Below are 41,263 nucleotides of genomic sequence, written 5' to 3' on the forward strand. Positions count from 1 at the left end.
AAAACGATGGAAATTTTAGCCCGTAAACTTTGAGCCAGTTCCAGCTTTGCCTAAAGCTTGTGTCCCGTAGCACGGCTAACACACGTATATTTACAGGTTCTTTAGCGTCACTTTCTCACCAGATAGACATAACTAATTCAGTGTTATCTACTCGCATAGGTTAAAAACGATGGAAATTTTAGCCCGTTAACTTTGAGCCAGTTCCAGCTTTGCCTAAAGCTTGTGTCCCGTAGCACGGCTAACACACGTATATTTACAGGTTCTTTAGCGTCACTTTCTCACCAGATAGACATAACTAATTCAGTGTTATCTACTCGCATAGGTTAAAAACGATGGAAATTTTAGCCCGTTAACTTTGAGCCAGTTCCAGCTTTGCCTAAAGCTTGTGTCCCGTAGCACGGCTAACACACGTATATTTACAGGTTCTTTAGCGTCACTTTCTCACCAGATAGACATAACTAATTCAGTGTTATCTACTCGCATAGGTTGAAAACGATGGAAATTTTAGCCCGTAAACTTTGAGCCAGTTCTAGCTTTGCCTAAAGCTTGTGTCCCGTAGCATGGCTAGCACACACATATTTGCAGGTTTTATCGAACGCTAAAAAGTTGCAGCTCAACGCAGAGCGTTGAGCTGCTTGATGTGCTTGCAGGGACATCAATTACTATTTGTAGCGTTAACCTTAAAGGTTATGCACCTTTTTAAGGTTGTCTACCGAGTGACAAACGGCACAAGATTCGACTTGTAGCTCGTTAGCTGTCACACCAAAGCGACCGCCGTTTTGCTCCATATGTGCACGTACAGCCTTGTTAATTACCATCTTGCCATCGGCATCTTCATGTTTAGCATGACAAGCGTAACAAGTCGCTGAGACTGGTGAGGTATAAGCATCAACCGTGATATCTGTTGCTGGGTGAGCTCTTGAGTCTGGGTTGTAGTCCAGATCCAGTGCCAATGGACGACCCACAGCGGTTAGGCGCTCAACGCCGAAAGTGTCACCTTCGTGGCAACGGTAACAGTTAGCTTTGTCCGCTGGGAACTCGATGTTACGCACACCGTTTTCGCGGTCTTGAGTCGCACGTTGGTTGGTGTGTAGTGAGTGCATCCATACCTTGTGATCAGGGTGGCTTACGGTTAGCTGCTCAACAAAGTCCCAATCACCCGCTTTAGTATGCATCTCTCGAATTGCCTGAGTCGGTGGTGTATTCGGGTTATGACAAGCTAAGCATGGATCAACAATATCGGCGGTTGAACTTAGGAAGCCTGGCTTACCTTTAGCCACCATCGCACGCTCTTCAAATGGACGAATGTGCTCACCAAGTTCATCGTGGTCATGACCAGAGAAGCAGGTGGTGTCCGCAAGCTCTTTGTTGATCTCGGTTTTGCGGCTGTGGCAGTTACGACAGGCTAGCTCAGAGTTGTCGTTAAACTCATCGTAACCATGGCACGAGCCACAAGTTTTGTTGCTGACAATCAAAGGACGCTTAGCTTCTGGTGCTTCAGTGAGGCCATCTTTGTCGAAGAACCAACGCTTGTTAACTTCAGCATTTTTAGTGTGGCCTGCCTGATCACAGCTCACTAGATTTTGCGCACCGTCGAAACAGTAAATCATACGGTTAGTGATAAATCCGGCATCACCGAGTAGATCGCCAGAGAACTGATCTTGGGTCACAACTGGGCCCATAAGGTAAGTAAACACATTGTCTTCAGACTTGTGTAGCGGTGTACGCGCGCGCTCTCCCGCTGGAGTGATGCCATCGCTACCATCTTGAGTAATGTCTTTCTTATTACTCTTAACGAAGATGCTGTAACCGCGGCTGGTGGTAAAGTCTACCGAGGTGCCCCAATTTACATAAAGCTGCAGGTTTTTAATCCAGTCGGCATCGGCAGGGTTGTTATTGGCAACGGCGATGCGCTGGCCTTGTCTATCGAGTAGAGCAAAGCTGATCTCAGCGAAATGCTCGCCGTTTTGTTCAACCAGCTTGGCGTCCTCTAGGCTGATGTTGACGATATTACGTTGATCTTCCTCAACTGCTTTTTCTGACTTACTCATATGAACATCATAGGTGTTCTCTGGTGAGTGACAGGTCAAGCAGCTACCGTTATCAGGTTGAGTGCTGTGGTCGTAAACCGGGTTAGTGGTCATATCGTGACAGCTAGAGCAGGTCTCACGCGTTGGCACTAGGTTCCAGTTAGTTGCCTGCAGCTCTGTTTCACTAACTTCTTTAGCATGACAAGTTGTACAGTTGCCCAAGGCTTGTGGAGTGATACCTATGTGCACAGTATGAGCCAGTACAGGCCATACCTTGCTAGCGTCTGACATGTAGTTGCTGGTATGGCAGCTGGCACAGTTTTCAATGTTGTCGCCGCCATGCTTAATCGAGGCGATATCATCGTGACAGCTTAAGCATGAACTGCCATCTATGATGCTGCGATTGTCGGTGATCTCGCTGCCATCTAGATTGAAGTCAGTAATCACTTCGGTGGCTGGCAGGTTATCAGTTTCCAGTACTTTAAACAGTACGCGCTGAGTAAAATCGCCGTTGTGGGCGATATCGCCAGCAACTAATGGCGCATGCAGGGTGTAGCTATAGCTACCATCCATGTTGTCGACTAAGTTACCGTCACAACCCTTTTCTGGTGAGCAGGTTTCGCTGGCAAGTTTCTGCCATTGTGAGCGCTCACCTTCAATCTGTGGCAACAGTTGAGCCGCATTGATCTTGATTGCAGCAATTTTAATGACTGGAATAGCGAGTTCGTTCTCGGCACTAAAATCGATGCTAAGGGTGTTATCTGTAATCGTGGTCTTGTCGATGGTTACTGTTAACACCTCAGCCGACGTAGTAACGTTACCACCAGGCTGACCATCTTCACCGTCTTTACCATCATCGCCGGAACACGCCACCATGCTCATTGAGCAGGCCGCGACAAGCGTGGCATAGCACAGTCTTGTTTTGAATTTGTTTGCGTTCATCATCACTTATCTCTCTTTTATATCTTCTTTAAGTCGTTTGATTTATCAACGACGCAAAAAAGTGTGCCTTAAGCGTGAAAGAGGCAACGTGAACGGATACCTATTTATAGTTATATTGAAGTTTTTTAGGCCGATTTCAGCAGCTTTGAGCTGTTTTGAGGAATTTTTAGGGGCTAAATTGCGCAAAATAAGCCTGATTTCGGTAAAACAGGCGCTCGCTGTCAATATGGTTTCTTAGTGAGGAGTGGTATTATCTGCAGGTTAACACTCAAACATAGAGCCTAATTGTGACCAGTATTTTCTTTAATCGCCATTATCCAACCCTTGAATCCGCTTGCGAGCGCTGGGGACTGGAGTTTAATGCAAACGCAGAGTTTGAATTGGTGTTTGAGAATGACATCCTGACCCTGAACAAGCGTGATGAACCTAAGTTAAAAGGGATCTCCGTCGATTTCGTTTCAGGTGCCGTGGCCCATCGTCGTAAGTTCGGTGGCGGCCGAGGTCAGTCGATTGCTAAAGCCGTAGGACTAAAGCAAGGCGTAACTCCGATAGTCGTTGATGGTACTGCAGGCCTTGGGCGCGATGCTTTTGTATTAGCAAGTTTGGGCTGTAAGGTCATCATGGTTGAGCGTCATCCCGTTGTTGCTGCACTTTTAGAAGATGGTTTGCGCCGCGCCTATGAAGATGCCGAAATTGGTGGCTGGATGCGTGAGCGTATGAGCTTATTTCATGGCTCGAGTATTGATTCTCTGGCCGATGCCGCTCAAGCATCAAATACTGAAGTTGATGTGGTTTATCTCGACCCTATGTATCCACACCGTGAAAAATCGGCACTGGTTAAGAAAGAGATGCGCGTATTCCAATCTTTAGTTGGCGCCGATCTCGATGCCGATGGCTTACTAGCTCCGGCAATGAAACTTGCCACCAAGCGCGTGGTGGTTAAACGCCCTGACTATGCCGACGATCTTGACGGCGTCAAACCAAGCATGGTGATTGCCACCAAGAAGAATCGCTTCGATGTTTACGTTAAGGCGGCAATGACAGCTTAATACTGTAAGATAAGGCCCTCATAAACTGATATTATCTTGCTTTTAATACAGTTTTTAAGGGTCTAATGTTTGCTTTTTATTTACCCTCATATCTCGCTCTTATAATCTGCTATTCCCCGTCCTTAGTCTTATTATTTTAGTCACTCACGGTGACGCTTTATTTGCCATCTACCTATAAAGAGGTGCGATAGGTCTCATTTCTTGTCATGAAATGGAACTAGCGTACAACTAATCACTCGAATTGTTTTAACAGGTGATTCAATGGGGTTACATATCGGTTGGTTTTAATCCATTAGCTTCGTACAAGTGTCTGCTACTTGATAATTAGTATTCATCGCTAATTAAGAGAAACTTCAAATAAATAAAATTTGTAAAACTCTTCTTCACGAAGAGGGCTTTTATGCACCTTAAATTTAGGGTGTTAGGTACTTTTAATAAAAAATGATAATCAATAAGAAGGAACGAAAATGAAATTATCCAGCCTTTCTTTAGCTGTAGTGTTATCGATAACGGGTGTGCATTCTGTGATGGCGGCAGATACTCAAAATCAGCAAAATTTGCAACAGATGCTAGCTGATAAGATTGAATCTAAAGGTTTATTTAATTTTTACCAGGATCGCAAGACGGGGGAGACTTATTTATTGCTAAAAGAGTCTCAATTGAATAAACCCATTTTATATACGGCTCATACAATCGATGGCTTGGCTGATATTTGGCAATTTAGAGGTCTTAAGCGAGATGAGAAGTTACTTGAATTCAGACGTTATTTCGACCGTATCGACATCATAGCTAAGTCATCTCGATTCGTGTTCGATGAGAGCAGTCCATTACGACACGCTAGAGAAGCGAACCTTAGTGAACCAGTGCTGGCCAGTTTAAAAATTGAAAGTGAGCAAGAAGGGCAACTTTTGGTGAATGCTGATGAGTTGTTTTTAAGTGAATCGTTACACAGGGTTTCACAATGGCCTGATGCCAATGCCCAAGAAGATAAAAAACAGTTTAAGCTTGGGCCATTAGATATTGCCAAATCCCGTATCGTCAAAAATCGTGGCTATGACAATAACGTCGATGTGGTTGTTGAGTATGTCTTTAATAATGACAACCCTTGGGGGGTAGGCTCAAAAGCCCTAACAGATCCTCGAGTGGCCTCGCTCAAAATCCAACATTCATTTTTTGAACTCCCAGAAACTAAGTTTGAGCCCCGTCTTGATGATGCTCGAGTGGGCTATTTTCCACATCAGTTAGACAATAAAACTTCTGCTGATTGGGCGCCCTATGAGGATGTAATCGTACGCTGGAACTTAGAGAAAAAAGATCCATCGGCGACGCTATCTGAGCCAGTCGTGCCGATAACTTGGTGGATTGAGAATACGACGCCCTATGAATGGCGCGATACCATTAAGCAAGGGGTGTTAACTTGGAATAAGGCTTTTGAACGAATCGGTTTTAAAAATGCCATCCAAGTCAAGGTGCAACCCGATGATGCTAACTGGGATGCCGGAGATATCAATTACAATGTACTACGCTGGATGTCATCGCCTAAACCAATGACTAACGGTTATGGGGATGCTGTATCTAACCCCTTTACTGGCGAAATTTTGGGGGCAGATCTGATTCTGGAATATCGATTTATGCGAAACACTTGGGCTGAACAGCAGATGTATAGCCAAGGGGGCGGGAACAGTTCACAGGAGGAAGCAAACGCTCTAAGTATGCAGCAGTCTTATTTTAACTGTAGTTCTGGCCACCAATTGCAGCTAGGACAACTATTAGCTCAGTCTATTGCTACAGAAGATATGACCCAAGAGACTGTACTCGAAGAGGGATTGCGAATGTTGGTTATGCATGAAATCGGACATACATTGGGATTAAGTCATAATATGAAGGCTTCAACCCTATGGGATGAAAGGGAAATCCATAATAAATCGGTCACTCAAGGTGTACTTACAGGTTCAATTATGGAGTATGCGCCTATCAACTTGGCTCCAATTGGTGTCGAGCAGGGGGATTATTTTCAGACTGAGTTAGGACCCTATGATTATTGGGCTATTGAATATGGCTATTCTATAGGTTTGAAAGATAAATCAGCAGAACTAGACAGATTAGAACATATACTCAGCCGCTCCGGGGAGAAGGAATTAGCTTTTGGTAATGACGCAGATGATATGAGGTACTCAGGAACTCATATTGATCCTATGAGTATGACTGGAGATATGTCCTCTAATCCAGTTGCTTACGCCGTTGAACGAATGGCACTGATTAATCAGAAATTGGGAGAGCTTAAGAAAACAGCGTTAGTGAAAGGTGAGTCGTATCAACAGCTATTAACCTCTGTTAATGCCCTCTATGGTGACTACAAGAAGCAGGCTGTGGTTATCTCCCGCCAAATTGGCGGAGTGAATGTTGAGCGTAGCTTTGTTGGCGACAATACTGCTGCGCCATATACACCAGTGACGGTTGAAAAACAGCTGCAAGCAATGAATGCGTTGACTCAGTATGTATTTTCAGAGCAGGTGTTAACTTCTCTTGATCCGCTTTATGCCTATATGCAGCACCAACGTCGTGGCTGGGATGGTCAGGGTAAAAATGAAGATCCCAAGGCTCATCAAATGGTACTTAAGCTGCAAACGTCAGTACTAAATCATCTTTTACATAACAATGTGTTGCAGCGTATCTCAGATACAGAGCTTTACGGTAATGACTATGACCTTCATCGTTATATGAATGATCTGACATCTGCAATTTTTACTGATTCAGAGGTGCTTAAGTCGACTAGCAGAAACTTGCAGATTGAATATGTTCAGAGGCTGATAAAGATCGCGGGAATTGGCGCGGATTCAAACTATCCTCATCTTGCAAAATCTACCGCCTTACACCAGCTGCGCTCAATTGCCGATCGTAGTTCTCCCTGGGGAGCCAATGAGGTAACTAAGGCACACAAGGCTTATGTGGATCTCTTGATTGAGAAAGCGATAGAGGCGTAGCCGTTTATCTCTAGTGTTACCTGATTAAGCTATTTTAAACAAAAGCCTAGCTGTGTTAGCTAGGCTTTATTGTATAAGCTTAGTATGGATACAGATTAGTATAGATACAGAACTGAGGCGAGGCCGAGGAAGCAGAAGAAGCCTACAACATCGGTGACAGTGGTTAAGATTACTGAGCCCGACAGCGCGGCGTCTTGATTCATTTTTTGCAGGACCATCGGTACCATCACCCCTGCCACGGCAGCGACAGCCATATTGATTAAGATAGCAGAACCAATCACAGTGCCAATGATGGGATCGCTAAACCACCATCCGGCGATTAGGCCAATCACAATCGCCCACAACACCCCGTTTAAGATACCGATACCAAGTTCGTTCTTTAGCAGCGACATAACGTTACCTGATGAGATCTGTCCCATGGCCATACCGCGGATCATCAAGGTGAGTGACTGACTGCCAGCAATTCCACCCATTGATGCGACGATCGGCATCAGTACCGCTAGGGCAACCACTTTTTCTAATACATTTTCAAATAGGCCAATAGTGGCTGAGGCTAAAAATGCGGTCAGTAAGTTAATGCCGAGCCATACTGCACGGCGACGGGCACCGACTGTGATAGGGGCAAATAAGTCATCGTCCTCGTCCATACCGGCCGTTGCCATTAACTGCGATTCATAATGCTCACGCACCAGAGCGGTGGCGGTGCGCAGTGTCATGCGACCAATCATGATACCACTCGCATCGACAACGGCTATCTCCAGCTCATTACTGTGTTCAATCGCTTCGGCTGCTTCAATTAGGCTGGCATCGGCAAGAATAGAGCGGCTGTCTTCCCAAAGCAGGCTGGCTAAGGTGCTCTCGGGGGCTGCGCGAAACACGTCGTGACGACGCACGCTACCAATATATTTGTCATCATCATCGAGCAGGAAAACATGATCATTACAGTCGAGTTTGATGCGGCGAAAGAAACGCTGCGCCTGTGAAACCGTCGATGTGAGATTTAGCGCTAAAAATTGATGCTCTGCATAACGACCAATCTCGTTTTCAGAGTATTGGTCATAGCGGTCATAGTGCTCTCTTTGGCGCTCGCCCATTTGTGACAGTGCACGATCGGTCATTGCCTCGGGGAGTGTGTCACTCCACTCAATCAAGTCTTCTGGTGAGATCTGCGAAAACAGAGAGTCTAACTCGGCCTCTGGCATCTCTTTTAAGATGCCATTACGCGGGTCGGCGCGCATCAAGTCTAATACGGCAATGCGCTCATTAGCATCGACTTGAGACCAGCGCTCGTAACGCTCGTCTAGCGGTAATGATTCCAGCAGTAAAGCCACAGTGCCAGGTTCGGCCTCTTCTAGCATGTCATTGAACAGTTCGGCCTGTTGCTCACCTTCTGCATTGGTCAGTTGCTCAACAGATTGACTCACTTCTACCATGGCTAACTCTGGCGTCTCATACTCTGTTTCGCTTTGATGTTGGCTGTTATCGATAGGGGATTCATCTTTTGGCAATGACATGGTTAACCGACCTTAAGTGAGGCTTTGAAAATGTGAAAACTAATTTGAGAAAGCTAATTCAAGAAAAGTTGTATAAATTTCCAACTCACAATGGGGTTGTGAGTCGTAGCTGTATGTTACTTACGCTAATAATAGCATTTTGCAGTATTGATGTGGTAGGGCTTGGAGGGGGGATTATGCAGTGGAAATTACAATGGAATTGATATTTGAATATCGAGAAATTTACTGAAAAAAAGCCTTCATTAAAATGAAGGCTGCGGGCGGCGTGGTTAAATCAACATTTCTAAGAGTGATGAGCTAAAATTGAGTGAAATGTGAGCCCCACCAAATTAGTATATTTTACTCTTAGAAGTAATAGGCCACGCTAACGTTGAAGCGTTTATCCCAATCATCGCCCACTTCAGGAAGACCTATATGGTCATTATTGGCGGTTGAAAAGGTCATATTTTTACCCATGATAAAGTCGATTTGGGTGTAAGTCGGGCCAGCCGAAATCGCTGCACCTAATACGTTCTGCATACTGTTATCATAGCTATCGTCATCGACGTCAGGGGTCATGAAACCAAAGTCGTTGTAGAACTTGATGTTACCCCAATCGGTTTGCAGCGTTTTGGCGATGTTAGCACTGTAGACCTGACCCCTTGATGCGACTTCATACTGCCAACCAACCACAGAGACGGCAATCTTATTATCGTCAGCGCTATCGGCGGCATTAAACTCATACTGAATAGCTTGTAGCTGTAGGTTCCAGCCGTTGAACGTACTATCTAGGTGGGCAGCAAAAGCGTATCGATCACCATTGTGACCGGTCTCAGAATTAAAGATCTGCCCGACTTCCGCTGAGGCGCCTAAAGTGGTTGATCCACCTTGGTACTCCATGGTGTAAGTTTGGCGAAGGTTAACTTGGTTCGTTTCTTCGTTATGGTACTCGGTGCCATTAATGGTGCCGCTATAAAGATCGGCTGCATAGCGTTTATTTTCTGTTGGGCCATATTCGGCACCTTTATAAAACGCCATGTCGGTTTGCCAACCATTATGCTCGTATACTGCTTTTAAACCGATATCGTGATCATCTTCAAAGCCAAGATAGTAAGGCAAACCAAACCAATAACTATTTGAAATATATCCTAGGTTACCGAAAGGCACCTTGTTTATACCAAATTGTAACTGCCAATCAGGGTTGAAGTCATAGTAACCATAACCAAACTTAATGTAGTTAGTGTTAGCGGTAAAGCGATAGTCTGACTTTAAGCCCCAGTTACCTTGTTTCGCATCGAATCGTAACGAAACCATATCAAAGGAAACATCACCGCCTTTATCCTTTGAGTTATCGCTGTAATCTTTGTAGGCATAGTTAACACGTACACCGCCATGAATGTTAATTCCATCCTCTTCTTGTTCTGCTGCGATAGTATTAAAACTGCTGAGAGCAATTGCGCTTGCTAAAATTGATAAGTAGAACCTTTTATTTGATTTCATGATCATATTATCCCCATGTACTTTTAGTTTTTTTAAACTTTTTATTTGCTTTACTTATTAGCTATAGAAATGTAATTGGTCTGTTTTTAAGTGGCATAAACTCCTTGGTTGTAAATTTAATATGGGTGGTCTTTGCTTCTTATATTTATGAGCTTGAGTAATAAATATTGCAGCGTGCAAGTGAATAACGTTTATAACGCCATCCACTTGCACCTCGATATTTATTAGTTGTTTGCAGCTATACCTTTAATTTTAAATTCGGCAGAACTTGTGGTTTCTAATGTTAACCCTTTAGTTTCTGGTGCCATAAAGACTGAAATAATAAGTCCAAATAAAGAGATGGCGGCGCCAATTAATAGGGTGGGAGAGATACCGTAGTTCGCCATAAATATCGGCAGGGCATAAGTTGAAATAATCGTACCAATGCGACTAAAAGACATTACCGCCCCAACTGCAGAGGCGCGGATCTCTGTGGGAAACAGTTCATTGGGATAGAGCCACTGTAAAATACCTGGGCCACCAGAGAAGAATGCGTAAGTTGCGAATGCTCCAATAATCAACCAGATGCTTGGGTTTGGTACTACGCCTAATAGTGCCAAAGACGCAGTCATTATGCCGAAACTGCCAATTAATAGTGGGCGTCTGCCAATAGAGTTAAGCCAGTACATTGCTGGAATACAGCCAGCCATAAAGAACAGGCTGATAACAATATTGCCTAAAGCTGCGTCTTTACCATCGGTAAAACCAAGTAGCTCAATGATTTGTGGGCCAAAGGTGTAGATGGCAAACATAGGGATCACCTGACAAGTCCAGATAATACCGATAAAGAGTATTCTTTTTAGATATACGGGTTCGAATAGTTTGCTGTATTTAGTCTGTTCTGCTGATTCATGGCTAATTTCTACATCGGGTCCAAAGAATTTTTCCATGGTCTCTTTGCATTCTTGTACGCGCCCTTTCTTGAGTAACCATCGTGGTGATTCAGGTAAGTGAAATCGGCCTAGTAAGATGATAAGACATGGAATTAGTGCACTACCAAACATCCAGCGCCAGCCATCTTCTACGTCATATAATAGGTAACCGACCATGTTAGCCGCCGTCGCACCTACGTACCACATTGCCGCTATAAAGCCCATGGTATAGGCACGTTTCTTAGTTGGAGAGAACTCTGCCACCATGGAGGTTGCGATGGGGTAATCTGCGCCGATAACGATACCGATTAAGAAACGTAAGATTACTAACTCAATAGGGGAGGAGATGAACATCGTTGCGAAAGAGAGCACTGCGATTGCAATGATATCGATCATAAACATCAATTTACGACCAAATATATCAGCAACATAGCCGAAAAGTGCTGTGCCGATAAATAGACCCGCTAAGGTCGCCGCACCGACTAAACCAATCCATTGGGCGTCAAGTTCCAGTGCTGGAGTGAGCTGCTGTAGTGCTAGACCAATGATTACCAAAACATAGCCATCTAAGAAAGGGCCGCCACTTCCCCACAACATTATTTTTCTGTGCAATGGAGTAAACTCCATATCATCGAAGTTTGTTCTTGGTTTCATGCTACTTACCACCAAATATAAATTTAAATATAAAGCTATATGATTGTTGTAATTATTTTTGTGGAGTTAATTCTCCATTTGGCTATTTCATAACCTAATGTAAAATACTACCCTGTAAAAATATTAAAACGGTGATGTGACCAATGTTTTACTATGTTTTTCATTAAAGCTTCTATATTTGTGAAGCTGCAACGTTTTACTTTTTATTAGATGCGACAAAGAGTTGGAATAATGATTCCAACTCTATTTTAAATTGTGTTTTATTAGTCGTTTTATTTAGCCGTAACGGTATTCAATGCCAAATGTTCCGCGAGGATATTCCCATTTTTCTAAAATTGTTTCACCGCATAGGAATTTACATGTCCCACATTCTAAACAGCCTGCTGAATCAAATCGAATACTGCCATCATCTTCCAATTTATAAAGACCAGCTGGACAGGCATTAACCAATTTTCGATACTCATTCATATCGGGATTATCTTTTAAGATAATGTGAGCGTGGCCTTCATCAACATGGAACTTATTGGCGCCGAGTTTGACATCGACATTAACTACTTCACTCATATTGAGGTCACTCCTTTAATTCCATCTTTGATCAGGTTCATATAGCCGACTTCTTTGCAATGCTTCATCAAGGTCTTTCTGATGGGTTGTGATGGATTGCCGTCAACGGTGAACATATTTTGCATTATATCTGCCACCATCTTTGGATACTGATTAAAGATGCGTGGGTTTTCCATAAAGGCTGGAAGATCTTTGTATAGCTTGAGATCTTTCATGATAAAGCTGTCTTCTAATAAACTTTGATAAGTAGACAGACCTTCGGCACTAAAATCGTTACGCTCACGGGCTGTTAAAACCGCTTTGGCTGCAGCTTCGCCAGATGCGATAGCTAAATCCATACCGCGCACGGTGTAGCCGATATTGAGACAAAAACCTGCAGCATCTCCGACGATCAAAACGCCATCGTCAACTAGCTTAGGCACCATGTTAATGCCTGCTTCTGGAACAACATGACCTGAATATTCAATGAGTTTTCCGCCTTCAATGAGAGGTTTGATCATTGAGTGGTTTTTAAAATCTTCAAGCATTTGCGGCACAGTTTTACTTGAGCTGCCAATATCGTGCAGCCCACAAACGATGCCCAGTGAAACGGAGTTTTTGTTGGTATAAATAAAGCCGCCACCCATAAGGCCGTTAGCGGGAGAACCAGCAAACAACCAGGCGCAACCTTCATCATTACTCAGGTTAAAGCGATCTTGGATAACATCCTGCGGCAGCTCGATGAGTTCTTTAGCGCCAACCGCCATGACATCACCTTTTACGCGTTTAACCATACCAAGTTGTTCACCCAGAATAGGGTTAACACCTTCCGCTAAAATAACTGACTTAGCCGTCAGTTCGTCACCATCTGCTTTAACACCTATAACTTTACCGTTTTGAGTTAAGATCTCATCAACTCGGATCCCGGTAATAAATTGAGCGCCAACTTCTTCGGCTTTGCCCATTAACCACTGGTCAAAATCGCCTCTTAATAGGGTATATGATTCTTCAGTAGCCGTTTGTGCTCGACCGTTGTGATAGTCGAGAGTGACGCCGGTATCATCGGTAAGAAAAGTGACTTTTTCTTTAGTGACTTTTCTTTCTATTGGCGCTTCTTTAGCGAAACCAGGAATAATTTTTTCTAGACTGTGGGCGTACAGACGACCACCTGTCATATTCTTGCTACCAGCATAGTTACCGCGCTCAATTACGAGAACGTCTGCTCCCTCTTTTGCAAGAACATACGCCGCAACACAACCTGCAAGCCCAGCTCCTACGATAATGGCGTCAAATGATTCTTCTGACATACTCGTCACTCTCTAGGTATATTTGTCTACTCGCCTCTAATCTTTTTTGTGATTAGAGGCGATTGAAAGAACAATAAAAATGGTGTTTCAGTTAGGCTTTTAAAGCGCTGATTAATGCAGGCATAACCTTGTTGATATCACCAACAATGCCGTAATCCACATATTGGAAAATAGGTGCATTCTTATCTTTGTTTACGGCAAAAATAGTTTGTGAACCTAAAGCACCCACCATGTGTTGGATTTGGCCTGAAATACCCAGAGCAAAATAGATCTCTGGTTTTAGCATCACGCCTGAAACACCAATATAGCGTTCGCGCTCCATCCACTTCTCTGTTTCAGCAATAGGACGTGAACAACCTAACTCTGCGCCCATTAATGCGCTTAGTTCACCTGCAATCTGTAGGTTCTCTTGGCTTCCGATACCGCTGCCGACACCAACAACACGCTTGGCTTTGCCTAGGTTTACGCTCTCGCCTTGTTTAGCACGGCGCTCTACGCATTTAATTGCTGATGTGGGTTCTACAAATGCCACATTCACGGCTTCACCTGTGCGCGCTGTATCGGCTGCTTGCACTTCATAAGCACCGCTGCTTAGGGTGATAATGGCGACTGGGCTATTGATTTTTTCTTCTGCGATAGCTAAACCACCGTAGGCCATGTGCTTAGCACGGACGCCATCTTCGATGCTAACTTCTGTCACATCGTTAACAACACCGGCTTGTAACTTAACGCCTAACTTACTTGCTAATGCTTTGCCGCGTTTTGTTGGGGCCAGTATCACTAACGTATTGTCGCTAGCTTCTGAAATAACCTGTGCCATCGTGTGGCTGTAGTCTTCAGTAATTTTCTGACTGTCTTTGTCGCCTAGGTAGTACACATGGGTTGCACCATATGAAAAAGCTGTAGAGATATCGGCTTCAGTACCAATTACAAATGCTGATACTTTTTCGCCTAACGCTACGCCAGCAGCGATCATTTCAGGTAAACGGGAAGCGATATCGCTAAATACCCAAATATTAGATAGTTTGCTCATCATTTATCCTTAATTAGTTAAGTGCTTTACGTAAGTGTTCTGCGAACTGGGCGATCTGCTGCTCGTCATCACCTTCGATAACAATCTTCTGACGGGCTTTCTGCTCAGGTGCGATAACTGAAACCAGTTCAACTAACGCTGGAAATTCGGTTAGCTCAATATCTGTGGCGCTTAAGCTGGTGACTGGCTTTTTCGCTGCAGCGAGAATAGTCTTCATTGAAGGGATAGTCGGTTCGTTAATATCAGCAGAAACAGAGATGACTGCTGGTAGCGTCACTTCTAACACTTCTACTTCATCATCTAACGATCTTTCAACGGTGAGTTTGCCTGGTTCTGCAGAGATGATTTTGCTTACTGCATTGATATTGGCTACACCGAGTAACTCGCCTAACTGTAAGCCAACTTGTTGAGCATAAAGGTCGCCAGAACCGTCACCACAAAGAATGAGGTCAAAGCCATTTTTTTGCGCCGCAGCCATCAATACACGAGCTGTTTGGTGAGGCAGAAGTTGTTCAAATTTTTCATCAACAATAACGGTTAAGTCATCTGGCCCACGAGAAAGAATGTCTTTGCGTGCTTTAGGATTTTCTAGTGCCTTACCACCCACACTCATTGCAGTGATACTAGCGCCATCGACGAGCCCTTTGATTGCGACACCCGCTTCAACTGCACATAGATCGAATGGATTAATTTTTGGGGCAGCCTTGTTAGTATCCAAGCTACCATCAGCAGTAACAGCGATATCTTGCTCTTCTGGCACTAATTTGTAACACGTAATAATTTTCATTATTTCTCCCGTTAAAATATTAAGTATTGATAAACCTAATATAAAAATGGACTGTAGAATCACCACTCTTTATCAGTTGTTTTTAAAATTTAGTTTTTAAAACTTAACTTCTATCTAGTGGTGTCAATTAGTCAAATAGGTTTAAAATTACTGATTTATATAAACGCTTAGTTAGTTGAAAAAGTTTTTATATGTTCTTAAACGTTTTTGCTACCTAACGTTGTAAGTTGAATCAATTATAGGACCATAAATTAGCAAGCTAATGTTATATTGGTCACACTTATTAATCGATGCTTGGTTAGTCTTTCTAACAGAGATATTAGTTGCTCTAATAGGCTTTAATATTCGTTTTTTTAGTTAATTTAATATCCTTATTAGCTCTGCTAATAGCGGTTTTAAGTATGACTAATGTGGCTATTAGTTATTCTTAAAATAGGCAGTTAAGTAATTCTAATACGCTCATTAGAATTATAGTTTTTGTGGTGGATTATCGACTGTTTTAGCTAACTTGCATGAAGTTTATTTGGTGAGAGCTTTAAAGGTTGTTGCGCGTATCCGATTGTTTTTGCTGGTATTGTTTGAGCTGTCTTTAGTGGGTTTACTGGTGTTGTATCATTCATATATTGGTTGTTCTTATCGTTTTTTTTATCTGTTTTTTTAGTGTGTATCGCAACTTTTACCCCCTTGTTTTTCTATTTCAATTGAACGTGATAACGATCACTGTATACCAAAATATTGGCTGGCATGATTCTTACGCAAATCAGCTGGCTTGAAATAACTAATTAATTATCTATAAGCGCATTAGTTTTATAAATAATTAACTTTATTGTTTGGTGATTGATTTTGTTTGCTAGTTATATTTGTTGAATGGTGATTTATAACTAGAAAGTAAATAATTTAATTCGAAAGTACTTATTTTAAAACTTTAACAATTATCCTCTTAAAACAGAGAGGGAGAAGTATTGATATGAACGATAAAACGATGGATGTAAATGCCACTGTTGGGAAGAAGAAGGTCACGATTGACCCGATTATCTTTTTTCCTTCATTAATTGCCGTCATATTGCTTTCTTACTTTACCGTAAGAGATTTAGATGCGGCTAATGTTGCAATTCAAGAAGTGTTCCACTATTTAACCCACACTTGGGGGTGGGCATTTGAATGGTACATGATCTTCATGGGAGCAGGTTGGGCCTGGTTAACTTGGGGACCATACTCTAAAAATCGCTTAGGTCAGGAAAAGCCTGAGTTTAGTACCGGAAGCTGGATCTTCCTGATGTTTGCTTCTTGTACTTCGGCAGCGGTGCTGTTCTGGGGATCATTAGAAGTTTATTACTATGTGACTTACCCACCTTTCGATCTTGAGCCGCTATCCGTTCAAGCTCAAGAGTTAGGGCTTGCATATAGTCTATTCCACTGGGGACCGCTTCCTTGGATGGGTTATGGTTTCTTTACTGTGGCACTAGGTTACTTCCTATTCGTGAAGAAGATGGATGTAGTTCGCCCAAGTGGTACCTTAGAGCCTGTTTTAGGTAAGCACCATAAAGGTTTCATCGGTATCTTTATCGACAACGTCTATGTTGTTGCATTGATCCTCGCTATGGGTACCAGCCTAGGCTTAGCGACTCCACTTGTTACTGAATGTATTCAATGGTTATTTGGTATTCCACGTACCCCTGAAGTTGACACGATCATTATCTCTGCATGGATTGTATTCAATGCTATCTGTGTGGCGTTTGGACTAACTAAGGGCGTTAAGATTGCTAGTGACTTAAGAAGTTACTTAAGCATCATCATGTTGGTGTGGGTATTCCTAATTGGTGCGACTAGTTTCACCATCAACTATTTCACCGACTCTATCGGTGTGATGCTCGAGCTTCTACCTCGTATGCTGTTCTATACCGCATCAGTGAGTGAAGGCAGCTTCCCGCAAGATTGGACCGTATTCTACTGGGCTTGGTGGGTCGTGTATGGCATCCAGATGTGTATTTTCTTAGCTAAGATCTCTCGTGGCCGTACCGTTCGTGAACTTTGTTTGACTATGGTTGCCGGTCTAACAGCTTCTACCTGGTTCCTATGGACCATCCTAGGTAGTAACACCATGAACTTGATGAATGAAAACCTCATCAACATGCCTCAACTGATTGAGCAATATGGTGCAGCTAGAGCGATCATCGAAACCTGGGCCGCATTACCGTTCAGCACAATCACAATGTGGGGCTTCTTCATTCTATGTTTCCTTGCCACTGTGACTTTAGTTAATGCCTGTTCATACACCCTAGCTATGTCGACCTGTAAAGGTGCCGACGCTGATAACGAGCCACCAATTTGGGTTCGTGTGGGTTGGTCTGTGCTTGTGGGTGTTATCGGTATTGTTCTGTTATCACTGGGTGGTTTGAAGCCGCTACAAACGGCAATTATTGCCGGTGGTGCGCCGCTGATTATCGTCAACATCATGATCATCATCTCTTTCTTAAAAGATGCTCGTAAAAATAATTGGAAACCTGTCGGTGAAGAGGCTTAGCCACACCTGGGATCCACAGTTGAAATTGAGAGGAATAAATAATGGATTTTAAATTAACCGACGAACAAGAGCTTTTTGTAGCAGGTATCCGCGACTTAATGGCTAAAGAAAACTGGGAAAGCTATTTCGCAGAGTGTGATGAAAATAGCCAGTACCCAGAGCGCTTTGTGAAAGAGCTAGCCGAAATGGGTATCGATAGCTTGTTGTTGCCAGAAGAATACGGCGGATTCAATGAAGGCATGGTTACGCTAGCAGTGATCTGGGAGGAGTTAGGTCGCTTAGGCGCACCAACTTACGTGTTATATCAACTACCTGGTATCACAACGATGCTAAGACACGGTAGCCCAGAGCAGATCGATAAGATCATGGCGCTACGTGGAACTGGTAAGCAGATGTGGAACTCAGCGATCACTGAGCCAAGTGCAGGTTCTGATGTGGGCAGCTTGTTAACCACTTATAAGCGCCGTGATGGCAAGGTGTATTTGACGGGTAGTAAGTGCTTCATTACCAGTGCTGCAGGTGCACCTTACATCGTGGTTATGGCTAAAGACGCTGACTCAGAAAAGCCAATCTTCACTGAATGGTTTGTAGATATGTCTAAGCCTGGCATCAAGATGAGCAAGCTACCAAAGCTAGGCTTAAAGATGGACAGCTGCTGTGAGCTTCAATTTGACGAGTTTGAGCTAGAAGAGTCAGACATGTTTGGTATTGAAGGTAACGGTTTCATGCGCGTTAAAGAGGAGTTTGACTCTGAGCGTTTCCTTGTTGCCCTAACGAACTACGGTGCAGCGTATTGCGCATTTGAAGATGCGGCTAAGTACGCTAACCAACGTGTTCAGTTTGGTGAAACTATCGGTCGCTTTCAGTTAATCCAAGATAAGTTTGCCCACATGGCTATCAAGCTTAACAGCATGAAGAATATGGTTTATGAGGCGGCTTGGAAGTGTGATAACGGCACTATGACTTCAGGTGATTCGGCAATGTGTAAGTTCTACTGCGCGAATGCTGGTTTTGAAGTGATTGACTCAGCGATGCAAGTGCTAGGTGGTTATGCGATTGCTGGTGAGCATCGTATCAGCCGTATGTGGCGCGATATCCGAGTAGACCGTGTTTCTGGTGGTTCTGACGAAATGCAGATCCTGACCTTAGGTCGCGAAGTGTTAAAGCGTTACCGCTAAACATTGCATGGGTAAACAGGCTAGGTACTGAGTAAGTGAGTACTTAGTCTGAGCGGCAGCTAGATTGGGATTTTAGAGCCTCTTTTTAATATTAAGCAGATCGACACTGCTTCTTTAATCCCTGTAGGTTGCCGTTCACCACTGTAGTGCTTGGTAAATCCCAATTATGACTATCTTCTCGGCGCTGTTGTCGTGATGAATTTTTGTTCGAATATTTAGAGAGATGGGTATCATGTCAAATAAATTGTCCACACCTACGTTTGGTCCTCTTTCTGGTTTGAGAGTGGTGTTTTCTGGTATTGAAATTGCGGGTCCATTCGCAGCACAAATGCTTGCGGAGTGGGGCGCTGAGGTGATTTGGATCGAAAACGTAGCTTATGCGGATACTATCCGTGTACAGCCGAACTACCCAGAGCTATCACGTCGTAACCTTCATGCATTATCACTTAATATTTTTAAAGATGAAGGCCGTGATGCATTCCTTAAGTTAATGGAAACCACAGATATCTTCATTGAAGCGAGTAAAGGCCCTGCATTCGCTCGTCGTGGCATCACAGATGAAGTGTTATGGGAACATAACAAAAAGTTAGTCATCGCTCACTTATCTGGTTTTGGTCAGTACGGCACAGATGAATACACTAACTTGCCTGCTTACAACACGATTGCTCAAGCATTCAGTGGCTACCTTATCCAGAACGGCGATATTGATCAGCCAATGCCAGCTTTCCCATACACTGCAGATTATTTCTCAGGTATGACGGCAACCACTTCTGCGTTAGCCGCTTTATACCGTGTACGTGAAACGGGAGTCGGTGAAAGTATCGACGTGGCTATGTATGAAGTGATGTTGCGTATGGGCCAATACTTCATGATGGATCACTTCAATGGCGGCGAAGTCTGCCCACGTATGACTAAGGGTAAAGATCCTTACTACGCTGGTTGTGGCCTATATAAGTGTGAAGATGGTTATATCGTGATGGAGCTTGTCGGTGGTATGCAGATCGAAGAGATGTTCAAGGATATGAATATCATGCATCTGTATGGTGGCGAAGAGATCCCAGCTGGTACACAGCTAATTCACCGTGTTGAGTGCCCATTTGGCCAACAAGTGGAAGACAGCTTAGATGAATACTTAGCACATAAGAGCATCGAAGAGGTGTTAGCAAGATTTGCAGAGCTAAACGTAGCTTGCGCGAAAGTGTTAACCATTCCAGAGCTTGATAGCAATCCACAATACATCGCTCGTGAATCGATTACTGAGTGGCAGAACATCGACGGTAAGACCTACAGAGGTCCTAACGTGATGCCTAAGTTTAAGAATAACCCAGGCCAGATCTGGCGTGGTATGCCAAAGCACGGTATGGATACTGCTGCAATCTTGGAAGATATCGGTTACACCGCAGAACAAATACAGAGCTTAAGCGAGAAAGGCTTAGCGAAAGTATCTGAGTGTAAGTGAGGCTAGAAGAATGGATATCGTTGGTAGCAAAACATTAAGATGCATGTGGGAAGAGCGTGCTCGTAAATTTAGTAATAACACAGCGTTGGTTTATGAGGATGCTGCCGGCGATGTCCAAGAGTTTACCTATAGTCAACTGAATGACGAAATTAATAGAACAGCCAACTTATTTTTGAGTTTAGGTATTAATAAAGGCGATAAAGTTGCGGTGCAGTTATATAACAGTCCGCAGTTTATCTTCTGTTGGTTTGGCTTAGCAAAAATAGGCGCAGTTATAGTTCCTATTAATAACCAATACTTATTTGCCGAGAGTCAATTCATTATAAATAAGTGTGATGTTAAAGCCGTTGTCATTGAAGAAGAGTTTCTCGCTATTTATAGCAAGATGAAACAGCAAGTAGGAAACTCTATAAATAATATTTTGGTTACAAGAACCACTAATCCAGAGATATCGGAGTCAATGAACTTCGATATTCTAGTGAGCCAGCAAGCGACAGAGTTAGTCAAACGGGTCACGATTAGTAGTGACGATGTGGCCGAAATATTATTTACCTCAGGCACTACATCGCAGCCAAAAGGTGTCGAGATCACCCACTGTAACTTGCAGTTCGCAGGTTATTACACTGCGTGGCAAACCTGCCTGAGAAGCGATGATACTTACCTGACAATGATGCCGAGTTTTCACATCGATTTCCAATGTAATGCCGCCATGGCTGCATTTACCGTCGGTGCTAAGCTGGTGATGCTAGAGAAGTACAGCGCACGCAAGTTTTGGCAACAGATCTGTGACTACAGAGCCACGATTACTCATAGTATGCCGATGATCGTTCGCACCTTGATGTTACAGCCAAAAGTCGCAACGGAGCAGGATCACTGTTTGCGTGACATGTTGTTTTTCCTGCATATTTCAGATCAAGAGAAGTTTGATTTTGAAACTCGCTTTAATGTGCAGCTATTTAATTCCTATGGCATGACAGAAACCTTAGTTGGCCTGATTGGTGATAGTCCAGCAGAGGAGCGTCATTGGCCGTCAATTGGCCGTCCTGGGCTTGGATATGAAGCCAAAATTGCCGATGAGAATGGTCAAGAGCTCGCGCCTAATGTGATTGGTGATCTCTGGGTTAAAGGTGTGCCCGGTAGAACGATCATGAAGGGCTACTACCAAGACCAAAAATCGACCGAGGAAGTATTAAGCGCCGATGGTTGGCTCTATACCGGTGATAAAGCTTATGTCGATGAGAATGGCTTGTTTTATTTTGTCGATAGAAAGACAAATATGATAAAGCGTTCCGGTGAAAACATTTCCAGCTCTGAAATTGAAAAAGTTTTAATGTCCCATCCCGGTATTCTTGATGCGGCTGTTATTGGTGTGCCTGATTTAATTCGAGATGAAGCTGTTAAAGCATTTGTAATATTTAATGAGGGTGTGTCTTTAAGTGTCGAGCAAATTTTACAGTTCTGTGCTGAAAATCTGGCGAAATTTAAAGTTCCATCTTTTGTCGAAATAAAAAAATCTTTTCCAAGAACTTGTACCTGCAAAGTACAAAAAAAACTTCTGATGTGAAGTTAACTTAATTAGCTTTTTAATAAATGAGTCTGAAGTGGCTCTATATTGGAGTATTAGCATGAGTGAATCATTACACGTTACCCGCAATGGCGCTATTTTAGAAATTACTCTTGATAGACCAAAAGCCAATGCGATTGACGCTAAAACAAGTTTTGAGATGGGTGAGGTCTTCTTAGCTTTCCGTGAAGATCCTGAGTTACGTGTGGCGATTATTACTGGTGCTGGTGAGCGCTTCTTCTCTGCAGGTTGGGACTTAAAAGCTGCTGCTGAAGGCGAAGCGCCTGATGCTGATTTTGGTCCAGGCGGATTTGCGGGCTTAACAGAAATCTTTGATCTTGATAAGCCAGTGATTGCAGCGGTAAATGGTTATGCATTTGGTGGTGGATTTGAGCTAGCGTTAGCGGCCGATATGATGATCTGTTCTGAAAATGCCAGCTTTGCGCTACCCGAAGCCAAGCTAGGTATCGTACCTGATAGCGGCGGAATGTTGCGTCTACCTAAATTGTTACCTCCTGCAATCGTTAATGAATTGATGATGACAGGCCGTGGCATGGGGGCAGAAGAAGCCCTACGCTGGGGCGTGGTAAACCGTGTTGTTGAAAGTGAGCAACTAATGGAAAGTGCTCGTGAATTGGCACAACAAATTGCTCAAGGTGCACCATTAGCGATTGCTGCGATCAAAGAGATCTACCGTGAAACGAGTGAGCTCTCAGTGGAAGAGGGTTATCGCCACATTCGCGCTGGCGGCCTGAAAAACTACCCATCGGTTCTACATTCTGAAGATGCTTTAGAGGGGCCATTAGCCTTCTCTGAAAAGCGTGACCCAGTGTGGAAAGGTAGATAGTTCTAGGATGTCTATTCTCGATAAAGCCTGATATTTCTCTGAGATATCGGGTTTTATTTTGACTGTTTGTCGGTAATGAAAGGATTTACAGATGGCGTTGAAATTAGAGATGCAAGGGCAAACCTACGGCCCATTCGTTAATGAGTATACGGCTAGAGATGTGATGTTATTTGCACTGGGTTGTGGTGCAGGTAGTGATGGTAAAACCGATCTCGATTATGTGTATGAAAAGCAATTAAAAGTATTGCCAATCTTTGCTGCAACCCAAATCGTCGATGCAGAGGTTACTAAGACGATAGATTATGGCTTTAATTGGGGCGGCTCTTTGCATTGGGGATTTGATCTGCATATCCATCAGCCACTGCCCACCAATCCCGGAAAGTTAACCACTAAGGTACTGTTGAAAGGATTATTTGACCGAGGTGAGGGGCGAGGTTGCTTGGCTCAACACATAGGCGAAACCTTTGATGAAGCAGGCACTAAGCTTTTTACCAATGAAAGTTGGGATTGCGCCTTGTATGACGGCGGTTTTGGCGGCCCTAAGGCGCCTAAAGACATTGTTGAGATCCCCGACCGTGATCCTGATTTTGAAATCGAACAAGACATTCCATTAAACCAAGCACTTATTTATCGCTTATCTGGCGATGATCATCCGCAGCATGTGGATTGGGAGTATGCCCAGGAGTTTGGTCATCCTAAACCGAACTTACACGGTGTGAGCACCGCGGGTGTGGCTTGTCGTCATGTAATTCAAGCGATGTTTGCTGGCGAGCCTGAACGTCTTACCCGTTTTAAAACTCGGCTGACTAAATCCTTGTATCCAGGCTGCAGAGTAAAGACCCAGATCTGGAAGTGGGATGACAATTGTGTCCATTTCAGAGTCACAGATGCTAACGATCCAGATACTTTCTATCTTAACTTCGGTTTAGTTGAGTGGAAGTAAGCCCCGCATAGGAGGCTGCGCCTCCTATCGATATAAGTGGAAAGCTTAACAAGATCAGTATTTAGCTGTTACGTCTTAATGTTGGAGACGCCATTGCTAAGTGGTGAATCATGTGAATTTATGAAGAGTAAAACAATTTATGCCTTGCTATGAATTTGAAGGATTAATTCCCGTTGTCGACCCTAGTGCTTATGTGCATCCAACGGCAGTACTCATTGGTGATGTCATTATTGAGGCTGGGGTATATGTGGGCCCTAATGCTTCATTGCGTGGTGACTATGGTCGTTTGATCTTACAGCATGGCAGTAATCTTCAAGATGGTTGCATCATGCACGGTTACTGCGACATGGATACGGTAGTTGAGCCTGATGGTCATATTGGCCATGGGGCGATTTTACATGGCTGCGTAATCAAACGTAACGCTTTAGTTGGAATGAATGCCGTAGTGATGGATGGCGCTGTCATTGGCGAAGAGAGTATTGTCGCCGCCATGAGTTTTGTGAAAGCAGGTTTTCAAGGTAAGGCTAAACAGCTGTTAATGGGCCAGCCTGCCAAAGTAGTGCGAGAGGTGACCGAGCAGGATCTGCACTGGAAAGGACTTAATACGCTGGAGTATCAAGTCTTAGCACAGCGATCTGCACAAACAATGCAATTGGTCACGCCGTTAACAAGGCCAGAAACGAATAGGCCAAGATTAAAAGGGGTGACCGAAGTGCAACCCAAAGCACAGCAAGCAAAAGTCGATTAATCAATGCCGCCTGAGTGAGCCATGGGGCTCAAGGTTTAAGGGGGGATGCGACCCCAATAAGGCTTAAACCGATTAGCGCCTCAGGCGGCACACTTAATTATTGCAATACTAAGCAGTTGTCCCTGAGTTGGGGCGGTGATTGAGAAGGAATGTGGTATGCCGTTAGATCCAAAAGTAGCGCTGTATTTACAACAAGTACGAGAGTCCGGTGCCAAGGCCTATGAAGATATGACACCAGCGGAATCTAGACGTCTCGATATGAATGAACTGACCAAAGCGCGGGCAGAGCGAGTGCTTGAGAGCGTAGCTGCGATTGAGCATAGCTTTATTCCTGGCCCCACAGCCGATCTTCCTGTGCGAATTTATCGTCCAACAGTTTGTACCAATGATGAACCGCAGCCTGCAATCATTTTCATTCATGGTAGCGGCTGGGTCGTATCGAATATCGAAACTAACGATCATTTTAGTCGAGCACTTGCCAATCGCACAGGCTCAGTTGTCGTAGCAATTAACTATCAAAAAGCACCAGAACATAAGTTTCCTATTCCGATGGATGATTGTTACGCATCGACATTATGGATATTCGAGCATGCAAGTTTGCTGGGACTGGATCCAAACCGTATTGGTATCTTAGGTGACAGTGCTGGTGGTAATTTAGCGGCGGCGGTGACGTTAAGGCTACGTGACGAACAGGGGCCTAAATTGGCGTTCCAAGTTCTAGTTTATCCCGCAGTGCAGTATGGTTGGCAGACCCCATCGGCCATTGCTCATGCTGAAGGTTACTTATTGCAACAGGCCAGTATGAAGTATTACTGGGGGCATTATTTACGCAGCGAAGCCGATGCACAAAACCCATACTGCTCACCGCTAAATGCTCAGAGTCATAAAGGGTTGCCACCAACCCTGATCTATACCGCCGAATTTGATCCTTTGTGCGACGATGGTTATCTTTACGCACGGGAATTGCAAGGCTGCGGTGTCAAAGTCAAATACCGTTGTTTTGATGGCGTGATCCACGGGTTTATTAAAATGCTTGGAGTATTTGACCAAGCAGATGAATTTCTCGATGAGCTTAAGCAGGATATTTTAGAGATCTTGGAATGATCGACTGATACTTGGTTTTGTATGTGTTCGCAAAATAAACAGTTTCGTGAGTTTGCTCGAAGATCTGTTAACTTTTCCACTTGGGACGTTAATTCATATTTTATTGTGGTCACAGTTACATTTTTACTTTAAAACCTTGTGCTAATCTCATGCATCAAGCACTTAAACTATGTATATAAAAAATGAATCATAATATCCCATTAAGGGCGTTACAGGTTTTCGAATCGTGCGCAAGGTTAGAAAGCTGCTCACTTGCTGCGAATGAGTTATGCATCACTCAGAGCGCGGTTTCGCAACAGATAAAGCTGCTTGAAGACTATTTCCTAGAAAAGCTGTTTCACCGCAATGCGGGCAAAATTACTCTGACTGAATCTGGGCTTGAACTTAGGCAAAGACTAGCGCCAGTTTTTTATGATTTAAACAGTGTATGCGCTAGTTTAGTGCCTGATATGTCTAACGAGGTTCGAGTTCATTCTTATAACTCTTTAGCCGCCCGTTGGTTAGTTCCTAAGATGGCTAAGCTGAGAAAAGAGCACCCTGAATTCAACATCAATGTTGGCATGTTTCAAGATGATGTAGAGATGAGCGATATGATCGCCGATATCTTTATTATCACCCGCGAATGCCAAGACGGTTATACCATTACTCCGTTAGTCGAAGAGAAGCTAGTGGCTTTTTGTAGCCCTGAATATTTGCGCCAACACCCAGAGATCTCCTTGAGTACCTTCCATGAGCAGACACTACTTTACTCAAAACACAAAGACTATGGTGTCGACTGGGAAGGCTGGTTCAGATATAACAAAGTCGCAGTCGGCCCATTACAGCGAAAAATTATTTTCAACCATAATATGCTGGCAGTTCAGGCAGCAATTTTTGGACAGGGGATTGTGCTAGGCCTAGAGCAAACGCTACAAGTAGAGTTAGATTCAGGAAATCTTGTGAAGCTAAATCTTCCCCATTGCTATACAGGCTGGACCTACTCTATTGCTTATAAGTCTTCAAGAAAGCGGGACGCCCGTATAACCAAGATTGTCGATTGGATAATTAAAGAGTATGCGAGTAGCGTATCTTAGTTTATTTCTGGGGGCTTTTTTCGCTTTAAAAGCTCCCTTAAGTACCTGCAGTCGAGAGGTCAGTAGTTCGAAACTCTGTGCTAGCCTATGACATTTGAGTTATAGGAAATAATAGACAAGTAGTCTGTTATTCAATCGGCAGCCAGACCTGAGCATGCAATCCGCCTTCACTGCGGTTGGTGAGGATCACCTTGCCTTGATGCCTATCCACAATGCGTTTGATAATCGCTAGGCCTAATCCCGAACCAACACTGCCGCGGGCAGTATCACCCTGAGTAAAAGGCTGGAACAGTTTTGGGATCTGCTCTTCCTCAATCCCAGGGCCATTGTCCTCGACACTAAAGCCGACATACTGACCATTAAACTGCGAGTTGATCCGTACCCAGCCGTTGCCATAGCGATAGGCATTTTCGACAAGATTGCTGATCACACGTTTAATGGCAATGCCTTGCATAGGGATGCTAGGGCATTGTGCTAACTCAGAATCTATTTCGCCCTCACGGTTAGATTCAGCCTGGATTACATCCTGAATTAAATCATTGATCTGCTCGGGCTCCCGAGTACCTTCCTGATCTTGACGAATATAGGAGATAAACTGATTGATGATGGCATCCATATCTTCGATATCGCTGACAATACCATCTTTAAGGTACTGATCTTCTTCTACCATCATCTCAGATGCTAAGCGAATACGGGTAAGCGGTGTGCGTAGATCGTGGGAGATCCCCGCCATTAGCAGCGCTCTGTCTTGCTCCAGCTGTTTCATGCTATGAGACATCTGGTTAAAGGTATTGGTCACTTCAACAATTTCGGTCGAACCGCTTAACGGTAGGGGAGCAGGATAGTCACCTCGCGACACGGCTGTCGCCGCTTGCTGTAGTCGCCTTAGCGGGCGGTTTTGTTGGCGAGCAAACCACCATCCGCCTGCAACACTCAAAGCGCCGATCACCATTAAATATAACGTCAATGGAGAGAGGTTTTTCTCATTGAGCCCTGTGAGTGGCACCTTAATCCACACTGAGGGAGCTTGAGGCGGACGGATCCAGATTTCAAATTCCTCGCCTTGTGCGATACGTACTTCGGCTTTGCCGCCAAGGTACTCCGACATCTGTGAAGAGAGAAAACTATAGTAGGTGGCGCGGTCTACCCCTGCTTCGCGAGCTTGCTTTTGATTATAAAAGTGCATGGTGTCATCACGCACCTTGGCATTAAGGGCATCGACTATAGTGAGATGTTCACGGCCGATATCAACACCACCAACAAACAGCAATTTGACCTGTCTGGCTATCAGTTGGTTGATCTGCTGGTAACTGGGCTTAATGAAGTAGACGGCAACAGAGATGTATGACACTAGTTGATTGGTTAGCAGCAAGCAGCCAATCAACATCACTGTTTGGCTGAAGGAGCTGCGTGGCAAAAAGCGCTGCCACCACCGTCTGTTTAACGACATCTAGTTAAAAGCTTATCTATTTACGCGATTGGCCGTCAGGCACAAACACATAGCCTAGACCCCATACAGTTTGAATATAGCGTGGGTTCGCGGCATCTTTTTCAATCAAGCGGCGCAAACGTGAAACTTGGACGTCAATTGAGCGTTCGAGTGCCGAGTAGTCACGACCACGGGCTAGGTTCATCAGCTTGTCACGTGAAAGCGGTTCCCGTGGGTGGCTGACGAGCACTTTTAGCACCGCAAATTCGCCACTGGTTAGGGCGATACTCTCTTCTCCGTGGTACATCTCGCGAGTCGCAAGATTCAAGGAGAACTCACCAAAGGTGATCTCTTCCTCTTGTTGAGTCGGAGCACCGGGTACATCTTGAGTCTGACGACGCATAACGGCTTTAATCCGCGCAAGCAGCTCTCTTGGATTAAATGGCTTAGGTAGGTAATCGTCGGCGCCTAATTCGAGACCTATGATTCGATCGACTTCATCTCCCTTCGCGGTAAGCATTACGATAGGGATTGGGTTACCTGTTTGGCGTAGTCGACGACAGATAGAGAGCCCATCTTCACCGGGTAGCATAAGATCGAGCACCAGCAAGTGGAAGTTTTCGCGCTCGAGTAGGCGATCCATCTGCTCGGCATTCGCGGCGCTACGTACCTGGTAGCCTTGCTCCATTAAATAACGCTCTAACAATGCCCTTAGTCTCATATCATCGTCGACGACGAGAATTTTTGAGGTTTCTTGTCCCATGCTTAAGGTCCTTTTAACTCGGCGGCCACCTCTTATCGGTAGGCAAATATCTGATATTGAATGTGATTCATTCTAATATAGCTGTTTTAATATGTTAATGACTAGCAGGCATTTTCACCAATGGTGAGAAGGTTGATATTAGCTTGAGTCATATGTTGGCTAAGTTAATGAATATATAGTGAAAATGTCATGTTTTTAGCTGTGCTTTAAATTGTAAGCAAATTGAAAAAGGTGATTATTATCTTTAAAGCTGAATGTGTCCTAGCTAAGCTTCGCTAGATATATGTTATTATTTTTGTCAGTGAATTTTGACCATCCCCTTTAAAAGTAGAACCTATGAGAACCGCAATCGTCACCCGTGAAGGTTTCGAAAAACTGCAGAAAGAGCTGAATTACCTTTGGCGCGAGCACCGTCCTGAGATCACTAAAATTGTCAGCTGGGCTGCTAGCTTGGGCGATCGCAGTGAAAATGCCGATTACACTTTCAACAAGCGAAAACTGCGCGAGATCGACCGTCGAGTACGTTATCTGCGTAAGACACTCGAAAATGTACAGGTCGTCGACTACTCGCCAGCACAAGAGGGCAAGGTATTTTTTGGTGCTTGGGTCGAAATTGAGAATGATGATGGTGACAAACTGCAGTTTAAGATTGTGGGCTATGATGAGATCTTTGGCCGTAAGGACTATATCTCTATCGATTCGCCGATGGCTCGTGGTTTATTGAAAAAAGAGGTGGATGATGAAGCTGTGATCAAGACCCCGGCAGGCGAACAGATCTGGTATATCAATCGCATCTCTTATCAGGGCTTTGAATAGGGCCATTCTCCCTCATACCGCGTTTTTACTTGCAGTCGATTATCAAGGCTGCAAGGTTTCGTCCCTCAAATAGCATATTTGTCTAAGCATTAGCATTAACCAAAGCCATGGGCTGTGGTATCTTTGGCGAAATACCGATTACCAACTAGGCTCGACCTCTATTTATGCAAAATATTGCACAGCTCATCGCTGAAGAACTTAATGTTCGCCAGCAACAAGTTATCGACACCATTTCATTACTCGATGATGGCGCTACCGTGCCGTTTATTGCCCGTTACCGTAAAGAAGCAACCGGCGGTTTAGATGATATTCAGCTACGTACGCTGAGTAGTCGCTTAGGCTACCTGCGCGATCTTAATGACCGTCGTAACGTTATCTTGTCGAGTATTGAAGCACAGAGTAAGTTAACGCCAGAGCTGAAAGCCGCAATCAATGCAGCTGATAGTAAGACTCGTCTAGAAGATCTTTACCTGCCTTATAAGCCAAAACGCCGTACTAAAGGCCTGATTGCCATCGAAGCGGGCATCGAACCATTGGCCGACTTCCTATTGGCTAATCGTCAAGCCGATTGCGAAGCCGTCGCGCAAGACTATATCAATGCCGAAGCAGGTTTTGCCGACGCTAAAGCCGTGCTTGATGGCGCGCGTTTTATCCTGATGGAGCGTTTTGCAGAAGATGCTGAGCTACTACAAAAAATTCGTGTTCAGCTAGAGCAAAATGCCCAGCTTGAAAGCCGTATGGTCAAAGGCAAAGAGAAAGAGGGCGCTAAGTTTAGAGATTACTTTGAGCATTCAGAAAGACTTGCCAAGGTGCCATCTCACCGTGCGTTGGCGATGTTGCGTGGTCGTAATGAAGGCATGCTAAGCCTAAGCATTAACGCTGACCCAGCTCTGGAACCTAAGCAAGCGAGTTACTGTGAAGTGATCATTATCGACCACTTTAAGCTAGGTTTAGGCGATAGTGATGTCGACGCATGGCTCAAAACCGTGGTGGCAGCAACTTGGAAAGTCAAGATTGCACTGCAGATGGAAACCGAGTTTCTTGGCCGTATGCGCGATAACGCCGAGCAAGAAGCGATTAAGGTATTTGCCCGTAACTTAGGTGATCTATTGATGGCGGCTCCTGCTGGTGCCAAGGCGACTCTAGGTTTAGACCCTGGTCTGCGTACTGGTGTAAAAGTGGCTATCGTTAACGATACGGGTAAGTTAGTTGCGCATACCACTATCTTCCCCCATGCGCCGCAAAATCAGTGGGATAAGTCGGTAAGAACCTTAGCTAACTTAGCCAAAATGCATAAGGTTGAGCTGATTGCTATCGGTAACGGTACAGCTTCTCGTGAAACAGATAAGCTGGCGGCGGATCTGATCAGCCAAGTGAAGGCCGAGTTACCTAAGTTAACAAAGATTATGGTTAGCGAAGCGGGCGCTTCTGTCTATTCGGCATCTGAGCTAGCGTCAGAAGAATTTCCGGATATCGATGTGTCTATTCGAGGTGCTGTATCGATTGCACGCCGTCTACAAGATCCATTGGCGGAGCTGGTGAAGATTGAGCCTAAGGCTATCGGTGTGGGTCAGTATCAGCACGATGTGAGCCAAAGCCAGCTTTCAAGTTCCCTAGAAGCCGTAGTTGAAGACTGTGTGAATGGTGTTGGTGTCGATGTGAACATGGCGTCGGCAGCCCTACTCGCGCAGGTGGCGGGCTTAAATAAAACCTTAGCGCGTAACATAGTGATGCACCGTGACGAGCAGGGACGTTTTAACAACCGTAAAGCACTGCTAAAAGTTGCACGTCTCGGACCTAAAGCTTATGAGCAGGCGGCAGGTTTCCTTCGTATTAACGATGGTGACAATCCGCTAGATGGCTCTTCTGTGCACCCAGAGGCTTACTCTTTAGTTGAGTCGATTGCGAGCGCTAAAGGTATTTCAGTTGCCGAGTTAGTGGGTAACGCTGAGCTGCTTAAGGCACTAGAAGCGAAAGATTTTATTACTAGTGAGTTTGGCCTACCGACAGTCACCGATATTCTGGCTGAACTAGATAAGCCTGGACGCGATCCTCGTGGTGAGTTTAAGACGGCGACCTTTAAAGAGGGCGTTGAAGAGATAAAAGATCTGCAGCTGGATATGATCTTAGAAGGTGTCGTTACTAACGTGACTAATTTTGGTGCCTTCGTCGATGTGGGCGTTCATCAAGATGGTTTGGTACATATCTCATCGATGACCGATAAGTTTATCGATGATCCACATAAAGTGGTGAAGGCTGGTGACATCGTTAAAGTTAAGGTGATGGAAGTTGATGCCGAACGTCGCCGTATCGGTTTGAGCATGCGTCTAGATGACAAGGCTGGCGATGCGCCTAAGAGCGCACCACGTCCAGCTCATAACAAAGCAAGTTCAAATAAGGGCGGTAATGCTAAAGGCGCTAATCAGCCGCGCGGTCAGCAAAAGAGCCATAAGCCAAAACAGCCTGCCAATGCTGCTATGGGCAATGCTTTCGCCGATGCGTTTGCCAAGTTAAAGAAGTAATGCGCTAAGCCTTACTGACACAAAAAAACCGACAACTGAGTTTGTCGGTTTTTTTATGCGGTTCCTAAAAAGGCTGGGGGATTATTGGGCTCAGTGCGCTGGTGGTAAAAGGCTTCGATGCGAACACCAAAAGCTTGATAAAACTGTAAGGGTTCATTGGGCATCGTTTGTTTGTTTTCACTCTTAACATCGCTACTGACAACAGCTTGTTGTGGGATTTTGATATCGCTGCGTTTGAGTGGACCACGTTGACTAAGCAGTTGTTTTAAGTTGAGTGCAGCAGCCTGTTTCTGCTTTTCTTGACCCGATTGCTCTTGCTGCTGGGAGTGTCCCTGTTGCTTCTGTTGCACAGACTCGCGCAGCTTAGCTTGGCTTTGGGCGTGCTCGGCGGTGCGTTCATGTTGTGGATTAAAGGCGCGCTCTTCGTGCCCTTTAGTTGCTTGCTGCGGGGGGATAATGGGGGGGCGCTGTTGACCATCCGTGCGCGCAGAATCGGTTGCAGCATTAGATGTTGCAATCGGCACGTTGGGATAGTTGGTCACCACTAACATAATGTTCCCCTATAAAGTCTCGATTAAATATTAACCAATCCGGGGTGAAAAATAAAGCTAACAATATTGACTCGTGAGCTTTATCTTGAGCAAATCTAGAATAACAAAATAATTTTTTATCAGACTAGTTTATCTAGCCATTGATTAAAGCCTTCGACAAACTCCTGCTGATGGCTAATAAACGGTGCGTGGGAGGCTTTGTTGAGTAGTAGGTCTTGGCTTCGGCTAAGCTGTGGCATTGTCTTGATGACTCTACGAGGTACAAGTCCATCTAGTCGACCCCAGATTCTGAGCCAAGGTTGGCTGATTTGTGGCAGCTGGCTGCGTAGATCGACACGCTCCAGCATAGTTAAACCTTGAGCGAGTGCTGATTGCTGCGCCTTAGGTTTAGCTAGGACTAATTCGCGAAGCTGTTTGATATCGCCCTTGGCCGTCGCGCTTCCCATCGCCTGAATCGCAAGAAATCGCTCGATGGTCTTATCGAGATCGTGAGTCAGCTGTTGCGCAAATTGGCTTAACACATTTTCCGGGATCCCCGGCCACTCCTCAGTCGCCATAAAGCAGGGTGATGACGCTATGGTACACAAGGCTGAGACGCGCTGCGGATGATGTATGGCCGCAAGGGTTGCCACTAATCCACCCAAAGACCAACCTGTCCAGATTGCCTGTTGTGGCACGACCTCCAAGATAGCATTCAGCCAGTCGTGGATATCTCCCTCAACGGCTTGGCTATCACCAAATCCCGGCAGGTCTACGAAGTGAACCCTATACTTAGTTAATGCGCCTTGCAGTGGAGTAAATACGGCGCTGTTAACCCCCCAGCCGTGAAGCATCACCAGATCAGGCCCTTGACCGATAGATTCGATATGTAGCTTGGTTAGACTCATTTTATGCCTCGTGGGTTAACGTTGGAACTCAACAATGAAAAGGACTTCATTATCAAGAAAACACCTTGGACTCGGTGGCTGGCAGCAATTTTACCCAATCGCTGTTTAATGTGCCATCAACAGATTGAGTCTAGCAATCGAGGGGTCTGCAGTGTGTGCCTGCATGCCTGTCGCTATCAAACGCCAATCTGTTTAGGGTGTGGCGTTGAGATCCCTGTGCTAATGGCTTTTTGTGGCCACTGCATGGCATCGCCCCCCTTAATCGTTATTTCCCCCTGTAGTTATCATCAAGGTCTAGGTCACTGGATTGGACAGATAAAGTATCAGGCACAGTTTGCGGTGATCGATGTGTTGGTCGATGCGCTAGTGCAGCGCATTCTATATCTAGAGTCTTTAGGGTTCATTCAACTGCCGCAGGTGTTGATTGCGGTGCCGCTACATAAAAAAAGATTGCAACAACGCGGCTTTAATCAAGCTTGGCTTATCGCTCAGGCACTGGCTAAGCGTTTGGATATTCCCCTTATTGATAATGTGTTGCTTAGAGTGATAGAGACTCAGCCGCAAGCTGGGTTGTCGGGGAAGTTACGGCGGAAAAACCTTAAAGGAGCCTTCACTCTCTCTACTGATTTTAACTGGCAACGAGTGGCATTAATTGATGATGTGGTAACCACGGGCACCACGGTAGATGAGATCGCGAAACTGTTGCAGCAAAAGCATACTCAAGTGCAAGTCTGGTGCCTTGCGAGAGCCGAGGCACCGGGAAAATAGCTAATTGATATCAGTGCAGCGCCGGAATGAAGTAGAGCGCATTGGCGTAGGCTTTCTCTGCCCCAAGCCAAATATTTCTAAACAGCAAGTTGTCGGCTAGCGCTACCACGGCGCCCTTGTTACGTGACTCGATAATAATCGCAGGCGAATCACTGAAGCTGCTCTGGTACTCTTTAGCCAGATAGCCACTCAATAGCGGTTGAGAGGCATAGTTCCCCGCGACCGAAAAGGCTTTAGTACTCTGTGAGAAGCCTAATACTTTGTTTTTCATCACTGGCAGACGATCACCATTAAGCCCAAAGCTGATAGGGTGGCTAGTATCTAACTTTAGCTCGACAATCGCGCCGCCAATCTGCTGTTTGGCTTTGAAGTCTGATTGCTGCTCGAAGGACAGTCCATCGGCATTAAACAGCTGCTTATAAAAACGATCACTGCGAAGGTCGGTATTGAGTAAGTTGGAGTCACTTAACCAGTTCAGTGCACCTTTTTGTGCAATCACCACCCCACCTTCAGAGGCAAACTGTCCAAGTTTACGAGCAAAGCGATCGCTTAAGTTTTGGTAGTTACCATCAGCCAGTAATACATGGCTGTAATCTGATAGTGTTATTGAGGATAGGCTGTTGAGATCAACAAGTGTGGTGGCGATACCTAGGGTATTGTCTAAGTAGTACCACAGCTGACCGACTTCGGCGATAGAGGTGCCTTTTCCACTTACAATCAGAGGTCTAATAGGCTTGATAAGCTTAAAGTCAGGGCTACCAAGATCTATCCCTTTAGTTGCGCCGCTGGTATTGGTCGCGATGACATCGACCTTAAACTCTTGGGCTAACTGTTTTACGCGCAGGCTTATTTCACTCGCCGAAAAGTTATCCTGCTTGAGCGGTATTTGTAGGGTACCAGAAGCAAAATCCAGCTCGCCATCGTTGCCCTTGATGCTGAATGCCGTGGCGGCAAACTTAACCTTTACTCCTTGGTTGAGTAGCTGTTGCAGTAATACAGCCGCTTGGCTATCGCGCCAGTCGATGAGTAGAGCGACCGCATCATCACTCCATGTTGGCGCAGAAAACGGAGCTGGAGTTTGGCTTAAAACGCTAAGCTCTAGTTTGACATTACGGCGCAGCGATAGGTTGAATGCGTGTTGTAGATTCCAGGTAGATATATCATAAAAGGTCGGGTCGATAAATTCGGTTCTGTCGTCAAACATGGCACTAAGTAGTGCGCTTTGCGCCTGCTTGTTAGGGATAAAAATACTGCTATCGACATCAAAATCTATGCCACCTTGAGTGAGTTTGTTGGTGAGGTAGTAGTATTCGATTTGGTGTTGGCTGAGTAGGTTGGTGAGCGCTCGAATTCTGCTGGGGTCATTGTTAGTACTGAGCAGTAGTCCTGCTTGACGAGGCTTTTTCCGCATCGCTTTTTGATGTTTTCCCTTAAAAAACTCAGCTTGGTACTGCTCCAATTCAGACTTTAATGCTAAAGCGCCCTTAAGGCTGGAGATGGAAGTCGCATATTGGTTGTCTATCGCTTCTTGAAAATGAACTACACCATTGATTGAGTCTTGTTGCTGTCCTCGAGCACTAGCTTGTTCAAACAGCACGCCAATTGCGCCATTGATATCGGGGTAGGTGGAGCCTTTACCATAGAAGAAGTCATCGAATAGTTGCCGACTAAAGTAGCTCTGCTTTTTATCATCGAGTGCCGCTTGGTGATAGGCAGCGAGTTTTGCGGTTAACTTCTGATTACCTGCTGGAGTAAGTGGATGGGTTCGCTCAGGAACACCAGGCTGAAAAAAGTAGCTGTAGTTATGGCCCATCTCATGAAAGTCGCCTACATAGTGGGGTTGCCAGCGATGAAATAGGGCAACGCGACCTCGAGATTCAGGGTGACGTAGGAACAGCCAATCGCGATTGAGATCGGCAAAATAATGGTTGCTTCGACCTGTCGGCCAGCCCTGCTTATGTTCTTTATGGTTAGGGTCGCTAACAACGACTTTGCCAGCATAGCCATTGGCCCAAGTTGAAAAGCGGTCTAGTCCATCGGGGTTTTGGCTCGGAGTGATAAGAATCACCGCTTGTTCGAGTAGCTCATTGACCCACTTATCTTCGCTAGTGGCTAGCATATGGCTAAGTTTTAGTGCGCTATGGGCACCGCTGATCTCATCACCATGGATAGAATAAGCTAACCAGATAATCAGCGGCCCACCTTGTTTACCCAAGTATTTGATCTGCTGACGCTGGGCTAAGATCTCATCTAATTTTTTTTGGTTTTCTACAGAGGTGATAACGGCAGTTAATTGCTGTCTAGCCTCATGACTTTTCCCAGTGTTTTCAAGCGATACCCTGGGGTTTTGTTTGGCGATCTCTTTGAGATAGTAATTGATTTGATCGTGGCGCAGTAAGCGCTCTCCAAGGGGGTAGCCTAAGAACTCCTCTGGACTAACTGTGCTCACGCCATATAAGGGGCTGTCTGTTAAACGCGTCTTCTTCGCTTCTGCAAAAAAAGAGCATGACAATAAAAAAGCGCATAAAGAAACAAGGCAGATTCTGAGCATGGGGTTTTCATTATATTTATAATATTGTTATTAAATTAGCAGCTCGGCGTTGACAAAACCACAGCCTGATAAGATAAAAAACTGTGATCTGAATGGTATTTATTCTTAAACTGTGAGTGATAGGGGCTACAAAGGAGTGCTGAGTAAGAGTATTATAGGGCTAATTCTTACTAAAACACTCAGGTTTACTCCTGACGGAGCATGTTTTCATGATTACCATTTCCGAAGCAGCTCAGGCGCATTTTGTTAAATTGTTATCAGATCAGCCTGAAGGAACCCACATTCGAGTATTCGTTATCAGCCCTGGCACAGCTCAGGCTGAGTGTGGTGTTTCATATTGCCCACCCGATGCCGTTGAAGCAGATGATACAGAGTTTGAGTTTAATGGTTTTAGCGCCATGGTTGACGAGAAAAGCGCTCCTTTCCTAGAAGAAGCTAGCATCGACTATGTGACAGACCAACTTGGTTCTCAGCTAACGCTTAAGGCGCCAAACGCTAAGATGCGTAAAGTCTCTGACGATGCGCCACTAACTGAGCGTATCGAATACATGATCCAGGCTGAGATCAACCCGCAACTTGCAAGCCATGGTGGTAACATCATGCTAGTAGAGATCACCGAAGACGGTATTGCAGTTCTTCAATTTGGTGGCGGCTGTAATGGTTGTTCAATGGTTGATGTGACGCTAAAAGATGGTATCGAGAAGCAACTTTTAGAGCAGTTCCCAGGTGAACTAACTGGCGTTAAAGATGTGACTGAGCACCAGCACGGTGCTCACTCTTACCAGTAATCTTGGTACATGATTGATATAAAAACGCGACCAATTGGTCGCGTTTTTTATGCTTGAAGCATAGGCTATGATTAATCTAATACGAGTCTGAGCTTAAAGTAGTAATGCAATGTTAGTGAGGCACTTCGTGCCAGCATAAAGCAGCTCATGGCCGCCCATAAAGCAAAGTTTCCCTGTGGCTCTAGTAGATACCAGACTGGGAAAAACACGCCAAAGGTCGATAAGATCATACTATTACGCATCACCTTTCCCTGCGCTGCACCAATATAGACGCCATCAAAAAGGTAGGAGCCAAAGGCAAGTAGAGGCAGGAATATCACCCAGATCAGGTATTGTTCGGCAACGGCTTGTACCTCACTGATACTGGTGAGCATAGTAATGATCTGCGAGCCCGCTAGCGCGAAGAACAGCGTAAAGCCCAGTGCGGCGATGGCCGACCAAGCCCAAGCTAGTGTCACCGATTCCTGCATTAAGCGGCTATTTTTCTGACCATGAGCGCGACCTACCTCGGCCTCCGCGTAATAAGCGATACCATCGAGGGCATAAGAGATAAGAAGCAGTAAGTTGAGTAGTACCGCATTGGCGGCAACAGTGTTATCGCCTAAGCCTGCGCCGTAGAAGGTCATAAAGGCAAATGACAGCTGCAGACAAAGACTACGAATAAAGATATCTGTGTTTAGGCTCATCAGCTTGGCATAACTTTGTAGCGACAGCTGCTTGGCTATCTGAATCAACTTAAAGTCGCCTAGTTTGCATAGCTGAGCACGCACCATAGTCAACGCCACTAAAAAGCCTGCGATATCGGCAAATACCGATGCAATCGCCGCACCTTTTACGCCCCAGCCAAGACCGAGTACGAAGACAACGTCTAATACGATATTGACTAGGTTTGCGACAATAAGCTGCCACATAGCGGCTTTAGGTTGCTGTCTACCGAGTAGCCAGCCGAGGAGGACTAAGTTCATCAACGCAAATGGGGTCGACCAGATCCTGATCTGGAAATACTCTCTACAATAGCGCTCGACTTCGACACTGGCATCAGACATCGCCATCGCTAAATTAACAATAGGGAGCTGCAGCGCGATGGCGGCAATACCAAACAGTAGTGCTAGACTTGCAGCTTGTACCAAGAGTTTAAATTGTTGCTGGGTGTCGTTTGCGCCATAAGCTTGGGCGACTAATCCAGTCGTCGCCATGCGTAAAAATCCTAGTAACCACAAAATTAGGGTTATAATCGTTGACCCAACTGCCACACCGCCTAAATAATAGGCGTTACTAAGGTGTCCAACAACGGCGGTATCGACCAGTCCCAGCAATGGCACAGTGATATTTGATAAGATCATCGGCAGTGCTAGGGCAAGTAGTTGTCGATTTTTTTGTGGGTTTAACAATAAGGCAATCATTCTAGAGGTCTAATATTTATGGTTAAAAACGTGTTGCTAGCGCTACTCGCGCTGACAGGTTTTTCGGCTCACGCGACGGTGATATTACAGTATCATCATGTTTCGGATAGTACGCCAGCGATCACCAGTGTTACCCCTGCTCAATTTAAAGAGCAGATGCAGTACCTGGCGGAAAACAACTTCAATGTAGTGCCACTTTCAACTGTGGTGGAGTCAATTAAGGCTAAGAAAGCGCTGCCTGCAAAAACGATAGCGATTACCTTCGATGATGGTTATCGCAGTATTGCTAATACAGCGCACCCCATTTTAAAGCAATATAAATTCCCCTACACCCTTTTTGTCTCGGTGGAGCCTATTCTAAAAGAGTATGGTGAAATGATGAGTTGGCAGCAGCTGATTACTTTATCTGAAGAGGGGGCAGAAATTGCCAATCACAGTTGGGGGCATGAGCATCTTATTCGTAAGTTGACGGGAGAAACCGATGCGCAATGGTTAGCGCGTATCGAGAGTAATATCCTACGAACAGAAAATGAGATAGCAAAGGCCACTGGTCAGAATCTGAAAATGCTGGCTTACCCTTATGGTGAGTACAACCAGCAAATTGAAGATATGCTTGAAAAGCACGGTTTTGTGGCTTTCGGTCAACAGTCCGGTGCTGCAGGTCCATACTCGCCGCTAACTGCATTACCTCGTTTTCCTGTTGCAGGCGTCTATGCTGATCTTAATAGTCTTAAGGTAAAGCTGCATAGTTTGAACATGCCAGTATTGGCTCAAACTAATAGCAATCCTGAGTTGGCTCAAGGTCAATGGCGCCCAGAGATTAAGGTAACGCTGGATATGAGTGATATAAATGCCTCGCAGCTGATGTGCTTTATTCAGGGACAAGGGGCTAAGAAGCCAAACTGGATCTCTGACAATGAGTTCAGCATTCAGGCGGAGCTGGATCTGCCCGCAGGGCGTTCACGTTATAACTGTACGGCTCCGAGCAAGAGTAAGGGGAGTTATTACTGGTTCTCGCAACCTTGGGTTCGACCGAAATCTAACGGTCAGTGGATTGCTGAATAGTTATTCCTCTTATCTTATATAAAGGTGTTTCGTTTCTTCCAAAAGCCAGTAGCCAGTTTTATTTTCGCTACTGGCTTTTTATTAATACTTGCTTGGCGTGTTTACCTTAAAACTTAAGTATGGCTGTTTCATATATAAGGTTAGTGACTCTTATACTTATATATAGCAAACCTACTGTTTTAGTATTTCATTTATCTTCGATGAGAGTTTTTACTCGTCATCCCTGCCATCGGACATTGAGATCTGTATGTATCTGGTTTGATCTTTAGGTTTTTAAGCGTCTAGTAATGGTTTAGTTTGCTCACTAAGGGGCTTTGATACGCTTTTAGCGCTGTAGGTTATGTACTGTTACGTAAGTTTTATCATGTTTTGTGGGTAACTCTGTGGGTAAGTTGTTTGCGGGTTGTGCTTAGTAAAGGTATAAAAATTAAATGTATTTTTCTTTCAAAAAGCACTTGCGCTCGCCTCGAATCTCCCTATAATGCGCATCCACTGACACGGCACAGCAGGCCAACTACCCAGCGTAAACGCTAGATAGAACGGGACTTGCAGCGGTGTTAGGGATTCAAAAATCGAAAGAGATTTGAATCTGGTGACAATCGCTTTAAGAGCTTCATTAGATGTGCCTTGTATAAAGAATCATCACTTGAAAAACTTCTTAAAATAAGCGCTTGACGCCGACAACGGGAAGTGTAGAATACGCCTCCTCAGCCAAACGACCTAAGCGTCTAAGGCGAAGTCTGAAAGACGACTTCACGCTCTTTAACAATATGACAAGCAAATCTGTGTGGACACTCACAGAGATTAAGTTATTCGAAACTGTCTTCTAACGAAGCAGTCAAAAATTTACTTAATGAATGAGTGTTCATAGCAATATGTAATACAGAATTCGTTGAGCCGCTGACCCTTTCGAGGTGAAGCAAAAAAACTTTAATTGAAGAGTTTGATCATGGCTCAGATTGAACGCTGGCGGCAGGCCTAACACATGCAAGTCGAGCGGTAACACAAGGGAGCTTGCTCCTGAGGTGACGAGCGGCGGACGGGTGA

At 44.8% G+C, this 41,263-nt stretch carries 30 protein-coding genes and 1 rRNA gene; 17 read left to right on the forward strand and 14 right to left on the reverse strand.

Going from position 1 to position 41,263, the window contains the following annotated elements; all coding sequences use genetic code 11:
* Positions 1 to 680: 680 nt before the first annotated feature.
* Positions 681 to 2,975 (reverse strand): OmcA/MtrC family decaheme c-type cytochrome, encoded by a 2,295-nt coding sequence (locus JMA39_RS16785; RefSeq protein WP_202723010.1) that lies wholly within the window; start codon positions 2,973 to 2,975, stop codon positions 681 to 683.
* A gap of 281 nt (positions 2,976 to 3,256) precedes the next feature.
* Between JMA39_RS16785 and JMA39_RS16790 the strand changes: the two genes are divergently transcribed.
* Together JMA39_RS16790 and JMA39_RS16795 are read left to right on the forward strand one after the other, a co-directional pair.
* Positions 3,257 to 4,021: a class I SAM-dependent methyltransferase gene (locus JMA39_RS16790; protein ID WP_373316371.1), complete on the forward strand. Its 765-nt coding sequence runs from the start codon at positions 3,257 to 3,259 to the stop codon at positions 4,019 to 4,021.
* Between the two features lie 467 nt (positions 4,022 to 4,488).
* Positions 4,489 to 7,005, forward strand: coding sequence for a zinc-dependent metalloprotease (locus JMA39_RS16795; protein ID WP_202723012.1), 2,517 nt, complete (start codon positions 4,489 to 4,491; stop codon positions 7,003 to 7,005).
* 95 nt (positions 7,006 to 7,100) lie between these two features.
* On the opposite strand, the gene JMA39_RS16800 is transcribed toward JMA39_RS16795, so the two are convergent.
* The 7 genes from JMA39_RS16800 to JMA39_RS16830 all read right to left on the reverse strand — a co-directional run bounded on the left by JMA39_RS16800 (position 7,101) and on the right by JMA39_RS16830 (position 15,233).
* Complete coding sequence (locus JMA39_RS16800; protein ID WP_202723013.1) at positions 7,101 to 8,519, reverse strand: magnesium transporter; 1,419 nt, start codon at positions 8,517 to 8,519, stop codon at positions 7,101 to 7,103.
* 345 nt (positions 8,520 to 8,864) lie between these two features.
* The gene (locus JMA39_RS16805) at positions 8,865 to 10,004 is read right to left on the reverse strand and encodes a hypothetical protein (protein ID WP_202723014.1); all 1,140 of its coding nucleotides are present in this window, start codon (positions 10,002 to 10,004) and stop codon (positions 8,865 to 8,867) included.
* 218 nt (positions 10,005 to 10,222) lie between these two features.
* Entirely contained in the window at positions 10,223 to 11,563 is a 1,341-nt protein-coding gene (locus JMA39_RS16810) for an MFS transporter (RefSeq protein WP_202723015.1), read from the reverse strand.
* A 276-nt stretch (positions 11,564 to 11,839) separates the two neighbouring features.
* Positions 11,840 to 12,127, reverse strand: a complete 288-nt coding sequence (locus JMA39_RS16815; protein ID WP_202723016.1) for a 4Fe-4S dicluster domain-containing protein — start codon at positions 12,125 to 12,127, stop codon at positions 11,840 to 11,842.
* The gene (locus JMA39_RS16820; RefSeq protein ID WP_202723017.1) at positions 12,124 to 13,413 is read right to left on the reverse strand and encodes an FAD-dependent oxidoreductase; all 1,290 of its coding nucleotides are present in this window, start codon (positions 13,411 to 13,413) and stop codon (positions 12,124 to 12,126) included. The genes JMA39_RS16815 and JMA39_RS16820 overlap by 4 nt, the downstream gene beginning before the upstream one ends.
* A 91-nt stretch (positions 13,414 to 13,504) precedes the next feature.
* Positions 13,505 to 14,446, reverse strand: coding sequence for an FAD-binding protein (locus tag JMA39_RS16825; RefSeq protein ID WP_202723018.1), 942 nt, complete (start codon positions 14,444 to 14,446; stop codon positions 13,505 to 13,507).
* A 13-nt stretch (positions 14,447 to 14,459) separates the two neighbouring features.
* Entirely contained in the window at positions 14,460 to 15,233 is a 774-nt protein-coding gene (locus JMA39_RS16830; RefSeq protein ID WP_202723019.1) for an electron transfer flavoprotein FixA, read from the reverse strand.
* 967 nt (positions 15,234 to 16,200) lie between these two features.
* On the opposite strand from JMA39_RS16830, the gene caiT reads away from it, so the two are divergent.
* The 9 genes from caiT to JMA39_RS16875 all read left to right on the forward strand — a co-directional run bounded on the left by caiT (position 16,201) and on the right by JMA39_RS16875 (position 26,673).
* The gene (gene caiT, locus JMA39_RS16835) at positions 16,201 to 17,757 is read left to right on the forward strand and encodes an L-carnitine/gamma-butyrobetaine antiporter (RefSeq protein WP_202723020.1); all 1,557 of its coding nucleotides are present in this window, start codon (positions 16,201 to 16,203) and stop codon (positions 17,755 to 17,757) included.
* Positions 17,758 to 17,798: 41 nt separating this feature from the next.
* Positions 17,799 to 18,935, forward strand: coding sequence for a crotonobetainyl-CoA dehydrogenase (gene caiA / locus JMA39_RS16840; RefSeq protein ID WP_202723021.1), 1,137 nt, complete (start codon positions 17,799 to 17,801; stop codon positions 18,933 to 18,935).
* Between the two features lie 232 nt (positions 18,936 to 19,167).
* Positions 19,168 to 20,394 (forward strand): L-carnitine CoA-transferase, encoded by a 1,227-nt coding sequence (caiB, locus tag JMA39_RS16845; RefSeq protein ID WP_202723022.1) that lies wholly within the window; start codon positions 19,168 to 19,170, stop codon positions 20,392 to 20,394.
* Positions 20,395 to 20,404: 10 nt separating this feature from the next.
* Entirely contained in the window at positions 20,405 to 21,958 is a 1,554-nt protein-coding gene (caiC, locus tag JMA39_RS16850) for a crotonobetaine/carnitine-CoA ligase (protein ID WP_202723023.1), read from the forward strand.
* A gap of 61 nt (positions 21,959 to 22,019) precedes the next feature.
* A complete protein-coding gene (gene caiD, locus JMA39_RS16855) occupies positions 22,020 to 22,805 on the forward strand; it encodes a crotonobetainyl-CoA hydratase (RefSeq protein ID WP_202723024.1) in 786 nt (261 codons plus the stop codon).
* A gap of 91 nt (positions 22,806 to 22,896) precedes the next feature.
* A complete protein-coding gene (locus JMA39_RS16860; protein WP_202723025.1) occupies positions 22,897 to 23,748 on the forward strand; it encodes a MaoC/PaaZ C-terminal domain-containing protein in 852 nt (283 codons plus the stop codon).
* Positions 23,749 to 23,887: 139 nt separating this feature from the next.
* On the forward strand, positions 23,888 to 24,496 hold the full coding sequence (gene caiE, locus JMA39_RS16865; RefSeq protein ID WP_202723026.1) for a carnitine operon protein CaiE: 609 nt from the start codon (positions 23,888 to 23,890) through the stop codon (positions 24,494 to 24,496).
* A gap of 156 nt (positions 24,497 to 24,652) precedes the next feature.
* On the forward strand, positions 24,653 to 25,600 hold the full coding sequence (locus JMA39_RS16870; RefSeq protein WP_202723027.1) for an alpha/beta hydrolase: 948 nt from the start codon (positions 24,653 to 24,655) through the stop codon (positions 25,598 to 25,600).
* A 182-nt stretch (positions 25,601 to 25,782) separates the two neighbouring features.
* Positions 25,783 to 26,673, forward strand: a complete 891-nt coding sequence (locus JMA39_RS16875) for a LysR substrate-binding domain-containing protein (protein ID WP_202723028.1) — start codon at positions 25,783 to 25,785, stop codon at positions 26,671 to 26,673.
* Between the two features lie 127 nt (positions 26,674 to 26,800).
* Here JMA39_RS16875 and envZ read toward each other — a convergent pair whose 3' ends face one another.
* Entirely contained in the window at positions 26,801 to 28,123 is a 1,323-nt protein-coding gene (gene envZ / locus JMA39_RS16880) for a two-component system sensor histidine kinase EnvZ (RefSeq protein WP_202723029.1), read from the reverse strand.
* Positions 28,124 to 28,139: 16 nt separating this feature from the next.
* The gene (gene ompR, locus JMA39_RS16885) at positions 28,140 to 28,865 is read right to left on the reverse strand and encodes an osmolarity response regulator transcription factor OmpR (protein WP_202723030.1); all 726 of its coding nucleotides are present in this window, start codon (positions 28,863 to 28,865) and stop codon (positions 28,140 to 28,142) included.
* A gap of 336 nt (positions 28,866 to 29,201) precedes the next feature.
* On the opposite strand from ompR, the gene greB reads away from it, so the two are divergent.
* A complete protein-coding gene (gene greB, locus JMA39_RS16890) occupies positions 29,202 to 29,681 on the forward strand; it encodes a transcription elongation factor GreB (RefSeq protein WP_202723031.1) in 480 nt (159 codons plus the stop codon).
* Positions 29,682 to 29,845: 164 nt separating this feature from the next.
* Entirely contained in the window at positions 29,846 to 32,203 is a 2,358-nt protein-coding gene (locus JMA39_RS16895; protein ID WP_202723032.1) for a Tex family protein, read from the forward strand.
* Between the two features lie 53 nt (positions 32,204 to 32,256).
* On the opposite strand, the gene JMA39_RS16900 is transcribed toward JMA39_RS16895, so the two are convergent.
* Both JMA39_RS16900 and bioH read right to left on the reverse strand, forming a co-directional pair.
* On the reverse strand, positions 32,257 to 32,754 hold the full coding sequence (locus tag JMA39_RS16900) for a hypothetical protein (protein WP_202723033.1): 498 nt from the start codon (positions 32,752 to 32,754) through the stop codon (positions 32,257 to 32,259).
* 119 nt (positions 32,755 to 32,873) lie between these two features.
* On the reverse strand, positions 32,874 to 33,641 hold the full coding sequence (gene bioH / locus JMA39_RS16905) for a pimeloyl-ACP methyl ester esterase BioH (RefSeq protein ID WP_202723034.1): 768 nt from the start codon (positions 33,639 to 33,641) through the stop codon (positions 32,874 to 32,876).
* A gap of 21 nt (positions 33,642 to 33,662) precedes the next feature.
* On the opposite strand from bioH, the gene JMA39_RS16910 reads away from it, so the two are divergent.
* Entirely contained in the window at positions 33,663 to 34,409 is a 747-nt protein-coding gene (locus tag JMA39_RS16910) for a ComF family protein (protein WP_237732876.1), read from the forward strand.
* Between the two features lie 10 nt (positions 34,410 to 34,419).
* Here the strand turns inward: JMA39_RS16910 and JMA39_RS16915 are convergent, their stop codons facing one another.
* On the reverse strand, positions 34,420 to 36,960 hold the full coding sequence (locus tag JMA39_RS16915) for a M14 family zinc carboxypeptidase (protein WP_202723036.1): 2,541 nt from the start codon (positions 36,958 to 36,960) through the stop codon (positions 34,420 to 34,422).
* 209 nt (positions 36,961 to 37,169) lie between these two features.
* Here JMA39_RS16915 and nfuA point away from each other — a divergent pair, with 209 nt between their 5' ends.
* Positions 37,170 to 37,748 (forward strand): Fe-S biogenesis protein NfuA, encoded by a 579-nt coding sequence (gene nfuA, locus JMA39_RS16920; RefSeq protein WP_202723037.1) that lies wholly within the window; start codon positions 37,170 to 37,172, stop codon positions 37,746 to 37,748.
* Between the two features lie 71 nt (positions 37,749 to 37,819).
* On the opposite strand, the gene JMA39_RS16925 is transcribed toward nfuA, so the two are convergent.
* On the reverse strand, positions 37,820 to 39,151 hold the full coding sequence (locus JMA39_RS16925) for an MATE family efflux transporter (protein ID WP_202723038.1): 1,332 nt from the start codon (positions 39,149 to 39,151) through the stop codon (positions 37,820 to 37,822).
* 18 nt (positions 39,152 to 39,169) lie between these two features.
* On the opposite strand from JMA39_RS16925, the gene JMA39_RS16930 reads away from it, so the two are divergent.
* Positions 39,170 to 40,216, forward strand: coding sequence for a polysaccharide deacetylase family protein (locus tag JMA39_RS16930; RefSeq protein WP_202723039.1), 1,047 nt, complete (start codon positions 39,170 to 39,172; stop codon positions 40,214 to 40,216).
* A gap of 931 nt (positions 40,217 to 41,147) precedes the next feature.
* Positions 41,148 to 41,263: ribosomal RNA gene (locus tag JMA39_RS16935) — 16S ribosomal RNA — on the forward strand; the annotation flags it as partial.

Source organism: Shewanella schlegeliana (assembly GCF_016765635.1).
GTDB lineage: Bacteria > Pseudomonadota > Gammaproteobacteria > Enterobacterales > Shewanellaceae > Shewanella > Shewanella schlegeliana.

Bases quoted from the DNA above. Each gene is read 5' to 3' on its own strand.
- caiT (WP_202723020.1), top strand. From the start codon at position 16,201: ATGAACGATAAAACGATGGATGTAAATGCCACTGTTGGGAAGAAGAAG.
- caiC (WP_202723023.1), top strand. From the start codon at position 20,405: ATGGATATCGTTGGTAGCAAAACATTAAGATGCATGTGGGAAGAGCGT.
- JMA39_RS16825 (WP_202723018.1), bottom strand. From the start codon at position 14,446: ATGAGCAAACTATCTAATATTTGGGTATTTAGCGATATCGCTTCCCGT.
- caiB (WP_202723022.1), top strand. From the start codon at position 19,168: ATGTCAAATAAATTGTCCACACCTACGTTTGGTCCTCTTTCTGGTTTG.
- ompR (WP_202723030.1), bottom strand. From the start codon at position 28,865: ATGGGACAAGAAACCTCAAAAATTCTCGTCGTCGACGATGATATGAGA.
- JMA39_RS16785 (WP_202723010.1), bottom strand. From the start codon at position 2,975: ATGATGAACGCAAACAAATTCAAAACAAGACTGTGCTATGCCACGCTT.
- JMA39_RS16830 (WP_202723019.1), bottom strand. From the start codon at position 15,233: ATGAAAATTATTACGTGTTACAAATTAGTGCCAGAAGAGCAAGATATC.
- JMA39_RS16915 (WP_202723036.1), bottom strand. From the start codon at position 36,960: ATGCTCAGAATCTGCCTTGTTTCTTTATGCGCTTTTTTATTGTCATGC.
- JMA39_RS16930 (WP_202723039.1), top strand. From the start codon at position 39,170: ATGGTTAAAAACGTGTTGCTAGCGCTACTCGCGCTGACAGGTTTTTCG.
- envZ (WP_202723029.1), bottom strand. From the start codon at position 28,123: ATGTCGTTAAACAGACGGTGGTGGCAGCGCTTTTTGCCACGCAGCTCC.
- caiD (WP_202723024.1), top strand. From the start codon at position 22,020: ATGAGTGAATCATTACACGTTACCCGCAATGGCGCTATTTTAGAAATT.
- JMA39_RS16820 (WP_202723017.1), bottom strand. From the start codon at position 13,413: ATGTCAGAAGAATCATTTGACGCCATTATCGTAGGAGCTGGGCTTGCA.
- JMA39_RS16875 (WP_202723028.1), top strand. From the start codon at position 25,783: ATGAATCATAATATCCCATTAAGGGCGTTACAGGTTTTCGAATCGTGC.
- greB (WP_202723031.1), top strand. From the start codon at position 29,202: ATGAGAACCGCAATCGTCACCCGTGAAGGTTTCGAAAAACTGCAGAAA.
- JMA39_RS16810 (WP_202723015.1), bottom strand. From the start codon at position 11,563: ATGAAACCAAGAACAAACTTCGATGATATGGAGTTTACTCCATTGCAC.
- JMA39_RS16795 (WP_202723012.1), top strand. From the start codon at position 4,489: ATGAAATTATCCAGCCTTTCTTTAGCTGTAGTGTTATCGATAACGGGT.
- JMA39_RS16870 (WP_202723027.1), top strand. From the start codon at position 24,653: ATGCCGTTAGATCCAAAAGTAGCGCTGTATTTACAACAAGTACGAGAG.
- JMA39_RS16900 (WP_202723033.1), bottom strand. From the start codon at position 32,754: ATGTTAGTGGTGACCAACTATCCCAACGTGCCGATTGCAACATCTAAT.
- caiA (WP_202723021.1), top strand. From the start codon at position 17,799: ATGGATTTTAAATTAACCGACGAACAAGAGCTTTTTGTAGCAGGTATC.
- nfuA (WP_202723037.1), top strand. From the start codon at position 37,170: ATGATTACCATTTCCGAAGCAGCTCAGGCGCATTTTGTTAAATTGTTA.
- bioH (WP_202723034.1), bottom strand. From the start codon at position 33,641: ATGAGTCTAACCAAGCTACATATCGAATCTATCGGTCAAGGGCCTGAT.
- JMA39_RS16800 (WP_202723013.1), bottom strand. From the start codon at position 8,519: ATGTCATTGCCAAAAGATGAATCCCCTATCGATAACAGCCAACATCAA.
- JMA39_RS16815 (WP_202723016.1), bottom strand. From the start codon at position 12,127: ATGAGTGAAGTAGTTAATGTCGATGTCAAACTCGGCGCCAATAAGTTC.
- JMA39_RS16925 (WP_202723038.1), bottom strand. From the start codon at position 39,151: ATGATTGCCTTATTGTTAAACCCACAAAAAAATCGACAACTACTTGCC.
- caiE (WP_202723026.1), top strand. From the start codon at position 23,888: ATGCCTTGCTATGAATTTGAAGGATTAATTCCCGTTGTCGACCCTAGT.
- JMA39_RS16860 (WP_202723025.1), top strand. From the start codon at position 22,897: ATGGCGTTGAAATTAGAGATGCAAGGGCAAACCTACGGCCCATTCGTT.
- JMA39_RS16895 (WP_202723032.1), top strand. From the start codon at position 29,846: ATGCAAAATATTGCACAGCTCATCGCTGAAGAACTTAATGTTCGCCAG.
- JMA39_RS16805 (WP_202723014.1), bottom strand. From the start codon at position 10,004: ATGATCATGAAATCAAATAAAAGGTTCTACTTATCAATTTTAGCAAGC.